Source organism: Acinetobacter baretiae (assembly GCF_015627105.1).
GTDB classification, from domain to species: Bacteria; Pseudomonadota; Gammaproteobacteria; order Pseudomonadales; family Moraxellaceae; genus Acinetobacter; species Acinetobacter baretiae.
The window spans coordinates 115,343-158,693 of record NZ_VTDM01000010.1; the positions used below are offsets into that span (position 1 = coordinate 115,343).

42 protein-coding genes and 2 pseudogenes (1 of these 44 only partly in view) are annotated in these 43,351 nt (G+C 36.8%); 30 read left to right on the top strand and 14 right to left on the bottom strand.

Features of this window, described 5'->3' with window-relative positions:
- The 13 genes from I2F17_RS05560 to proB form a co-directional block, all read left to right on the top strand.
- Positions 1-330: the end of an ABC transporter substrate-binding protein gene (locus tag I2F17_RS05560; protein ID WP_211139289.1), read on the top strand. It extends 600 nt beyond the left edge of the window; only the last 330 of its 930 coding nucleotides appear in the window; its start codon lies off the left edge, out of view; its stop codon occupies positions 328-330.
- 6 nt (positions 331-336) lie between these two features.
- Positions 337-1,236, top strand: coding sequence for an amino acid ABC transporter permease (locus I2F17_RS05565; protein ID WP_235985921.1), 900 nt, complete (start codon positions 337-339; stop codon positions 1,234-1,236).
- Between the two features lies 1 nt (position 1,237).
- Positions 1,238-2,020 (top strand): amino acid ABC transporter ATP-binding protein, encoded by a 783-nt coding sequence (locus tag I2F17_RS05570; RefSeq protein WP_196422384.1) that lies wholly within the window; start codon positions 1,238-1,240, stop codon positions 2,018-2,020.
- Between the two features lie 66 nt (positions 2,021-2,086).
- Complete coding sequence (locus I2F17_RS05575) at positions 2,087-2,467, top strand: cation efflux protein, CzcI-like (protein ID WP_211139290.1); 381 nt, start codon at positions 2,087-2,089, stop codon at positions 2,465-2,467.
- A 58-nt stretch (positions 2,468-2,525) separates the two neighbouring features.
- On the top strand, positions 2,526-3,881 hold the full coding sequence (locus tag I2F17_RS05580) for a TolC family protein (protein WP_196422382.1): 1,356 nt from the start codon (positions 2,526-2,528) through the stop codon (positions 3,879-3,881).
- A gap of 4 nt (positions 3,882-3,885) precedes the next feature.
- Positions 3,886-5,139: an efflux RND transporter periplasmic adaptor subunit gene (locus I2F17_RS05585; RefSeq protein ID WP_211139291.1), complete on the top strand. Its 1,254-nt coding sequence runs from the start codon at positions 3,886-3,888 to the stop codon at positions 5,137-5,139.
- Positions 5,129-8,278 carry an efflux RND transporter permease subunit gene (locus tag I2F17_RS05590; protein ID WP_196422380.1) on the top strand — a complete coding sequence of 1,050 codons (3,150 nt, stop codon included), beginning with the start codon at positions 5,129-5,131 and terminating at the stop codon, positions 8,276-8,278. Before I2F17_RS05585 ends, I2F17_RS05590 begins: the two co-directional genes overlap by 11 nt.
- A gap of 164 nt (positions 8,279-8,442) precedes the next feature.
- A complete protein-coding gene (locus I2F17_RS05595) occupies positions 8,443-9,189 on the top strand; it encodes a YebC/PmpR family DNA-binding transcriptional regulator (RefSeq protein WP_196422379.1) in 747 nt (248 codons plus the stop codon).
- A gap of 179 nt (positions 9,190-9,368) precedes the next feature.
- Positions 9,369-11,384 (top strand): excinuclease ABC subunit UvrB, encoded by a 2,016-nt coding sequence (uvrB, locus tag I2F17_RS05600; protein WP_196422489.1) that lies wholly within the window; start codon positions 9,369-9,371, stop codon positions 11,382-11,384.
- Between the two features lie 43 nt (positions 11,385-11,427).
- A complete protein-coding gene (locus tag I2F17_RS05605; protein WP_211139292.1) occupies positions 11,428-11,985 on the top strand; it encodes a lipocalin family protein in 558 nt (185 codons plus the stop codon).
- Positions 11,986-12,058: 73 nt separating this feature from the next.
- The gene (gene rarD, locus I2F17_RS05610) at positions 12,059-12,997 is read left to right on the top strand and encodes an EamA family transporter RarD (RefSeq protein ID WP_196422488.1); all 939 of its coding nucleotides are present in this window, start codon (positions 12,059-12,061) and stop codon (positions 12,995-12,997) included.
- A 121-nt stretch (positions 12,998-13,118) separates the two neighbouring features.
- Positions 13,119-14,333: an Obg family GTPase CgtA gene (gene cgtA / locus I2F17_RS05615; RefSeq protein WP_196422377.1), complete on the top strand. Its 1,215-nt coding sequence runs from the start codon at positions 13,119-13,121 to the stop codon at positions 14,331-14,333.
- Positions 14,334-14,350: 17 nt separating this feature from the next.
- Complete coding sequence (proB, locus tag I2F17_RS05620; RefSeq protein ID WP_196422376.1) at positions 14,351-15,490, top strand: glutamate 5-kinase; 1,140 nt, start codon at positions 14,351-14,353, stop codon at positions 15,488-15,490.
- Between the two features lie 30 nt (positions 15,491-15,520).
- Here proB and I2F17_RS05625 read toward each other — a convergent pair whose 3' ends face one another.
- Positions 15,521-15,739 (bottom strand): hypothetical protein, encoded by a 219-nt coding sequence (locus I2F17_RS05625; protein ID WP_196422375.1) that lies wholly within the window; start codon positions 15,737-15,739, stop codon positions 15,521-15,523.
- Positions 15,740-15,908: 169 nt separating this feature from the next.
- Here I2F17_RS05625 and I2F17_RS05630 point away from each other — a divergent pair, with 169 nt between their 5' ends.
- From I2F17_RS05630 to I2F17_RS05655, 6 genes are all read left to right on the top strand, one after another.
- Entirely contained in the window at positions 15,909-17,108 is a 1,200-nt protein-coding gene (locus I2F17_RS05630) for a DUF1615 domain-containing protein (protein WP_211139293.1), read from the top strand.
- A gap of 3 nt (positions 17,109-17,111) precedes the next feature.
- Positions 17,112-17,726, top strand: a complete 615-nt coding sequence (locus tag I2F17_RS05635) for an HAD family hydrolase (protein ID WP_211139294.1) — start codon at positions 17,112-17,114, stop codon at positions 17,724-17,726.
- Between the two features lie 37 nt (positions 17,727-17,763).
- Positions 17,764-18,090, top strand: a complete 327-nt coding sequence (locus I2F17_RS05640; protein ID WP_196422372.1) for a hypothetical protein — start codon at positions 17,764-17,766, stop codon at positions 18,088-18,090.
- A gap of 123 nt (positions 18,091-18,213) precedes the next feature.
- Positions 18,214-19,212 (top strand): 50S ribosomal protein L3 N(5)-glutamine methyltransferase, encoded by a 999-nt coding sequence (prmB, locus tag I2F17_RS05645; protein WP_211139314.1) that lies wholly within the window; start codon positions 18,214-18,216, stop codon positions 19,210-19,212.
- Positions 19,213-19,227: 15 nt separating this feature from the next.
- On the top strand, positions 19,228-20,313 hold the full coding sequence (gene aroC / locus I2F17_RS05650; protein ID WP_196422371.1) for a chorismate synthase: 1,086 nt from the start codon (positions 19,228-19,230) through the stop codon (positions 20,311-20,313).
- A 170-nt stretch (positions 20,314-20,483) separates the two neighbouring features.
- Positions 20,484-20,723 carry a hypothetical protein gene (locus I2F17_RS05655; RefSeq protein ID WP_196422370.1) on the top strand — a complete coding sequence of 80 codons (240 nt, stop codon included), beginning with the start codon at positions 20,484-20,486 and terminating at the stop codon, positions 20,721-20,723.
- A 247-nt stretch (positions 20,724-20,970) separates the two neighbouring features.
- Here I2F17_RS05655 and accC read toward each other — a convergent pair whose 3' ends face one another.
- The 4 genes from accC to I2F17_RS05675 all read right to left on the bottom strand — a co-directional run bounded on the left by accC (position 20,971) and on the right by I2F17_RS05675 (position 24,876).
- Entirely contained in the window at positions 20,971-22,341 is a 1,371-nt protein-coding gene (accC, locus tag I2F17_RS05660) for an acetyl-CoA carboxylase biotin carboxylase subunit (protein WP_196422369.1), read from the bottom strand.
- A gap of 15 nt (positions 22,342-22,356) precedes the next feature.
- Positions 22,357-22,782, bottom strand: coding sequence for an acetyl-CoA carboxylase biotin carboxyl carrier protein (accB, locus tag I2F17_RS05665; protein WP_211139295.1), 426 nt, complete (start codon positions 22,780-22,782; stop codon positions 22,357-22,359).
- 31 nt (positions 22,783-22,813) lie between these two features.
- The gene (aroQ, locus tag I2F17_RS05670) at positions 22,814-23,251 is read right to left on the bottom strand and encodes a type II 3-dehydroquinate dehydratase (protein ID WP_196422367.1); all 438 of its coding nucleotides are present in this window, start codon (positions 23,249-23,251) and stop codon (positions 22,814-22,816) included.
- A gap of 185 nt (positions 23,252-23,436) precedes the next feature.
- Positions 23,437-24,876, bottom strand: a complete 1,440-nt coding sequence (locus tag I2F17_RS05675) for a coniferyl aldehyde dehydrogenase (RefSeq protein ID WP_328705920.1) — start codon at positions 24,874-24,876, stop codon at positions 23,437-23,439.
- A 121-nt stretch (positions 24,877-24,997) separates the two neighbouring features.
- Here I2F17_RS05675 and I2F17_RS05680 point away from each other — a divergent pair, with 121 nt between their 5' ends.
- A complete protein-coding gene (locus tag I2F17_RS05680) occupies positions 24,998-25,462 on the top strand; it encodes a hypothetical protein (protein ID WP_235985923.1) in 465 nt (154 codons plus the stop codon).
- 12 nt (positions 25,463-25,474) lie between these two features.
- On the opposite strand, the gene I2F17_RS05685 is transcribed toward I2F17_RS05680, so the two are convergent.
- From I2F17_RS05685 to tusD, 4 genes are read right to left on the bottom strand one after another with little or no spacing between them, the layout of a single operon-like run.
- The gene (locus I2F17_RS05685; protein ID WP_211139297.1) at positions 25,475-25,789 is read right to left on the bottom strand and encodes a TusE/DsrC/DsvC family sulfur relay protein; all 315 of its coding nucleotides are present in this window, start codon (positions 25,787-25,789) and stop codon (positions 25,475-25,477) included.
- Positions 25,790-25,818: 29 nt separating this feature from the next.
- On the bottom strand, positions 25,819-26,088 hold the full coding sequence (locus tag I2F17_RS05690) for a hypothetical protein (RefSeq protein ID WP_196422364.1): 270 nt from the start codon (positions 26,086-26,088) through the stop codon (positions 25,819-25,821).
- An 8-nt stretch (positions 26,089-26,096) separates the two neighbouring features.
- Positions 26,097-26,447 (bottom strand): hypothetical protein, encoded by a 351-nt coding sequence (locus tag I2F17_RS05695; protein WP_211139298.1) that lies wholly within the window; start codon positions 26,445-26,447, stop codon positions 26,097-26,099.
- Between the two features lie 11 nt (positions 26,448-26,458).
- Positions 26,459-26,827: a sulfurtransferase complex subunit TusD gene (tusD, locus tag I2F17_RS05700; protein ID WP_196422362.1), complete on the bottom strand. Its 369-nt coding sequence runs from the start codon at positions 26,825-26,827 to the stop codon at positions 26,459-26,461.
- A gap of 183 nt (positions 26,828-27,010) precedes the next feature.
- Here tusD and fumC point away from each other — a divergent pair, with 183 nt between their 5' ends.
- Positions 27,011-28,405: a class II fumarate hydratase gene (fumC, locus tag I2F17_RS05705; protein WP_211139299.1), complete on the top strand. Its 1,395-nt coding sequence runs from the start codon at positions 27,011-27,013 to the stop codon at positions 28,403-28,405.
- 112 nt (positions 28,406-28,517) lie between these two features.
- Positions 28,518-29,000, top strand: a complete 483-nt coding sequence (locus I2F17_RS05710) for a hypothetical protein (protein WP_196422360.1) — start codon at positions 28,518-28,520, stop codon at positions 28,998-29,000.
- Between the two features lie 59 nt (positions 29,001-29,059).
- Here the strand turns inward: I2F17_RS05710 and I2F17_RS05715 are convergent, their stop codons facing one another.
- Together I2F17_RS05715 and I2F17_RS05720 are read right to left on the bottom strand one after the other, a co-directional pair.
- On the bottom strand, positions 29,060-30,349 hold the full coding sequence (locus I2F17_RS05715; protein ID WP_211139300.1) for a dicarboxylate/amino acid:cation symporter: 1,290 nt from the start codon (positions 30,347-30,349) through the stop codon (positions 29,060-29,062).
- Positions 30,350-30,650: 301 nt separating this feature from the next.
- The gene (locus I2F17_RS05720; protein WP_211139301.1) at positions 30,651-32,018 is read right to left on the bottom strand and encodes an ABC1 kinase family protein; all 1,368 of its coding nucleotides are present in this window, start codon (positions 32,016-32,018) and stop codon (positions 30,651-30,653) included.
- Between the two features lie 331 nt (positions 32,019-32,349).
- Here I2F17_RS05720 and I2F17_RS05725 point away from each other — a divergent pair, with 331 nt between their 5' ends.
- The 7 genes from I2F17_RS05725 to I2F17_RS05755 all read left to right on the top strand — a co-directional run bounded on the left by I2F17_RS05725 (position 32,350) and on the right by I2F17_RS05755 (position 38,633).
- The gene (locus I2F17_RS05725; RefSeq protein WP_211139302.1) at positions 32,350-32,964 is read left to right on the top strand and encodes a superoxide dismutase; all 615 of its coding nucleotides are present in this window, start codon (positions 32,350-32,352) and stop codon (positions 32,962-32,964) included.
- 128 nt (positions 32,965-33,092) lie between these two features.
- Positions 33,093-33,782 carry an MBL fold metallo-hydrolase gene (locus I2F17_RS05730; RefSeq protein WP_211139303.1) on the top strand — a complete coding sequence of 230 codons (690 nt, stop codon included), beginning with the start codon at positions 33,093-33,095 and terminating at the stop codon, positions 33,780-33,782.
- Between the two features lie 32 nt (positions 33,783-33,814).
- Positions 33,815-34,588, top strand: coding sequence for a sulfite exporter TauE/SafE family protein (locus tag I2F17_RS05735; RefSeq protein ID WP_211139304.1), 774 nt, complete (start codon positions 33,815-33,817; stop codon positions 34,586-34,588).
- Between the two features lie 291 nt (positions 34,589-34,879).
- Positions 34,880-35,542 (top strand): paraquat-inducible protein A, encoded by a 663-nt coding sequence (locus tag I2F17_RS05740; protein WP_211139305.1) that lies wholly within the window; start codon positions 34,880-34,882, stop codon positions 35,540-35,542.
- Positions 35,539-36,303, top strand: a complete 765-nt coding sequence (locus I2F17_RS05745; RefSeq protein WP_211139306.1) for a paraquat-inducible protein A — start codon at positions 35,539-35,541, stop codon at positions 36,301-36,303. Before I2F17_RS05740 ends, I2F17_RS05745 begins: the two co-directional genes overlap by 4 nt.
- A 1-nt stretch (position 36,304) precedes the next feature.
- Positions 36,305-37,966, top strand: a complete 1,662-nt coding sequence (locus I2F17_RS05750; protein WP_211139307.1) for a PqiB family protein — start codon at positions 36,305-36,307, stop codon at positions 37,964-37,966.
- Entirely contained in the window at positions 37,956-38,633 is a 678-nt protein-coding gene (locus I2F17_RS05755) for a PqiC family protein (RefSeq protein ID WP_211139308.1), read from the top strand. Before I2F17_RS05750 ends, I2F17_RS05755 begins: the two co-directional genes overlap by 11 nt.
- 808 nt (positions 38,634-39,441) lie before the next feature.
- Here I2F17_RS05755 and I2F17_RS05760 read toward each other — a convergent pair.
- Positions 39,442-41,523 carry an OPT family oligopeptide transporter gene (locus I2F17_RS05760; protein ID WP_211139309.1) on the bottom strand — a complete coding sequence of 694 codons (2,082 nt, stop codon included), beginning with the start codon at positions 41,521-41,523 and terminating at the stop codon, positions 39,442-39,444.
- 418 nt (positions 41,524-41,941) lie between these two features.
- Positions 41,942-42,526: a TetR family transcriptional regulator gene (locus I2F17_RS05765; RefSeq protein ID WP_211139310.1), complete on the bottom strand. Its 585-nt coding sequence runs from the start codon at positions 42,524-42,526 to the stop codon at positions 41,942-41,944.
- A 110-nt stretch (positions 42,527-42,636) separates the two neighbouring features.
- Between I2F17_RS05765 and I2F17_RS05770 the strand changes: the two are divergent.
- Positions 42,637-43,154: pseudogene (locus I2F17_RS05770) on the top strand (MFS transporter); the annotation flags it as partial.
- Positions 43,155-43,168: 14 nt separating this feature from the next.
- Here the strand turns inward: I2F17_RS05770 and I2F17_RS05775 are convergent.
- Positions 43,169-43,351, bottom strand: a pseudogene (locus I2F17_RS05775) (IS982 family transposase); the annotation flags it as partial.

Below are 43,351 nucleotides of genomic sequence, written 5' to 3' on the forward strand. Positions count from 1 at the left end.
ACACCTGTGTATTTTGAAGATAAAGCGATGGCAATTTTAGCGATTGAATCAGGTCGGGCAGATGTTTATTTTGTACCTAATCCATCAGGTACATGGCGTATGGAAAATGGTGCGCGTATTAAACGAGTCGGTTATTTAAATGGGGGCTGGCCTAAAACAGCAGATATTGCAGTCACCTTAAAAAAAGGCACAGGGCTTGATCAAGCAATACACCTTGCAGTGAATGCCAATATTCAAAATGGAAATATGCATACCGTACTTGCACGTTGGGGGCTTGTTAATGAAGTTTTACCATACTCTGAAATTAATCCTTCAGGTTTTGGGGAGTAGATAAAAATGATGAATCAAAATTCACAGTTACCTTATCGGGTGGTTAAAGCTCGCCATCCTATGCGCTATATTGGAAGTGTTGTTGCTATATTATTTATTTTAATTTTATTAGAGTCTGTTTTTTTTAACTCAAAATGGGAATGGTCTGTTTTTAGATTATGGTTTTTTGATCCTGCAGTATTAAGTGGTTTATATTTAACTTTAAAATTGACCTTTGCAGCCATGTTATTGAGTTTTTTCTTGGGTGGACTTTTAGCAATGATGAGGCTATCGTCATCATGGTTAGTGCAAAGTGTAGCATGGTTTTATATTTGGTTATTTCGTTCTGTGCCATTGTTGGTGGTTTTAATTGTATTATATAACTTCTCCTATCTATATAAAAAAATTGCAATTGCAATCCCTTTTACAGAAGTCATTTTCGTCAGTTATAAAACAATTAATGCACTTGATCAATTTACCACAGCATTGATTGGTCTTGCGATTGTACAAAGTGCATATACTGCTGAAATTATTCGTGGTGGTATTTTGGCTGTAGATAAAGGTCAATTTGAGGCATCATCTGCGCTAGGTTTATCATGGTGGCATAGAACCTATCGTATTATATTTCCACAAGCTATTCGCAGTATTTTACCTGCTCTTGTAAATGAGTGTATTAGTTTATCTAAAGGCACAGCGATTGTTTATGTATTAGCTATGCCTGAGCTGTTTTATACGGTACAAATGGTCTATAACCGTAATCAACAGATTATTCCATTACTGATGGTGGCTGCTGTTTGGTACACCATTATTACCAGTGTTTTCTCTATTGTTCAGTATGCAATTGAAGCTAAACTTTCAAGAATACAAAAGCGCAATCATGGTTTTCAAGCATGGAAACATAGACTAACATCAAAGTGGGTAAAATAAGATGACGAAAGCTGTAAAGCATGCCTTAGGCCATATTTCTATTCAACATGTTTCTAAAAAATTTGGTGCTGAATATGCGCTTAGAAATGTCAATTTAGACCTTCCTGCTGGGTCTGTTACTGTGATTTTAGGCCCTTCAGGGTCAGGAAAAACCACTTTACTTCGAACGATAAATCACTTAGAAAAAGCAGATGAAGGTGTGGTAAAAATTGACAATGATTTTATGGGGTATCGTTTAAAAAATAATGTGTTATATGAGCTAAAAGAACAAGAAATACTTAAACAGAGAATACATGTTGGATATGTTTTTCAAAATTTCAATCTTTTCCCACATTTAACAGTTTTACAAAATATTATTGAAGCACCGCTTGCACATAAAAAGATGAATAAATCTCAAGCAATACATCAGGCACAACAATTGTTAGCAAGTGTTGGTTTAGAGGAAAAAGCAGATGCATGGCCTCAACAGCTTTCAGGTGGACAGCAACAACGTGTAGCCATTGCAAGAGCGTTGGCATTAGAACCAAAAGTCATTTTATTTGATGAACCGACCTCTGCACTAGACCCTGAATTGGTTGGTGAAGTATTGGCCGTGATTAAGCAGTTGGCAAAACTTGGCAAAACAATGGTCGTTGTTACGCATGAAGTTGGTTTTGCCAAAGAGGTTGCTGACTATGTTGTTTTTATGGATAAAGGCATTGTTGTTGAGCATGGCCGTGCAGATATGGTGTTAAATCATCCAACTCAACAGCGTACTCAAAACTTTTTATCTAAAGTTATCTGAAATAGCGATTGATATTTGGTGTTGAATATGCTTTTATTCAAAGATAACTTTTGAATGGTTGTTGCTGTGAAAGCGAAATCCGTATTTTTCATGTTACTTAGCTGTGTATTGCTACTCCAAGGTGTTTGGAACGTAGCTGCTGCTTTGTGTTTGCATGAAAATACACAGATGACTACAGTAGATCGTTCGCATTTTGGTCACCATGTCGTGACCACAAGTCATAACACGTTGCATACTCAATTAGAGAAAGTCATCGCTTCTGAACAACATGATCATAGTGATCATTTACCATCACTGAATCCAATCATGTTGTCTCAATCGCAACAAGCGATAGAACACGCTGCACATAAGTATGTGTTAACCCGCGATAGAACAGATTGGGAAAACTTATATCAATCACCTGATCTGGCATTTAGCTCCCCACCTCCGATACTTACCCCGCTATAAGGTGGGGTAGCCAAAAAATAGCCCACCGTCATAAATTTTATTTTATACGGGGCATTTTATGTTCAAATCTATATTCAAACATCGTAGTCAAATCGTGCGTGCTGTTTTGCCGCAATCTATACGGCTTAGTATGGGCGTTGCAGTCGTGTCGATGGTCAGCCTATCACACGCCAATTTAAGCTTAAATGAGCTGAATGAAAAAGTATCTGCTTACCAACAAAGCAAAATGGTATGGCAAACACAACAAGATATTTTACAGCTTGAACGTAAGCATCAATTGACGTGGCAAAACCCAACATTAACTGTACAGCAAACAGGGTTTAAAAATAGCCAAGAACAAGAGCTAGAAGTTCTAATTTCACAGCCTATTGATGTTTTTGCAGTGCGACGTAAAGCAGCAAATTTGGTCGATTTACAAGCTGAACAAACTGCTCTGTTAGAAAAGAGTATGCAGCAACAACAAGCTTTGGCATTAGAATACTTCTGGGTACAGTTACATTTATTTAGTCAAGACGTTGAGCTGTTAAAACAACAGCTGCAAATGAGTCAGGAAAACTTAGATGCAACAAAGCAACGCTTTAAAGCAGGCTCTATTGCACAATTAGATGTAGATCGAGTGGAAATCCAACATTTAGATTTACAATCAAGCTATTTACAGCAAGTACAAGCATTAAACGCCATGAAGCGTCAACTCTCGAGTACATGGGGAGAAAATACAACGGCGTATGAATTATCGACTTTAGAAACTTTAAATAAGACGTCTATTCGTGAAAGACTGAATATTGATGCAAAAAGTAATGTAAATGTACGTTTAATGCAATTACAAAGTCGCGAATCTGAAGCACAACTTGCTTATTTAAAAGCGCAAGCTAAGCCTATGCCTACATTAAGTTTTGGTGTGGTTTCTGTTCAAGATGCAGACTCTAAAGCCAAAGATCAACAGGTGCGTGTAGGTGTGGAATTACCATTAGCGGTCTTTCAACGTCAACAGTATCGTCAACAGATTGAGCATTTGAAAATGCAAACAACGGCTCAAGCTCAACCTCGCTATCAGAAAAATTCAGAATTAAATCAAACAAGAATTAATTCTGAATATGACATGTTGTATGAACAATACCAGCAAGTGACGCAACAACAAATTCCACTTGTTAAATCGATGAAAGAAAAAACCTTAATTGGGTTTATGGCAGGAAAATACACCGTGACAGAGGTTCAATTGGCAACTTCTGCATTACAACAACGCCAATTACATGCGCTTCAAATTAAGAAACAGCTTTGGAATAAATATCTCGAACAAAAAGCAATGCTACTTGGTATCTCTTTCGAGCAAATTTCTAACATAAATATGGTGAATGATTTAAATCAGGATCTTTGGCGTAATACACGTAATTTACCTGTCGTGGGTGGGGAGTAAAATCATGAGTGCACAAAAAAAACGTATGGAATGGGTGTGGGTTTTAATTCTAGCTGTGGTTACGGCAGGTATTGCACTAGGATTATTCTTTAAATCTGATAAAGATGCGCATGGCGAAGAAAAAGATCATGAGCACTCAGAGAAAGAAAAAGAAAGTAAAACTGCAGATGAGCATGAGCATTCAGAAGGTGAAGGTGAGCATGATGAAACAGAAGAATCTGAAGAAGCCATCAAAATGTCTGCAACTCAAGCAACGGAACAGGGCATTCAATTTGCTCAAGTTGATGAAGGAAAAATCAGTGCAACACAGCGCTATCCTGCGAAGATTGTGAGCAATTTAGACCAACAGGCGCATATTTCTTCTGGTTATGCAGGACGTGTGGAACAGGTCAATGTTGTATTGGGCCAAAGTGTGAAAAAGGGACAAGTTATCGCGACCATTTATGCACCTGATTTAATTGAACAGCAAGCCAATCTAGATATTGCTGTTCAAAACTTAGCGCTTGCAAAACAAGACTATTTACGTGAGAAAACTTTATTTGATCAGGGTGTATCGGCAAAACAAGACTATTTACGTGCACAAAATGGATTTAAACGTGCTGAAATTGAAGTGCAAGCATTACAAAGCAAGTTTAAGGCATTGGGTTTAAGAGTACATGCCCAAGGACGTTATGCGATTTCATCACCTATAGATGGAGTGGTGTCTAAAAAAGATCTTGTTGTTGGAGAGTACGTTCAAATGACAGATCAATTGGTGACGATTGATCAAACAGGTCGTTTATGGCTTGAGTTTATTTTACCTAGCAATGTCATTGTTCGCCCACAGCAGAAAATTAATTTCCAATCGTTACAGTCAGATGTGATTTCTCAAGCAGTTGTTAAGCGCATATTACCTGAAGCAGATACAACGACAGGACAATTAAAAATACAGGCTGAAGTATCAGACTCATCTGTAATTTTAAAGCCTAATGTGATGGTTAATGTTTGGCTAGCTAGTAACAATGATGAGGTTGTTGTACCACGTGTTGCAAAATCGGCAGTGCAACAGGTTGAAGGGAAAGCCGTTGTCTTTGTGGTACAGGAAAAAGAAGGGCAATTGCAATTTACCCCTCAACCTGTAGACCTTGGCGCAACATCAAGCGATCAAAAATGGATCGAAGTGAAATCTGGACTCACGCAAAAACAGCGTTATGTGACTCAAGGTAGCTTCGTTTTGAAATCTGAAATGGAAAAATCAGAGGCCGGCCATGCACACTAAAACAGACCAAGACTTACCGAAACCACAAGGGCTATTTGACCGAATTATTCAAGCATCTATAAAAAATGCTTTATGGGTGGTGTTGTTTACGTTTATTTGGATTGTGGTGGGTATTTTAAGTTACCAAAAACTATCCATCGATGCTGTGCCTGATATTACCAATGTACAGGTACAAATTAATAGTTCAGCTAAAGGTTTTACGGCATTAGAAACAGAACAGCGGATCACTTATCCGATTGAAACTGCGATGTCGGGTTTACCTAATTTACAACAAACACGCTCAGTGTCACGTTATGGTTTATCACAAGTTACTGTTGTGTTTAAAGATGGCACAGACATTTACTGGGCTCGACAATTAATTAATGAGCGATTGCAACAAGCACGTGAAGAAATGCCTAAATCGGTTGAACCTGAAATGTCTCCGATTTCTACAGGTTTAGGTGAAATTTATCAGTGGGTGGTGCGTGCGGAACCTAATGCTAAAAAACCAGATGGTCAGGCATATACACCGTTAGACTTAAGGGAAATTCAAGACTGGATTGTTCGACCACAACTACAGCGTGTTGCAGGGGTTGCAGAAGTCAATAGCATTGGGGGTTACAATAAAACGTATATTGTGACGCCAAATTTACAGCGTTTACAGCAATTGAATGTTTCGTTAGAAACTTTGTTGCAAGCACTTGAAGTAAGTAATGAAAATCGTGGTGCGGGTTTTATTGAACAAAATGGTCAACAACTCACAGTGCGTGTTCCTAACACTTTAAATCGTTTGAGCGATATCGAAAATGTTATGGTGGAGCAAAAGCAAGGCGCTATTATTCGTGTTGCTGATGTCGCGACTGTTGCAATTGGGCATGACTTGCGCACAGGTGGTGCAACATATAATGGGCAAGAAACCGTACTTGGTATTGCCATGATGATGATGGGTGAGAACAGTCGTAGTGTTGCTCAAAAAGTACATCAAAAAATGCAAGAAATTCAGGGAACTTTACCTGATGGTGTTGTGATTGATACAGTATATGACCGAACCAGTTTGGTGGATAAAGCCATCAAAACAGTGGCTAAAAACTTAATTGAAGGTGCCATTTTAGTCATTGCCATTTTATTCATTTTTTTAGGAAACTTACGTGCTGCATTAATTACGGCCTGTGTTATTCCACTATCGATGTTATTTACCTTAACAGGAATGGCTGAGCAAAAAATTAGTGCTAACCTCATGAGTTTAGGTGCATTAGACTTTGGAATTATTGTTGATGGTGCTGTCGTAATTGTTGAAAACTGTATACGGCGTTTAGCAACAGCACAACATCAAAAAGGGCGATTACTGACAAAATCAGAACGTTTTACGGAAGTATTCTTAGCCGCACAACAAGCCCGCAGACCTTTGATTTTTGGTCAGCTGATTATTATGGTGGTGTATATTCCTATTTTTGCACTGACAGGTGTAGAGGCAAAATTATTTCACCCTATGGCGATGACTGTGGTACTTGCTTTAATTGCAGCGATCATTTTGTCCGTGACTTTTGTACCTGCGATGGTTGCATTATGTGTAACAGGTCGTGTGCAGGAAAAAGAAAGTCGTTGGATGCATTATATTAAAAGCAAATATGAGCGTGGTTTAGATGTTTGCTATGCGTATAAACGGGTATTACTTGCGGGAATCGTTGCAATACTTTGTGTGACAGGCATGTTGTTTGTGAAAATGGGAAGCGAGTTTACACCGAAACTGAGTGAAGGTGATTTTGCAATACAATTTATGCGTTCACCAAGTACGGGTATTGAACAATCGTTACTCATGCAGGAAAAAGTAGAACAGCATTTGCTTAAAAACTTTCCAGAGATAAAAGCAATCTTTGCTCGAACAGGTACTGCGGAAGTGGCAACAGATGTTATGCCACCAAATATCTCAGACAGTATTGTGCTACTTAAACCACATAAGGAATGGCCAAACCCTAAAGAAAGTTTATCTGATTTACGTCAGCGAATGATGAAAGATGTTGATCAACTGTCTGGTAATGCCAATGAGTTTTCACAACCGATTGAATTACGCTTTAATGAGCTAATTTCAGGGATCCGTAGTGACATTGGTGTTAAATTATTTGGTGATGACTTAGATGTTTTGGCACAAGAAGCACAAAAAATCGAAAAGCAACTCAAAAATATTCCAGGTGCTAGTGAGGTAAAAGTCGAGCAGACGCAAGGATTGCCGATGCTTAATGTTGAGGTTAACCATCAAGCTGCTGCGCAATACGGTGTTTCTGTTAAACATATTCAAGACCTTGTTGCCTTGAGTGTAGGAGGACAATCGGTTGGACAAATTTTACAAGGCGATCGCCGTTTTGACTTCGTTGTACGCTTAAATCCAAGTATGCAAAGTCCTGAACAATTGAAAAATTTACCTGTGCAATTACCAAATGGTGGTTTGGTGGCTTTAAAAGATATTGCAACAGTCAATGAAATTTTAGCAGCCAGCCAAATTAGTCGCGAAGATGGAAAACGCCGTATTGTTGTTTCTGCGAATGTTCGAGACCGCGATTTAGGTTCATTTGTGGAAGAAGTCCAAAGTCGTTTGTCTGAGACTAAATTACCTGTTGGTTATTGGATGAGCTTTGGCGGACAGTTTGAAAACTTACAGTCTGCGACACAACGTATGCAAATTGTGGTACCGATTGCATTGGTGCTTATCTTTGCATTGTTAATGGCTGTATTTGGACGTGTACAAGAAAGCCTGCTTGTCTTTATGGGTGTCCCTTTTGCGCTATCAGGTGGCGTAATTGCGTTATGGCTCAGAGATATTCCACTGTCCATGTCTGCAGGTGTTGGTTTTATTGCACTGTCAGGGGTGGCCGTGCTGAATGGTTTAGTCATGTTAAGTTTTATTAAGGAATTACGTCAAACGCAAGACATTGTTTCTGCAACATGGCAAGGTGCAATTTTACGACTGCGCCCTGTACTTATGACTGCATGTGTGGCTTCGTTTGGTTTTATTCCTATGGCTATTGCAACAGGCACGGGTGCTGAAGTACAGCAACCTTTAGCTACAGTGGTTATTGGTGGGATTATGTCATCGACCTTACTGACTTTAATTGTATTACCTGTGGTATACCGCTGGTTAAATCATAAAGAAACATCTGCTTAAGTTAAATTCACTGTATTTAAATCGGGTTTAGTCGATTTAAATTGTATTAAAAATGGTCTTTACGGCATAAAAATCGTAAAGGCCATTTTTTTAAAATTGTGCCTTATGTTAGAATTGCGCGTCTTTTGATATGGCATACGTCCAATCTTTTAGGAGCATTTTGCATGGCAGGTCATTCTAAGTGGGCCAATATTAAGCATCGTAAAGCAAAACAAGATGCAAGTCGTGGTAAGGTTTTTACCAAATATATTCGTGAATTGGTCACGGCGGCAAAATTAGGTGGACCAGATCCACAAGCTAACCCACGCTTACGTGCAGTGGTTGAAAAAGCATTGTCAGTGAATATGACACGTGACACCATTAACCGTGCCATTGCTCGTGGTGCAGGTGGTGAAGATAACGATGACTTAAAAGAAGTGACGTATGAGGGATATGGGGTAGGTGGTGTAGCCGTACTGGTAGAAACCATGACGGATAATCTCAATCGTACTGTACCTGATGTACGTCACTGTTTCACTAAAACCAATGGTAATTTAGGTACTTCAGGTTCGGTAGCATATCTATTTACCAAACGTGGTGAAATTTCTTTTGAAGATGTTTCTTTAGAAGATCAAATTATGGAAGCTGCATTAGAAGCAGGTGCTGAAGATATTGAAGTGGCTGAAGATGGTATTTTAGTGATTACCACACCAGAAAGTTTTGGTGATGTGCAAGATGCGCTTGCTGCGGCAGGTTTAAAATCTGACAATGCCGAAGTTGTTATGAGCCCATCGACCAAAGCAGAAATCACAGATGTTGATCAAGCAAAAATGATTTTAAAAATGATTGATATGTTTGATGATTTAGATGATGTACAAAATGTGTATACCAATGTAGATATTCCAGATCATATTTTAGAACAGCTTGATTAAAAATTAAGCGCAAATCTTCAAAATGATCGATAAAAGGTGGGTTAGCCCACCTTTTTTAGGTTTATATCTTTTGATATCTATTTATGTTGTGATCAACTCACTTACATTTTATGCTTGATTCATACACTCATGAGCCTAATATAAAGCAATAACAAACTTAGACAATAAATTGAGAGAATATTTTGAGCGAACAGCCTTTTGATCTTGTAACCGAATATCAACCTGCAGGTGACCAACCTGAAGCAATTAAAAAAATTGTATCGGGCATTGAGCGTGGTTTGAAAAATCAATTACTACTTGGTGTTACAGGTTCAGGTAAAACGTACACTATGGCCAATGTGATTGCTCAAACTCAACGCCCGACTATTATCATGGCACACAATAAAACACTTGCCGCACAGCTTTATGGCGAATTTAAATCATTTTTTCCATACAATGCGGTCGAATACTTTGTCAGTTATTACGATTATTACCAACCTGAAGCCTATGTCCCATCGTCAGATACCTTTATTGAAAAAGATTCAGCAATTAATGATCACATCGATCAGATGCGTTTGTCTGCAACACGTGCATTGTTAGAGCGAAAAGATGCCATTATCATTGCATCTGTATCTGCAATTTACGGTTTGGGTGACCCGCAAGCTTATATGCAAATGCTATTACATGTTGTGCAAGGCGATCGAATTAATCGCGATGAGATTATTCGTCGTTTGGTCGAAATGCAATACATGCGTAATGAACTCGAATTTTTGAGAGGTACATATCGCATACGAGGTGAAATTATTGATATTTTCCCTGCAGAGTCTGATCAGCATGCTGTGCGTATAGAGCTTTTTGATGATGAAGTGGATTCGATTCGTTGGTTTGATCCAATTAATGGAAAAATGGTTAAAAAGGTATCACGTATTACTATTTATCCGAAAAGCCATTATGTTACGCCTAAGGACAACTTACAGCGTGCAATTGACACTATAAAAGTTGAATTAAGAGCGCAGATTGCACATTTCACAGCAGAAAATAAATTATTAGAAGCTCAAAGGATTGAACAACGAACTCGTTATGATTTAGAGATGTTACAACAGCTTGGTTATTCGAATGGTATTGAAAACTATTCTAGACATTTATCAGGTCGTCAAGCTGGAGAAGCACCACCTACATTATTTGATTATATTCCTGAAGATGCTTTATTGATTATTGATGAGTCGCATGTGAGTGTGCCTCAAATTGGCGCAATGTATAAAGGCGATCGCTCACGTAAGGAAAATTTAGTCAATTATGGTTTCCGTTTACCGAGTGCCTTAGATAATCGACCAATGAAATTCGAAGAGTGGGAACGAATTATACCGACCACATTATTTGTTAGCGCAACCCCTGCAAAATATGAACTTGAAAAATCAGAACAAATCGCTGAACAAGTGGTCAGACCCACCGGCCTAATAGATCCAGAAATCGAAATTCGACCTGTACTCACGCAAGTAGATGATGTGTTGTCTGAAATTAATTTGCGTAGTGCCAATAATGAACGTGTTTTAATCACCACGTTAACCAAACGAATGGCTGAAGATTTGACCTCTTACTTAAAAGAGTATTCGGTTAAAGTTGCTTATTTACATTCAGATATTGATACCGTTGAGCGTGTAAAAATTATTCATGATTTACGCAGTGGCATTTATGATGTATTGATTGGTATTAATTTGCTTCGTGAAGGTTTAGATATGCCAGAAGTGTCTTTGGTGGCTATACTTGATGCAGACAAAGAAGGTTTCTTGCGTTCAGAACGCTCACTCATACAAACCATTGGTCGAGCAGCTCGTAACGTCAAAGGAAAAGCAATTTTATACGCAGATCGTATTACGGATTCTATGCAAAAAGCAATTGATGAAACGGATCGCCGTAGAGCGAAACAAATTGCCTTTAATCTTGAGCACGGCATTACTCCGCGAAGTGCAATTCGACAAGTGGTCAAAGAGTTAGATGCAGGTGAAGACCTTACCGATGAAGAAAGCCCTATTGTCACGATAAATACGAGCTTAAGTGCAGATGAACAGTATATGCTTGCACATCCGAAGGTATTTGCAAAACATTTAGCTAAACTTGAAAAAGACATGCTTAAGGCATCAAGAGAATTACAATTTGAAACTGCTGCACGATTAAGAGATGAAATTTCACGTTTAAAATCGTATGCACTACAGTAATCTAATATAAACGATTGACTATATTGAAAATAGGGTGGTTGTCATGAAATTAAAATATTTTTTCCTTGCCATTTTGATGTCATTACAATGTAATGTAGTCATGGCAGATAGCGCAACTCTACCACCAATACGTGCTGTAGATACGGTAAATGTAAAACAATATCTTGGTCGATGGTACGAAATCGCACGTAAACCAATGTTTTTCCAACGTCGATGTGTACAAGATGTTCAGGCGAATTATTCGCTCACTGAGCAAGGAACATTGAGTGTAGAAAACAGTTGTACTACGCAAGATAAACAAAGAAGCTTAGCGAATGGTGAAGCATATATTTTAAACCCACCACACAATAGCCAACTAGAAGTTAGCTTTTTGCCTAAAGCCATTCGTTGGTTGCCTGTAGGGCGTGGCGATTATTGGGTTTTAAAGCGAGATGAACAATATCAAACAGCATTGGTTGGCGATCCAGAACGAAAATATTTGTGGTTATTGGCCAGAACCACTCATATTTCTGATACTGTTTGGCAAGCTTATTTAGAATATGCCAAACACATTGGTTATGATGTGTCAGACTTTAAACCGACGTTACAAACTGAACACTAAGACTCAGCATCGTTGCATTTAGTCATTTTAAAATATTTAAAACATCTCAATGATGTTAGCTATGGGGAAAAGTGTGGTTAAAGGAATTATGTTTTCTGTACTTGCCTCAAGTATGTTTGGCGTATTGTATTTTTATAGTCAGTTACTTCACATGTTTAATGGCTCACAAGCATTTGGTTGGCGCATGATTTCTTTATTGCCATTTCTTACGTTATTTATGTGTTTGACTAAAGACATCAAACGTATTAAGGAAGTGATTCATCGTATACGCCAACGCCCTATACTGATATTGGCGATGTTAATAACATCTTTGTTAGGTGGCTTACAATTGTGGTTGTTTTTATGGGCACCGATGCATGGTCGAGGTATGCAGGTTTCTTTAGGCTACTTTTTGTTACCGTTAGTTTTGGTGTTAGTGGGCTCTGTTGTTTATAAAGAAAAAGTATCATACTTACAAAAAGTTGCTGTAGCCTTTGCCATATTAGGCGTGGTGATTCAAATTTGGCAAGTCGGAAGTATTGCTTGGGAAACTATCGTGGTTGCGGTAGGGTATGCGGCATATTTCTTTTTAAGAAAGGCGATAAAAACAGATCATTTAGGTGGATTTTGGTTTGATAATTTACTGATCTTACCGATAGCACTATATTTTGTCTCTACATGGGCACAGCCATGGTCGACCTTTATTGATCAACCACAGCTCATACTGGTAATTGCAGGTTTGGGAATTTTAAGTGCTCTTGGTTTAGGTTCTTATATTTTGGCAAGTCGTTATTTGCCTATGGTTCTGTTTGGCTTATTAAGCTATTTGGAGCCTGTATTGTTGGCGTTGGCTTCTTTGGCGATTGGTGAAAAGTTGACAACCGCACAAATTTGGGGGTATGCACCCATTTGGTTTGCGGTTGTTCTTTTAATGCTAGAGGGCATCTATTATTTGTATCAAAAACGTCAGCAACAAAGGTTGTGGGCCAATAAAATTAAAAAATCAACCAAAGCCAATACAAAATCTCTTTAAAAAACAGATGTTCGTGTAAATAGTATGCGTATACCTCAACAATAGTGCATATAACTCTATATGAAATCAGGTACAATATGCGACAATACACAGTTGTTTTACATATTTAAAGGATTGGCACATGCGTTTTGTTGATGAAGCAGTCATTACCGTAGAGGCTGGCGACGGAGGCAATGGCGTAGCCAGTTTTCGCCGTGAAAAATTTGTACCCTTTGGTGGGCCAGATGGTGGCGATGGTGGACGTGGTGGTAGCGTATACATTCAAGCAGATGATAATACCAGTACACTGGTTGACTACCGTTATACACGCCGTTTTCGTGCAGAGCGTGGTAAAAATGGATCGGGTGCGAATTGTGCCGGCCGTGGTGCGCCCGATATTGTATTGAGCGTACCTGTTGGGACAACCATTGTAGATACCGATTCTGGTGATATTATTGGGGATCTTGTTGAAAGTGGTCAACGTTACCTTGTTGCACAAGGTGGTGATGGTGGTTTAGGCAATACACATTTTAAATCATCTACAAACCGTGCACCACGTAAATTTACCACAGGTATTAAAGGTGAGTTTCGTGAAATTCGTCTTGAATTAAAAGTCTTAGCAGATGTCGGCTTACTTGGTATGCCAAATGCAGGTAAATCTACATTTATACGCGCAGTTTCTGCAGCGAAACCGAAAGTGGCGGATTATCCATTTACAACCATGGTTCCTAATTTAGGGGTGGTTGATGCAGATAGCCATCGTTCATTTGTGATGGCAGATATTCCAGGTCTGATCGAAGGGGCAGCTGAAGGTGCAGGCTTAGGAATTCGTTTCTTAAAACACTTAGCACGTACGCGTATTTTATTACACATTGTAGATGTACAACCTATTGATGGTTCAGACCCTGTACATAATGCAAAAGCAATTTTAAATGAATTAGAAAAATTTTCGCCGACGTTGTCACAACTTCCTGTGGTTTTAGTGCTAAATAAGCTTGATCAGCTTGAAAGTACTGCAAAAGACGAATGGTGTGAACATTTACTGACAGAACTTGCGTGGACAGGTCCTGTATTTAGAACATCTGGGCTCATGTCTGAAGGAACTAAAGACGTTGTATACTATTTGATGGATCAAATTGAACAGCAACAAGAGCGAGAAAAAGAAGATCCAGAATATGCACGTGAAATGAAAGCATTCCGTGATCAATTAGAAGCAGAAACTCGTGAGCAAACATTGGCTGCCAAAGAAGCCTATCGTCAAATGCGTAAAGCACAACGTATGGCTGATTTAGGTGATGATTATGACGATGAAGATGACGAAGATGATGGTGAAATGGAAGTACATTACGTACGTTAAGTAAGATTGAGGGGATCATGATTAAGGTCGTAGATGGGCAACGTCAGTTAGAACGTTGTCAACGCATAGTGGTTAAAATAGGCTCATCGTTGCTTACAGCAAACGGGCGTGGTTTAGACATTCAAGCAATCTCTCATTGGGCACATCAAATTGCACAATTGCATCAAGCAGGGCACCAAATTATTTTAGTGTCTTCAGGTGCAGTGGCAGAAGGTGTGGTGCGAATGAAACTTGCGGAGCGACCCACTGATCTTCCTAGTCTGCAAGCTTGTGCTGCATTAGGTCAAATGGGTTTAGTACAAACGTGGTCGAGTGTATTGGATCAACATCAGATCAAAACAGCCCAAGTACTACTTACGCACGATGATCTTAGTGATCGCAGACGTTACTTAAATGCGTGTGATGCTTTACAACATTTAATTGATTGGAAAGTTATTCCTGTCATTAATGAAAATGACACTGTATCTACCTATGAAATCAAATTTGGTGATAACGACACTTTAGCCGCTATGGTGGCATGCCAAGTCAATGCAGATTTATTGGTCATACTGACCGATCAGCAAGGCATGTTTAATGCAGATCCACGTCATAATCCAGATGCTAAGTTATTGTCTACTGTGCCTGCTTTAGATGATGAGCTGTTTAATATGGCAGGTGATGGTGGTTCACTTGGTCGCGGTGGTATGGTCACGAAAGTGCGTGCTGCAAGACTTGCAGCACGTTCAGGCTGTGACACGATTGTGGCCAGTGGCGACCGTGAAAATGTGTTAGTTCGTTTAATGCAAGGCGAAGAATTGGGTACATTGTTTGTCGTAGATGGCGATCCGCTTGCCGCACGCAAACAGTGGTTGGCTGCGCATTTACAAACAGCAGGTTCTTTGGTAATAGATGACGGTGCAGTTAAAGCCATTAAAGCACAACATCGTAGCTTACTGCCTGTAGGGGTTCAGCACGTGCGCGGGCATTTTGAACGAGGCGATGTGGTTGAGTGTGTAGATCTACAAGGGCAACGTGTGGCTGTAGGGCGAGTAAACTTCAATGCTCAGCATGCAGACATTGTTAAAGGTCTTGCAACAGATAAAGTACAGCAGGTTCTTGGAGCAGATGTTTTACGCTCTTTAGAAATGATTCATCGTGATCAAATGGTTATTTATTAGTTGTTGATGTTTTGAGGGGAAGACGCCATTTTATTCGGCGTCTTTCTTTTTTGGGTGATACTTCACTTCTATATCAAAAATAGGCTCGCCATCTTGTCCATGAATGGTAACAGCGCCATCATGACACATAGAAATAAATGCACCTGTGAGTAATAGACTGTCATAGGTTACATCGTGTTCGTGAATCCGATCCCCTTTTTTTTGTTGAATTAAAATCTGTTGTTTTTTAGGGCAGAAGTGTAATTTCATAGCGAAAAATAATAAATATATAAACCACTTAATATACAAATAAAATTAACTTTGTGGAATAAAAAAATCATCATTATTGGGTGTTAAAAAATATACTTTTAGATGAAAAGATCTTACAATTCGCAGCCATTATTCGGTACTTATTTTTTTAGGTATATTAGGTTTTACTATGCGACATTACCCCAATTTTTTGCGTACTTGTACGATAGTTATGCTATGTATCGGCGCAGTCTCTTGTACTAAAGACAATGTCGCATTAGAAGATGAAGATACCCCCATTTTAACGCAAAGAAATATTAAAAATCTTATTCCCTCACGAGTACGTGATCGAGATTCTTGGGCTAACGATATTTATAGTATTATGGACACACTTCAGGTTGAAAAAAATAAAACCAATGTGTGTAGTATTCTTGCGATTGTAGATCAGGAATCTAATTTTGTTGCTAATCCACAAGTGCCTAACTTGGGTGAAAAAGCAGTAAAAGAAGTAAATCATCGTTTAGAGGGAAAATTTGCGGATAAACTGGGTGACCGTTTGGGTGAACCTGTTGCAAAGTATTTTCTAAATGTCCTAAAAACACAACCTAGTGCAGAAAACAATTACTTGGCACAAATGAGAAAAGTAAAAACAGAAAAAGACTTAGATATTTTGTATCGAGAAATATTTAATTACATGACCAAGCATTATCATGTGAGTGCAATCACGGGGGCAGCAAAGCTGTTAGGTCAAGATATCGGTGAGCGTATGAATCCAATTACCACATTGGGTTCCATGCAGGTGTTAATTAATTATGCACAAGATCATCAACGAAGCCGTATGAATATTTATGAATTAAGAGATGATTTGTATACACAGTATGGGGGATTGTATTATGGAATACATCGTTTGATGTTATATCAGGCCAATTATTCAAAGCCATTGTATCGTTTTGCAGATTACAATTCAGGAATATATTCAAGCCGTAATGCATCGTTTCAACAGGCACTGACCAAACTGACCAAGATGACACTTTCACTCGATGGTGACTTGTTGTTATACGATAAAAATGAAAATGTATTGTCTGATCGTAGTCAATCTGAACTTGCAATTCAGCATTTGTTTACAGAGCATGCAATACAACTGTCTCCAAAACAGATACGCAGTGATTTAAAGCAAGAAAAGACGGTCGATTTTGAAAAGACACAGACATATAAAGAGGTACAAATTTTGTATAAACAAAAATTTGGTCGAGCTTTGGTATATGCCATTATGCCAGAGGTCGTAATTTCAGGGCCAAAATTAAGTAAAAATTACAATACTAATTGGTATGCCTCAAAAGTGAATAATCGTTATTTATCGTGTATGCAACGCACAAGGTCGGGACGTTAAACAATGAAGGCGTTAGCATTATTTGATTTTGATGGGACGTTATATCTTAAAGATAGCTTTACAGGATTTATCTTTTATACTTTTAAAGCCCGTTATGTCTTTAAAACAGGTCTTTCTATTTTACCGTGGGTTAATCACTATTATTTAGGTTTATATCCTGCAGATAAAATGAGAAAGAAGCTATTTTATAATATGTTCTATGATAAGGACATTACACATATTCGACATGATGCTATAGGTTATACTCGCGTATTACAACAATACTTAAACCCACAACTTTTAGCACAATTAAAACAACACCAGCACTTAGGGCATGATGTAGTTATTGTTTCGGCTTCTTTAGATATGTATTTAAAACCGTTGTGTGATCTTTTAAACGTGGATCTGATTAGTTCAGAGGTGGATATTCAACAAGGTAGATTAACGGGGTTTTATAAAACAGCAGATTGTAGTGGCATAGAAAAAAAACGCCGTATACAACAGAAATATGATACTCGTGCGTATTCACAGATTTATGCTTATGGTAATACATACGAAGATGCAGAAATGTTGTCTTTAGCTACACAGCCTTGTATGTATGGAAAAGATCCATTGCCTATCTTAAGTACATCCAAATAGCCTAAGTATAAAATTATATCAATATAAGGACAACATAGTGAGCTATCATATCATTGACCTAAAAGAACAAACACAACCTAACATTGTATGCCCACAGTGCCAACATGCTGTGCTCGATTGGGCTCAAACACAGTATATACAGCCGTGTGAGCATACTGCATTTATTGCATTAGATTTGGGGTTTGAATATATCTCAGATCGCTTTGAGCATACGTTGAAAGTGACAGTAGATGAAATACACGATCATGATTTAAATGTGTGGCAACAGATACAAGCCTCGTCATTGGACACTCTTATGATATACACCATGAATTTGGGTGTTGCAGATTACAAACGTTATGTTGGGTTTGTTGTTTCATCATAATCAAAGTGTTGTGATTATTTTGTTTGCTGTGACTTTAAGCGTTATCAATAGAGATAAAACACGTTAGAATAGCCTATGTTTTTATCTATATTGATGGAGTAGTGCGTGGATCAACGTTTGACCATGAGTTCACAACATTTAACAGAAGCGGCTGAGCATTTAATAACAATACGAGATTTCATTCGCTTTGGCGTCACCGTATTACGTCAGTATGATGCTCATCTAGGCCAAGGTACCGAAGACTTTTTTGCAGAAAGTGCAGCATTGGTTTTACAAACATTGGCACTCGACTGGGAAGCCAATGCAGAAATTTTAGATGCAAAACTACTGCCAAGTGAAAAAACAGAGGTTCTAGCATTATTTGAGCGCCGTATTAACGAACGTATTCCAACATCATATTTACTTAACCTTGCCTATTTTTGTGGTAAACCATTTTATGTCGATGAGCGAGTACTGATTCCACGCTCGCCAATTGCAGAGTTAATTGAGCAACGTTTTGCGCCTTATTTCCTAGATGAACAAGGGGTTATGCGTGAAGATTTAAATGCTTTACCGCACCCAACAAAAGCAAGTAAAACGCCACAACGTATTTTAGATATGTGCACAGGTTCAGGATGTATTGCAATTGCACTAGCAGATGCTTTTCCTGAGGCTGAAATTGATGCCACAGATTTATCTAGAGATGCTTTAGAAGTTGCTGCTTTAAATGTAGAGCATCATCATAAGCAATATCAAGTTGCGCTTCTTGAGTCAGATTTATTTGATAAAATTCCGACTGAAAATCAGTATGATTTAATTGTCAGTAATCCACCTTATGTGGATGCAGAAGATATGGCCGATTTGCCGGATGAGTTTTTACATGAGCCTGAGTTGGCATTGGCTGCAGGGCAAGACGGTTTAGATCTAGTTCGTAAAATGCTTACACAGGCTGCAGATTATTTGACTGAAGATGGCTTGATTGTGATTGAAGTCGGTAATTCAGAATGGGCGATGCGTCAAAATTTTAACCATGTCGATTTTCATTGGTTAACGTTTCAAAAAGGTGGATCAGGTATTTTTGCGTTAACCGCTGCGCAGTGTCGTCAGTATAAAGAAACCTTTCAAGCATCTTTAGTCGTATAAACAAGGAGTGTGACGATGGCAGGTAACTCAATTGGTCAGTTATTTCGTGTAACCACGTGTGGTGAGTCACATGGTTTAGGCTTGATGGCGATTGTAGATGGTGTTCCACCGGGTCTGATCTTGTCTGAGCAAGATTTACAACAAGATCTAGATCGCCGTAAGCCGGGCACATCAAAATTTGCGACCCAACGCAAAGAGCCAGATCAAGTAAAAATTATTTCAGGTGTATTTGAAGGAAAAACAACAGGAACGTCTATTGGGCTGTTAATTGAAAATACGGATCAAAAATCTAAAGACTATGGCAATATTGCCCAAACATTTAGACCCGGTCATGCAGATTATACTTATAGCCAAAAGTATGGTTTTCGTGATTATCGTGGTGGTGGTCGTTCAAGTGCTAGAGAAACAGCCATGCGAGTGGCAGCGGGTGCAATTGCTAAAAAATATTTAGCTGAAAAGTTTGGTATTTTAATTCGTGGCCATGTGACTCAAATTGGTAATGAAATTGCCAATGTATTAGATTGGAAATACGTTGATCAAAATCCATTTTTTTGTGGTGATATTGACGCCGTACCACGGTTTGAAAAATTGGTTACTTCTTTGCGTGAGCAGGGAACGAGTTGTGGTGCAAAATTAGAAATTTTAGCAGAAAATGTACCTGTGGGATGGGGGGAACCTGTTTTTGATCGTTTAGATGCAGACCTTGCCCATGCATTAATGAGTATTAATGCAGTGAAAGGTGTAGAAATTGGAGATGGCTTTGCCGTTGCAGGACAGTTTGGCCACGAAACACGTGATGAATTATCAAATTCAGGGTTTTTAGCCAATCATGCAGGCGGTGTGTTGGGTGGAATTTCATCGGGACAAACAATTCGAGCAGCGATTGCACTAAAACCGACTGCGAGTATTACCACCAATGGCAAAACCATTAATTTACAGCGTGAAAATATTGAAGTACTGACAAAAGGTCGTCATGATCCATGTGTAGGTGTACGAGCGACACCTATTGCAGAAGCGATGATGGCGATAGTGCTGATGGATCATTTTTTACGTCACCGCGCACAAAATGCAGATGTAATTGCACCATTTGAACCCATTTAGATGCATTTTATTGTGCTGTATAAAGAAAGCGTCATTCTGTAGTGGCGCTTTTTTATTTGAATGAGCTGACTTAATGCTCATGATGTATGAAATTTAATGGATAGGCTTTAACTTTATGATAAAAGCTGTTAAAAATAAAGAGAAAAGCCATTGAAATACAGGATAAACATGTGAAAACAGTCGTTAAATATATTTTACTGAAAAGCAAAGAATATCAATTAGGCCATGCGTTGTATGAGGATGAAATTGATGCATCAAGTCATTATTTTGATGAGATTGCAACAGAGATTGAATATCAACACAGGTCTTTTAAAGTATTATCGAAAGAACTTAATCGAAAGAAAATTTATGATGAGCATGATGCGATTGAGTCTCAAACCATCGTTATTAAAGTTGTACCCATAGAATAAATGTAAATTTGAATAAAGTTGTGATGTAGCTGATGACTTTTTTCATGAGTACCGCACAAACCTTTTAAAATATTTACGTACTACTCATTTAAGAGTTTCGCTATATTAAAATATATATAAGTCAGCATGAAATAACATGGTTAGAAACGATTTTGTATTTATCGTTGCTATGAGTGGTGATATGGTTTCACAAACTGTGATCGAACAAGACATAAAAAGGAAGTGATTTCACTTCCTTTTTATCTATTTACTTTGGTGTACCAGAGCTAGGTGTCACTAATTGCTGTAACAAGTGTTTTTCTAGGTAATGAATATCCATGGCATTTTCACAAAAATCCTCATCTTGCAAAATTAAATCTTTATGCAAAGGAATATTTGTTTTTACGCCAGTAAGAATGATTTCATCAAGTGCTTGGCGCATGCGAGCTAAAGATGTTTTACGATCTTTACCATGTGCAATGAGTTTTGCAATCATTGAGTCATAGTACGGTGGAATTTTATAACCTGGATAAATATGTGAGTCTAGTCGAATACCTGCACCACCCGGTGCATAAAACGTTTCAATTTTACCCGGTGATGGCATAAAAGTGGTTGGGTCTTCGGCATTGATACGACATTCGATGGCATGACCTTGTATTTGAATATCATCTTGCTGTACGCTTAGGCCTAATCCTGCAGCGACACGTAATTGCTGTTCAATGATATCAATACCTGTGACCATTTCTGTAACAGGGTGTTCTACTTGTACACGAGTGTTCATTTCAATAAAAAAGAACTCGCCATTTTCAAATAAAAACTCAAATGTTCCTGCACCACGATATTGCATTAATTCACATGCAGTGACACATGCTTGTAAAATATCAGCACGTGCTTGTTCGGGTAACCCAGGTGCGGGTGCTTCTTCGAGTACTTTTTGATGACGGCGTTGTAATGAACAATCTCGGTCATAGAGATGAACGGCATGACCATTACCATCGGCAAGTACTTGTACTTCTACATGGCGAGGTGTTTGTAAAAAACGCTCCATGTAAACGGTGTCATCACCAAACCACATTTCTGCATCACGTTGTGCTGCTTGTACAGATTCAAGTAAAGTGTCGATACGTTCTACAATACGCATACCACGCCCACCACCACCTGAAGCGGCTTTTACAATCAAAGGAAAGCCAATTTTCGCGGCTTCTTCTTTTGCATTGCTTGGCGTTACAGCGTGTTGTGAACCCGGCACAGTCGGTACACCTGCTTTACGCATTGCAGTAATGGCAGAAACTTTGTTGCCCATCAGGCGAATGTGTTCTGGTCTTGGGCCAATAAAAATATACCCTGAACTTTCAACCATCTCTGCAAATTCTGCATTTTCTGATAAAAATCCATATCCCGGATGAATGGCATCCGCTCCAGTTACTTCTGCTGCAGTGAGTAATGCAGGGATATTGAGGTAACTTTCACTGGTTGCACCCGGTCCAATGCAGACAGCTTCATCTACAAAACGCAGATGCATGAGATCTTTATCTGCATCTGAGTAGACACCAACGGTTTTAATACCGAGTGTTTTACACGCTCGAGTGATACGCAGTGCGATTTCGCCTCGGTTCGCAATTAATACTTTTTGCAACATGGTCACACTCCGTAATTAGGCGCGGTAACGGAATAATGGCTGACCAAATTCAATGACTTCACCATTTTTGACTAAAATTTCTTCCACAACACCACTTTGTGTCGCTTCGATTGGGTTCATAATTTTCATGGCTTCAATAATACCCAAAGTTTCACCTGCAGATACAGTTTGTCCAACTTGTACAAATGGGCTTTCGCCAGGGTTAGATGCTGCATAAAATACTCCAACCATGGGTGCAGTTTCAACGCTACCGCGTGATACTTTGGCCACAGGTGCTGTTGATGCAGTGCTATTTACAGGCGCTGCAACTGCATTGGTATAAATTGGCTCAGGGCTACGGCGGGTTAAAGCAATAGATTGATCGCCTTCTTTGACTTCAATGGCTTGTAAGTCAGATTCGATCATTAAGTCGATCAATTTCTTGATTTTGCGAATGTCCATGGTCTGAATATTCCTTATTTAAAGTGAAAAACTAAAGTGTTGAAATCGCATAATTTAAAGCGGCTGTATAGCCATAAGCCCCTAAGCCACAAATCACGCCTTTGGCTTTATCGCTAAAGTAAGAGTGGTGTCTAAAAGGCTCTCTAGTGTGTACATTGGAAAGATGTACTTCAATAAATGGGATGTTAACGCCAAGAAGTGCATCCCGAATGGCTACAGATGTATGGGTAAATGCGGCAGGGTTAATAATAATAAATTCAACCTTGTTTTGAACAGCTTGGTGAATTTGATCAATAATTTCAAATTCTGCGTTACTTTGAAAGTGACTGAGCTGACAAGATTGTTGTTTTGCTTGTTGTATGAGTTCTTGATTAATATTGTCGAGTGTTAAATGACCATATACATCTGGCTCTCTTTGACCTAATAGATTGAGGTTGGGCCCATGTATCACAAGAATATGAGAATGCATGTTATTTATCCTGAGCAACAGATCGCCATTTTTGCAAGTTCTTTGCAATGTTTGTTCATTTAATCCAATATCTTTCATGTTTTATGCTTTTTTATGGCATGAGATATTGGGCGCAATATAAAATATTGCGCATATCTTGCTAACTTTTTGTTGAATAGGCAATGTTAAAAAGTGCCAACTTTTATTTAGGCTTTATTCTTAAAGTAAAATTTAAATAGCTTTTTTTGCAACCATTGTCCGTAAGGTGGATAGATCACTTTCATAAAACTAAGCTTTGGACGAGCAAATACTGATTTTTCATGGCTAAATCGTTTAAACCCTTCGATCCCATGATAACTTCCTAAACCTGAAGCACCTACACCACCAAAAGGTAAGTCCTCTTGAGTTACATGCATTAATGTTTCATTGAGACACACACCACCACTATGGGTATGCTTTAAAACATGCTGTTGTTGTTTAGGGTTAAAGCCAAAGTAATATAGTGCTAACGGACGACTACGTTGATTAATGTAGTGTATTGCTTCATCTATATTCACATAGGTAATGATGGGTAAAATGGGTCCAAAAATTTCCTCTTGCATGACCGTCATGTCTGATGTTGGATTTTGAATCACACAATGTGCAAGCTTACGGCCTGAGGCTTGTCCTGACATGGTATGTATGGTGGCCCCTTGTTGCTTGGCATCTTCAATATGGCGTTCTAATCGTTCAAATTGTTTTTGACTAACAATCGCCGTGTAGTCAGGGTTATGCTCAATAGATGGATAAAATTTTTGTAAAGCCAAAAGGTATTTTTCAATAAATTGTTGTTCTTGAGATGTATGTACAAGAACGTAGTCGGGAGCAACACAGGTTTGTCCTGAATTCATGGTTTTACCAAAAGCAATACGTTGAATAGCTTCGTCAAAATCAGCATCTTGTGCCATCAAAGCAGGTGATTTACCACCAAGTTCGAGTGTAACAGGTGTTAAATTCTCTGCGGCTGCACGCATGACGTGCTTTCCTACAGTGGTAGAGCCTGTAAAGAATAAGTGATTAAATGGCAGTTGTGAAAAAGCCTGTGAGATATCTGCATCACCTGTAGTGACATGAATGAGATCACTTGGAAAAGATTCTTCAATCACTTGTTGGAATAGTTGGGCAAATCGAGGTGTAAATTCACTCATTTTTAGCATCACTCGATTGCCTGCAGCAAGTGCTTGACACAAAGGGCCGATTGCTAAAAAAATAGGATAGTTCCATGGCACCATAATACCGACCACGCCTAACGGTTGTGGCATGATGTATGCTTTTGCAGGTTGAAACAGTAGACTGACTTTTCTACTGCTTGGTTGCATCCATTCTTCGACATGTTTAATACAGTATTTGATGGCAGATAAGCTAGGTATAACTTCTGCAATTCGTGTTTCATCTGTACTACGATGTGAAAAATCTTCACAAAGTGCATTACAAAAGGCACTTTCTTGTTGCTGTAACTGTGTAAATAATTGTTTGAGCCATTCTTTACGATCATGGCTTGTTGGGTAGGGTTGTGCATTATACGCGTTTTGTTGTTGTGTGAACTGTTGTTGTAATTTCTTAATCTCATCTTGATTTTTCATGTTCATCTCACCAAAAGGTTTTATGGTATAGTACTATGAAACAAAGTTAGATGTTGATCAATGATAGATATAAAAATAAACAATATTGCAGGCTAATTTATGCTAAGTTTCTGTAATTAGATTGATTTTGATATAAAAGGCTTATATGAAGCAACTATTTATCACAAGCATATTGCTTTTTGGTTCAATGACAGTGTTTGCAACAGAACCAACTACACCAACGAAAACCAAAGCAGTGAAGGCAGATAATTCGATTTCAATTGTTCAGCGCCCAGTGATTTCTGGCTTGTGGGTGATGGCCATTCCAAACAGTCAGTGTGCTGAATACTATAACTTTAAAGAAAATAATAAAGTGGTGGTCAATAGCAATCAAGAGTGGTCTACGGGTTTGTATGAGTATCAACCCCCTGCAGACAATGGGCCTGTTGCAGGGCTTGCTTTACAAATGACTTCAAATAATGCACAGCCAGATTGTTCAGGTAAAGTGAGTGCTGTAAGTAATGACGTTATGCAATATTATGTACGTTGGCGAGATACTAATAATATTCAGTTTTGTAGCTCTAATGAAAGTCGTAGTTGTGTCGTTGGTTTGAGACGCGTTCTACCATAAAGCGTATCTATACTAGAGGCAATTTGCAGGCTTGGGTAGGCCTGCAAGTCTGCATAACTCTCGTGCAACTAAACCTGTCTTGAAACGTTGTTGTAATATGGCATTGTTTATACTTTCATCTCGTTTAGATAAAAATTTAATCAGTGGTCTTGTACTCGGTGCATGGTCATATTGTTCATAGAAAGCTCTTACTGCGTACAAGACATTCAAATGCCAATCCTCCAATTGAAGTTCTAGATTCTCTGCGAGTGTTTGTGCAATTTCCGTACTCCATTGTGTATGGTCAATTAAGTGACCATCTTTATCTAATGTTGATGCAACATTCATTATAAATTTACCTCTTTTTAAAACTTGAATTACGAAATTCGTATGACTTTCTCATGCTGTAAAATCAAATCTGCCAATTCTGTGTAGTTGATCACTTGAGATTGATTTGTATGAAGAAGTATTTTCTCATTTTCAAGGACATAGATTGGATGTGTGCTTGGTATTAAATGGAGGTGTAGTATGGCTTCACCCATAACGACAATGTGATCATGTTCTTTTAACAACGCACCGAGACGCTGTAATTGTATAGGTGTATTGGCATAATCACTTTGAATTAAAAATAAGGTTGAATTTTGCATATGTAAGCTTACCAATAAATGACTTGATCAAATGAATCAATAAATGATGCGTTAAACACAATAGGCTTCACATTGATCGTGCTGTGTTGTACAAATAAGTGTTCTTGTTGTTGCTGTTCGATATATATATCTTCTATATCATATAAATCAAAGCTATCTAGTAAATTGTTTGCTAATTTAAATGCGTGTTGTTGCATATTAAAACGTTCTTTGGGGTGAAGTAAGCTAAGTGCAGCATCTTGAAGTAATACGCTGACCTCATGCCCAAAGGTTGCAAAAACCAACGTGGCCGATATGCTTTCAATCGTTTGTAATTGGGTGACGTTGGCTTGATTGAATACAACAAGAATTTTTTTCATGAGAGAATCACTTAGAATTGTATGACACGTTGTGCTCGATGGAGTGCATCTGTTAACTCGCCTAAACCAACCAGTTTAAATTGAGATGCAAGGTTAGATATATTCATTTGATGACGTGTTGCATTGTCTAAATCGGTGATCCCACGTTGTAATGCAGCGCTCACACAAACAGGAAGTTCTATATTTAACGCCTGCCATGCTTGAGTAAGATTTCGTTGATCATCTTGTACCCAATTAAGTTGATTAGACACGTAAACGCCGTCTTGATAAAAAAAGACATTAAATTCAACTTTTTTTTGTTGTAATGCTTGGGCAAGACCTAAAGCATGCCATGCAAAAATAGAACTTGGTGCTGCTGTAACTAAAATAAGTATACTCATAACCATAAAGAAGATGATTGATTCAACGTAGTATAAAACGCTAGATGCTATCCGTCATCGGTTGAGTTATTTTTATATGATGTGTTGCTGATAAAATCGTTAAAAAAAGAAATGATTCTTGTTTATCTGTGTCGAATGTTTTATTACTAACAGCATTCATTTAAATGTTAGGAATAGAAAACTATGGATATGCGGATAGAGCATGACACGATGGGTGATGTAAACGTACCTAGTGACGCAATGTGGGGTGCACAAACTCAGCGGAGTTTACAAAACTTTAAAATTGGAACGGAGCATTTACCTCGTATATTTATTCGCGGTATGGGATTGGTAAAAAAAGCAGCGGCCATGACCAATGCAGAATTGGCACAGATTCCTCAAGACCTTGCGTCTTTTGTCATTGCAGCAGCAGATGAGGTGATAGAAGGAACGTGGGATACTCAATTTCCGTTGGTTGTATGGCAAACCGGTTCTGGTACACAAAGCAATATGAATTGTAATGAGGTGATTGCTAATATTGCGAATCAAAAGTTGGGGCAGGCATTAGGTTCACAATATCCCATCCATCCAAATGATCATGTCAATCATGCACAATCTACCAATGATTCGTTTCCAACAGCAATACATGTCGCAACGGCTTTACATATACATGAATTGCTCATTCCTGCAGTGACACAGTTGCGAGATACGTTGAAGGAAAAATCTGAAATATTTTCATCAATTGTTAAAATTGGTCGTACACATTTGCAAGATGCAACGCCTTTAACGCTAGGACAAGAATTTAGTGGTTATGTTTCGCAACTAGATCATACTTTAGTTCGTTTACAATATGCCTTAGAGGGTTTATATGAATTACCATTGGGGGGGACTGCAGTTGGAACGGGGTTAAATACACACCCTCAATATGCAGAAAAATCGGCACAATATTTAGCAATGTTAACGAAATTGCCTTTTAAAACAGCAGACAATAAATTTGAAGCTTTGGCTGCAAGAGACGCCGTTGTTTTTGCATCAGGCGCACTTAAAACCTTAGCGGTTAGTTTGAATAAGATTGCCAATGATATTCGTTGGTTAGCGAGTGGGCCTCGATGCGGTTTTGGTGAAATTCGTATTCCAGAAAATGAGCCTGGTTCGAGCATTATGCCGGGTAAGGTTAATCCAACACAAAGTGAAGCGATGACAATGGTGGTTGCTCAAGTTTTAGGTAATGACACAACCATTAGTATTGCAGGTGCATCTGGGAACTTTGAATTGAATGTTTTTATGCCTGTGATGGCATTTAACATTTTACAGTCAGTACGTTTACTTGGTGATGCATGTAATAGTTTTAATGATCATTGTGCTGTGGGTATTGAACCAAATAAAGATAAAATTGAATACTTTTTGAATCATTCTTTGATGTTGGTGACTGCACTGAATCCAATCATTGGCTATGAAAATGCCGCTAAGGTGGCGAAGACAGCTTATAAAGAAAATAAGACACTCAAACAGGTCGCTGTTGAACTTAATCTTGTCACCCCAGAGCAGTTTGACGCCGTGGTCAAGCCTGAAAATATGGTCTTTGCGAATGTAAAGTAATGCTTTTATAGAGCATCTTGTAGTTAAAACTAGAAGATGCTTTGATTATAGTTGCTATCCGTAACTCCTATTTATGTTTTACAATACTGTTTTTGATTTATGATGATTTTTTATGTTCGATATTTATCTGACAGATACGAAAAAACAGGTGCAGTTTAAAGATTACCCTGGGACGCAAGCGGTTAAGTTTATCCTCAATTTTAAAAAAATATTTCCATGTGTTATGGAGTTGTTATTACCTGTGCTACCAACAGATAATAATTTAGAAGAGATGCAGTGGGAGTCTACCACTCGTGATTTTGAAATATTTAAATTGTTGGTTTCAGGGTGGGGTATTGTCGAGATACGTTTGATGGCCTTATCACGTTATAAAAATCGTGAGTTTGCAGATCAAATCGTAAAGAACGTGAGAAAACAAATTACAACCTATCAGAAATGTTCAACCATAGAACAAGACTACTTATTTTTACATCAATTACATACTGCAATAGATACAGAATTAGTTGAAATCGGAGAAAAATTTTATTTACCAACATTAAGACAATTGTGGAAAGGTTATGTGTCGAATGATGTACTGCAAGCGAATGTAAAATAGCCTAAGTTATTTTTAATAAAAAAAGCCTAGTGTATACACTAGGCTTTCACATTTTAAAATTATGTTGTAGTTTTTGAATGAAGTACTTTATCTAACTGTTCTTTATCTAAAGAGTTATCCCAACGAGCAACCACAATAGTTGCACATGCATTACCAATAAAGTTAGTCAATGCACGACATTCCGACATGAAGCGATCTATTCCCAAAATTAATGCCATACCTGCAACAGGTACATCAGGCACAACAGAAAGTGTTGCAGCCAAAGTGATAAATCCAGCACCAGTAACACCTGCTGCACCTTTAGAGCTGATCATTGCTACCAATAAAAGTGTGAGTTGCTGACCAATCGTTAAGTCAATATTACATGCTTGAGCAATAAATAAAGCGGCCATTGTCATGTAAATATTAGTGCCGTCTAAATTAAACGAATAACCTGTAGGAACGACTAAACCAACAACAGATTTTTCACACCCTGCATTTTCCATTTTACGCATTAGGTTAGGTAAAGCAGCCTCTGACGAACTTGTACCAAGCACTAGCCATAATTCATCTTTGATATAGCGAACAAGTGCAATAATTGAAAAGCCATTGTAGCGAGCAACTGCACCAAGAACCACAACAATAAATAACACAGAGGTAATATAGAAAGTTGCAATCAGTAGCGCTAAGTTACCAATAGAACCCACGCCATATTTACCTACAGTAAAGGCCATTGCGCCAAATGCACCAATAGGAGCAAGCTTCATTAGCATGCCCACCAATTTAAATACAGGTACAGTTAATGTATCTAGGAAATCAATAATAGGTTGAGACTTATCACTTGTTGCTGCAAGGGCAATACCAAATAAGACGGCAACTACAAGTACCTGTAAAATGTCGCCTCCAACCAATGGACTTAATAATGTTTTTGGGATAATACCCATTAAGAAACCAACGATGGTTGAGTCGTGTGCTTTTTCAACATACTGGCTGACTTTATCTGCTTGTAATGTGGCAGGGTTAATGTTTAAGCCATGACCTGGTTGAATGATATTTGCAACGATCATTCCCACAAATAAAGCAAGAGTAGAGAAGGTAATAAAGTAAAGCATGGCTTTACCTGTCACACGACCAACACTTCCCATATTTTTCATACCTGCAATTCCTGTCACTACAGTGAGGAAAATGACAGGTGAGATAATCATTTTTACAATATTGATAAATGCATCACCAAGTGGTTTGAGGCTTTCGCCAACGCTTGGATAAAAATGACCTAGAATAATACCTAAGGTAATTGCAAAAATAACTTGTACGTAAAGCACTTGATAAAATTTTGGTTTTTTATCGGGAGAATGTGTTTGTGTATCCATTGGTTAAATCCCAAAGTATGTACATTTGAATATGAAATTGTGGTGATTTTACTTTAAAACGATATTCAAAGTCGAAATAATAACTATCAAATATTAAAATGATAGATTTATTGCTTTTTTCAAGAACATGATATTTTTTATTTTATATATAAAATATATGATTGTTTTTCATAAGTTTATTTTTAAATATATAAAAAATCATCAACTTTTCAGTAGATGATTTTTTATATAAAACAAGCATTATACTTTAGTCTTATCTCTAAATAGCCTAAGTATTTAGAGATTTTAAATCTAAAATAATCTAAAATTTTAAACTATTTCTAATATTTGTTTGTGCAGAAATAACGGTCATAAATGTATAAGCACCTATAAATTTTCGACTAATAAACATAAATTCTTTCGGTGGAACACTAAAATAGCGTGATGCCATCGACTTACTTGCTCTTTGCATCACACGTTGATGTAATTGGCTTTTCTTCCAATCATACTGATCTTCTTGAGTCATGACACCTTCAGGAATATCGGAATTATTACTTGAACTGCTAAAAGGTTCTGTTGCAAGTAAAAAGACTTTAGCCATGTCTGGTTTAATATCTGCAGGAATTTGATCAAAGAAAGGGTAGCCTTTCATTGCTTGAACCATGTCTTCTAAGCGATGTAGATAACCAGCATGAATTAAATTATGTGCTAAGGTTAATAACTCTTGATCAAATTGACGAATGGCACCAAAGTCAAGTAATACAATTTTATCTATTTCATGCTCTGTTGCACTTACACGAACCAGATAATTACCAAAATTGGGGTCAGTTTGCATTTCCCCCCAAACAAAAAGTTCCTTAATTGCAATTTCTAAAGATGCTTCACCAATTTTATTGCGTCTTGTTTGAGAAAGCGATAATACAGTTGGACTGTTTACAGGTAAGCCAGATTCATAACTCATACAAAGAACTTGGTCTGTACAATATTGCTCGATAATTTGAGGTACTACATAACGTTCATCATCTTTAAGATAGTTTGCAAATCGTAGAGTTGTTTGTGCTTCTAGTGCATAATCAACTTCTCTATGCATCATTTCTCTCACTTCTTCAAACCATTGATCAAATTCTCTTGTTTGTGGAAGTAGGTGAGTTAAACGTAGCATTTGTTTAAATAAATTCATATCCGAATCAATAGCATCTGCAACACCGGGATATTGTATTTTTAAAACAAGTTGTTGCCCTGTAGACTTTAATATCGCTTTATGAACTTGTGCTAAAGATGCAGTACCAATGGGGTGCTGATCTATCTCTAGATCATCTGCTTTTACACCTAGTTGCTGTAAAAGGTGAGGCTCTATTGCAGCCCAATCAACAGCAATCGTTTGATTGTTGAGGGTATTCAGTGCATCAGTCACTTCTCTTGGTAAGAAATGCTCACCATAAAGCGCCATCATTTGACCAATTTTGACAATAGAGCCTTTTAATTTTCCAATTTCAGAAACTAAATAATTTGCTTGTTCTGTGAGTATTTTTTTTCGTTTACGTTCTTTTTCTTCATCACTTGCAAAAAAAGAGCTTGCACTCGAGGTCGCCCAGCGTGTTCCTGCTAAAAAAGAAGCTTTAGCAATAGAAAAACGGCGATCAAGAGAAGATGTCTTTAGATTTTTTAATATATCTTTTTGATCAGCCATAGCGAAAAATCCTTATGTTCGTTTTGGTGTTTGTTTTACAGCACGTAGCTAATCATACAATCATAACAAAAACTATTCTAATTAAAAATTGCTATGTACCAATAAACAACTAAAATGATTACTACAAAATAGCCTAAGCAAATCTAAAATTTTTAATAACCAAAAATAAAATAAAAAAATAAGAAATTACATAGAATCAATAAAACACTATAGTATCTTTAAACAACATGCGTTAGAGTTTCAACTTAGAAGTAATGCTTTATATTGAAATAAACTTCTGTTTATCGTATTGTTATTCATAACATTATTTATAGTTAATAAGGACATAAAAATGGCTTACTCATTACCATCACTTCCATATGCGTATGATGCTCTAGAACCTAATTTAGATGCAGCAACAATGGAAATTCACCATACAAAACATCATCAAACTTATATTAATAATATCAATGCTGCAATTGAAGGTACTGAGTGGGAACAATTATCTGTTGAAGATTTAGTGTCTAAAATTAATGACGTTCCTTCAAATCTAAAAGGTGTTGTACAAAATAATGGTGGTGGTCATGCAAATCATTCTTTATTTTGGACAGTTATGAGTCCACAAGGCGGTGGTGCACCAGAAGGTGAACTTGCTACTGCAATTGATGCTGAGTTAAATGGCTTAGATGCATTTAAAGAACAATTTACTAAAGCAGCACTTACTCGTTTTGGTAGTGGATGGGCTTGGTTAAGCGTAACTGCCGATAAAAAATTGATTGTTGAGAGTAGTGGTAATCAGGACTCCCCATTAATGCATGGCCATACACCTATTCTTGGTTTAGATGTTTGGGAACATGCATATTACTTAAAATATCAAAATCGTCGTCCTGAATATATTGCAGCATTTTACAATGTCATTAATTGGGTAGAAGTTGCACGTCGCTACAAAGAAGCTTTAGCGAAATAAAATTTGTAAGTAATAAAAAAACGGCTAAATAAAAGCCGTTTTTTATGTATTCATCTTTGAGCCACTTGTTTCTTTATTATAATATGTTATAAGCATATATTTATAATATATAAAAGAGGTGGCTTAACATGTATATTAAGCAGTTTTTTGAGCCAAAAAGTTGTACATATAGCTACCTTCTTATGTGTGAAGAGAGCAAAGAAGCCCTTATTATTGATCCTGTACAATGTGATTTAGATAAATATATCAATGAAATAAAAAGCATAAATGCCCATTTAAAATACATATGTGAAACACATATACATGCAGATCATATAACGGCGTCTTATTTACTAAAAACTCTAACTCAAGCAAAATCTATAGTACATAAAAACACAGAAGCTAAATGCGCTGAAATTTTTATTACAGATGGTGATCAGTTTTATTTAGGTGAAATATCTATTCATGCATTAGCAACGCCTGGGCATACAAATGCATGTACTTCTTACTATGTTAAAGGGTATGTATTTACAGGTGATACATTACTCATTAATGGTTGTGGTAGAACAGATTTTCAAGAAGGTTGTGCAGAGCAACTTTATGAGAGTGTTTATAATAAATTGTTTACGCTACCTGATGATACGATTGTTTATCCAGCACATGACTATAAAGGTAAACTTTCATCGAATATTGGATATGAAAAGAAAAATAATTCAAGACTTGCATTACATATTAAGAAAGATCAATTTATTCAGATCATGAATCATCTTGATTTGAGATATCCCTCCCAAATAGACCAAGCATTACCTGCAAATAAATTATGTGGTAAAACCCCATAAAAAGTCACTATTAAGCGATCAAGAGATCTTATATGTTTTTATTGGCCTGTGAGGGTGTTTTTATTGGCATTACATTGGGCTTAACAGGGGCTGGTGGGGGAATATTAGCAATTCCTTTACTCATGTGGTCACAGTCTTGGAGTGTTGCTCAAGCTGCACCGATTGCATTAATTGCAACCACCATTGCCTCTGGTGCAGCAACCATACAAGGATTATGGCAACACAAAATTCGTTATCGAGCAGCCATTTGGATGGCATTATTTTCGATTCCATCTGTATATTTGGGGGTGACTGTCAGTAAATATATACCTACGTCCTACATTACCATTTTATTATGCATAGTTATGGTAATTTCTGCATGTCGTTATTTTATGAAAACACCAATTCAATCTTTAAATCTATGTAGAACAAATCAAGTCACTCAGCGCTTTATTTGGAACCACAAAACAAAAATTTACTTGGGTGGTTTGGGTATTACTTTAGGAATAGTGACAGGAATACTTGGTGTCGGAGGGGGATTTATTTTAATGCCTATATTAAAAAAAATATCTGATCTCTCTATCTATTGTATTTCAGCCACATCTTTAATGACAATATTTTTAGTGGGTCTAATTACTTTGATCACTCAAATTTCGTCTGGTTATCATTATGCGTTAGATATTACTTTTGTTTTTGTTTTCACGGCGTTAATAGGCCTGTTTATTGGTCGATTTTTACAAAATTATCTTCATGAACATATTATTTATAAGTTTTTTGCTGTTTTACTAATCTGTATTGCTAGTATCACTTTATATCGTTTGATTTAGACGGCGTGAATACATTTCAAAGTTTAGTGCAACATGTATGATAATAATCCTGAATGTCTTTAGAAAAAATACAAAAACATAATCATTTTTAAAACATACATAGGTCTTTTATTTCATCATTCATCAAGCCTATAACATCAGTCGATCCTCTATCTTGTGAATAGATGTACTTTTCGCGTAATCAAATATATGATGGTAGAAATGATTTAAATCATTTAAATTTAAATAAAAGAGACCGATTTAAAATGGTCTCATAAAATAAACCAATATCAATCAGGGTATATCCATCATATGACCCAAGATGACAAACAAAACATATTAATAGATGAAAATATTCAATCTATAGATCATTTAACTCAATTTTCAAGTTGTGAGGAATGCGATACGCTTTATCTTAAAGTACCTTTAGAAAAAGGAGAAAAAGCCTGTTGCGTATGTTGTGGTGCGGAAATTTATAGTGATATAAAACCATTTAATACCATGATTTCACTTACGATAACTGCATTCATTATTTTTATTGTTGCTAACAGTTTCCCAATTATAAAAATTGAAATTCAAGGACATTCCATTCAAACGACCTTGTTAGGTGCAGCATGGACAATGTTTCAAATCGATCGAGCAGCAGTGGGAATTATTTTGATCATCACCACATTTGCTGTTCCGCTTGTTAATCTCATTTTATTGATGTACGTATTTCTAAGTGTTGGTTGGCTCAATAGAAGACCATATTTTATGGTATTTGCCCTAAGAACACTTTATCTATTTAGAATGTGGGCAATGGTTGAGGTTTTTTTGATAGGTATTCTCGTAACACTGGTAAAATTAGTGAGTATGGTACTTGTGATCCCTGAAGTTGCACTGTGGGCCTTTGGATTGCTGAGTATATTTATGGTCTATTTAAATGCCATTAAGGTACAAGATACATGGGATGCAATAGATAGGTATTTATCATGAACAAGCATACATTAAAACCAACCTCTTATATTAGAGCCTGTGATGTATCTTTAATTAGATGTCATTGTTGTGGGCAACTCAGCCACAATCACAAAATAGACGATGATGATACCTCCATACAATATTGCTCAAGATGTCATTCTAAACTCCATATTCGTAAACCACAAAGCCTACAAAAAACCTTTGCTTTTTTAATTGCAGCAACCATCTTATATATCCCTGCTAATATATTACCAATGACGATTACAAACTCTTTATTTGGGAGCCAACAAGATACTATTATGAGTGGTGTCATCTATTTTTGGGCAACACAAGATTATTTAGTAGCTACAGTGATTTTTATTGCAAGTATATTTATTCCGTTACTAAAGCTTTTTATTTTAATTTTTTTATTGCTTAGTATTTATATGCAATCTTTAGGGCGATGGAAATTTAGCCCAAGGCATTGTAGTATTTTATATCGAGTTGTAGAAATGATTGGCCGCTGGTCAATGATTGATGTATTTGTGGTGAGTTTACTTGCGGCACTCATTCAAATACAGTCTTTAGCCACTATATTGGCAGGTACGGGTGCTGTTGCTTTTGGAGCGGTTGTCATTCTTACAATGTTGGCATCAATGAGTTTTGACCCACGTATGATATGGGACAATTACTACTCAAAAAATAATAGGCATATCTCTCAAGATCCAACCGAATATAATTCAACGGATTCACAACACTCATCAAACACCTCCCAATACAACCCCTTGAATGAACGATAATATGAACGATAATACAAAAAATAATGATGGTTCAATGCATAAAATGACTGCCCAACAACAGCAGGAATTCAATCGTGTGTCAGAGCCTCAAAGAAAAAAACCACGTGGTAAAGTTTCACTCATTTGGATTATTCCTATAGTTGCATTAATGATTGCACTGTCATTGGCTGCAAAAGCAATTTGGGAAAGAGGACCAACCATAGAAGTGAGTTTTAGAACCGCGGATGGGCTTGAAGCAGGTAAAACCAACGTAAGATACAAGCAAGTGAATATAGGCCTTGTACGACAAATTACGCTGTCTTCAGACAATAGTCATATTATCGCGCAAATTGAACTTACTAAAAACAGTAGTGCATTTGCATCTAAAGACTCAAGATTTTGGGTCGTACGTCCACGCATTGGCACAAGTGGTGTTTCTGGTTTCGATACATTACTTTCAGGCTCTTACATTGAGGTCGATGGTGGCAAAGACTCTCAAAAACAAACAGAGTTTGTTGGCCTAGAAACCCCACCTGTTGTTCCATCGGATGTACCAGGAAAAATATTTTTCTTAACCGCTGATAATTTAGGATCGTTAGATATTGGTTCACCCATCTATTATCGAAGAATGAATGTTGGGCAGATTACCGCATATAATCTTTCAAAAGATGGAAAACATGTTGAACTGCAAACATTTATACGTAGTCCTTACGATAAATTTGTCACGACAGATGCTCGCTTTTGGCAAGCCAGTGGCGTTGATGTTAGCTTGAATGCATCAGGTTTTAGCCTAAATACACAATCTTTAGCCAGTATTGTTGCAGGTGGTGTAGCCTTTGGATATCCAGAAAACTCTAATGCACCTATGGCATCTGGCAAAAGTTATTTTAATTTATGGAACTCAAAAACAGATGCATTAAAAGTTCCAGATGGTAAACCACGAAAAATTATTATGTATTTTGATAATTCTCTTCGTGGTCTTGCTGTTGGCGCACCTCTTGATTTTATGGGCATGAATATTGGTGATGTTACAGCGATCAATGTCGAATTTGAACCTAATTATCGCAAATTACGCATGCGTGTGGATGCAGTACTTTATCCATCTCGTTTGGCAAATGGAAAAGAACTAGATCCTACAGGACAAATATTTAAAAGCTTTATTCAGCAAGGCTGGAGAGCACAAATGCGTACAGGTAACTTATTAACAGGACAAAACTATATTGCATTTGATAAATTTAACAAGGCAAAACCTGTCACATTAACGCAGTATGAAAATGGGGATGTAGAAGTTCCAACCATACCGCCTGAATTAAATAGCTTACAAGCTCAAATTTCTGAAATCGCAGATAAAGCAAGTAAATTCCCAATAAATGAAATTGGGGCGGATTTACGTAAAACTTTAAACAGTATGAATACAACCATTGAGTCGACAGATAAGTTTGTGAAACAACTCGATACTAAAGTTGCTCCAGATTTCCAAGCGACTTTAAATGATGCACGTAGAACAATGCAATCGACAGAATCAATTTTGTCGAGTGATGCACCAATGCAACAAGATGTGCGTAAAGTATTACAACAAGTCACACGTACAGCAGCATCGTTACAGTTAATGTCTGACTATCTTGAACAACATCCTGAGTCTCTGATTCGTGGAAAAAAAGGAGAGACTAAAAATGAAAAATAAAACACATACTGTTCAATTATCAAAATGGATGTTCGTATCTAGTGTATTTTTCTTGGGGATTACTGGTTGTACAACATCAGTTAGTCCCAACTATTACACGCTTGCTCCTCGTGTATTACCTACGCAAGATACCAAATTACGAGTGATTGAAGTTTTGCCTGTAAATTTACCTGATCGATTAAATCGGGTAGCAATCATGGTTAATACAGAACAAGGGAAATCGACCATTTTGAATAATGATCGATGGACCTCTAGTTTGGCAGTAGAATTACATGACAGTTTATCTTCTGGATTGCAGCAACAACTTAATGCAGTAGATCGTTATAGTAGTGGTATTTCAAGCACCAATACGGTGTATCGAATTGCTGTTGATTTTTCACGCTTTGATATTATTCAGTCATCTAGTCCGCAACAAGGTACACAGGTTGAAGTTGAAGTGAGTTGGGTTATTAAGCCTCTTGAGCCGATACAAATCAATAAACAAGCTGTACATCGTATTGTGAATTGTAGAATGACTTTTAATCAAACTGTGGCTAATAAAGATATGATTCCTGATATGGTTAATGCATCTAAACAAGCACTGTATCGAATAACAAGCAGTATATCTGATACAGTGCTTTCAGTTGAAAAAGGATCATATCAAGTTAATACTGCAGTATGTTCTTAATTATAAATAAGTTTTAGTCGTGTCAATCTATTTTATATAGATTGACACTTTTGATTTAAAATTTTGCTGTTTTAACTGGAATCTTATTTAATGAATTAAAATAAGCTGCTGTTTTATATAAAATAAATGATTTAATTTTTTACAGTCTAGTATAAAGAATAGATCAACTTCCCTTAAAAAAACAGCTCACAGTGACTAAAAGTAAATGAGTTTAAAATAAAAGATTAAACAGGATTCGAGTTATTTTATAAAAAAACCATTAAAAATATTACAAATCAATTATTTATTAATTTTTTCTATAAAAAAGAAATCGCTAAATTTGAGAAATGACATGTTATACCATTGATTAATATATGAAAAATATAGAGTAGGCCATTCAATAAAAGTGTGTAGTAAATTTTAACTATGACTTCTTATATGTTGATAGATACGTAAATTATCTATATCCCATCTATAGAAAAACCACTAAATACATTTGGGCAAGACTTTCATTTTAGCTGTATGAATAATTAAAGAGTTTGACTACATTTCTTGTATTTGATCATTTATTGATAGAAATAAAAAGACTTTGAAATGATTTAACTCAGAAGATTTTAAATAAACTGAGTTTTGACGGCTTTATACACTTAAAATATTTATTTTTTTTAGAAAAAAACATTAATAATACAAAGTAAAACGGTAATATCAACCATGAGGCTTTGTATTATATAAGAATAAAAAATTACTAATTTTTGTGTGTATATGATTATTTTATTTTACGAGTTGAACTCAACATATCGTTCGTAAAACGATATGTTGAGTTCAATATTTAGTTCTTCTTAAACTTTAAACAACGCTGTACAAAAATAAAGATGGTTAGAATAAATAGTGCTAAACCTAAATAATCTGCGATATGATCCCAATCTTTTAATGGAATGGCAATAGGAGAGTCAGATCCTCCTGTACCCGTCGAAATAACAATCAAGATTGCTAAAATAACCCCCATAAGGCTTTCACCAACAATTAAGCCTGCAGCAAATAAAGTACCTCGTTGTTCTAGTTGTTTCATTTTATTTTCTTGATCGTTTAAACTTGTCTGTTTCTTAACATACTTTTTAATCAACCAAAACATAACGGCGCCAATAAATAACGGCATGTTTACACTAGGTGGTAGGTAAATTCCCATTCCAATTGCTAAAACAGGTAAACCCATTTTATTATGGCTTATTTTTTTAAGTATAAAATCTAAAAGAATACACAACACACCAATCATTACACCAATAAAAATATAATTCCACTGTAATTGATGTGAAAAAATACCTTGAGAAATTGTGGTCATGAGTACTGCTTGAGGTGCTGCTAGTGCTTGCGATGGATCCATATTTGCGCGTGGCATCGCACCTGAAAAACCATATGCGTGATATAGTAATTGCAGTAATGGTGCAATAACGAGGGCGCCTGTTATACTTCCAATAATTAATGCAATTTGTTGACGCTGTGGAGTTGCATGTATCAAATATCCTGTTTTTAAGTCTTGTAAATTATCATTAGAGATCGTTGCCACTGCTAAAACAGCAGAAGTACCAAATAATGTGAGAGCTGTTAAAAATTGTACGCCTTGTGTAGATCCTGTTAAATTTTCAAAATTTCCCACCATCAATAAAATAACGGCAAAAACCAATACCGATAAAATACCAATACCTGAGATTGGGCTAGATGATGACCCAACTAAGCCTGCCATATACCCACATGCAGCTGCAATTAAAAAACCAATTACAAAAGTAATCACAGTCATGAGTAAAACTAAAGCCCATGCCATTTTTACATCTAAACCTGATGTAGCAACAAAAGAATAAAATGTTGAAAATAGGATGATGACCATTAAAATTGTAATCAATAACATGTATTTGGGATTCAAATCACGATCTGAACGTTCTGCCTGTATGCTCGATTGTGTAGTAGAGGTATACGCTGCAATAGATAGTCGAACCCCTTCAACCATGGGTTTAAATAAAATAATTAAAGTCCAAATAGCAGCAATACCAATGGTTCCAACACCAATAAATCTTACTTTAGATACCCATAACTGTTTGGCAAAAGCGGCCATTTGCATGTGTTCAGGTTGCGGAAAAATACTACTCAGTATAGGAATAGCCACTCCCCATGCAATAAATATTCCTAGAAAAATGGCACACCCTGCTGAAATTCCCATTAATGACCCTGCACCTAAAAGTGCAAGAGAAAACCCCATAGGTAACTGAAAGATTGCTGAGCCTGACTTAAACCAAAAACTTGCACTATCTGAAACAACTCTGAAGCCACTGTTTAATAAGCTAACGATTGCTGCAAGAACACCGCCAAATACGATTTCCTTAGCATGGCTTGATTTTGTTGATTCGTCACCTTGAGGATGTTGTATTAATGATCCATGCTCATTGGCTACGTTTCCTATTGTACCTGCCTTTAAAATTTCTGCAGCCGCTACACCTTCAGGATAAGGTAAACTACTTTTAACCACCATAATACGTCTTAAAGGTACTGTAAAAATAACACCAAGTATTCCGCCACTTAAACATAAAAGAGTTGTTTGCCAAAATGGAAAACCCTGCCAATATCCCATCATCAGCAAGCCTGGAATTACAAAAACAACCGAAGATAATGTGCCTGCAGCTGATGCTTGTGTCTGTACAAAATTATTTTCTAAAATATTAGAATTTTTTGCATAACGTAATACAGCCATTGAAATCACAGCGGCTGGAATAGAGGAGGCAAATGTTAAACCCACTTTAAGACCCAAATAAATATTCGATGCCGTAAATATAATTGTAATTAAAATTCCTAAAATAACTCCACGAAGTGTAAATTCCCGATACCCTAGATAAGGATCTTTATATTTTGACGAATGTTGCATTGAATTTAACCTATGTTTTTATTGAAATTTAATCTAATTATCTTAATTTAATATTGATCATTGAAAGGTGAGTCTTACATTGGATTGTTTTATAACCTATAGTAAAAAATTAATTCTTTCAATTTTAAATATTAAATAAAAGATCATTCTTTTTCGTAAAATCAATGCAATTTCAATACCAAAACATATAAATATTAATGAGTTTTTTCTTTTAATTGTTTTGAAAAAGCCCTTTATTTTACAGAAAGTAAATTATTTATAATTTTCCTGAAAACATAAATAAATATTGAATAATATCTAATCTTTAAAAAGGGTAAAAGGACTTAATATCTATAGATTGAGTCCTTTTTTGGGTCTGAATGAATTAAATCAGATCAAGAGTGGGCTATATGGTATTTCAATATAATTTAAAATCAATTTATGGATTTTGTTTAGTTGATTTTTTATTTTCAATTAAGTTAGCCACTAACTGAGTCATATATTCATAAGTAAAAAAATGAGCATTGAATGTTGTAAGACGCTCTAAACCTAGAGTTAAACCAATCAATTGCCATGTAATGTCATCAATAGATTCTTGATCATGATTAAAATTTGAAATTTGAAATATGTATTTTACAGACTTATGCCATTCTTCAAGAGCAATTAAAAAGACTTGATGAAACTCAGGACTAGATTGACTATTTTTTTCGGCATCGTTCCATAATCTAATATAAGGTAGCTCATCTTCTGATGTAGTAAATCCTAAAGCCCACAAAATTTTATCAATTAAACTCAGATGGGGATCTACTTGTGTAGTATCCAAATTTTTATGAATCAGTTGCATAAATGTTTCACACTTTAATTCTTGAATGGTCTTAAAGTGGTAATGAATGAGTCCAACAGACAGTTGAGCCTTTTGAGCCAAATGGCGTACTGTGAGTGTATTTAAACCATCGTCTAATGCCACCTTCATGGCAACATCTAAAATTTGTTTTCTTCTTTCTGCTTTACTCAAATAACTCATTTTTTATAACACCATTACACTAACAACATTTTTAGTTAAGCATATAGAAGTTGCATAAAAAATCAAAAAAAGTATACAATTGAACACATGTTCAGTTTTATACTTTTTTTATGTTTGTAAATTCAAAATGGTTGATTTTAGCCACTGTTGTAGGGCTTTATTTACCTGTAGCCATTGATGCAACCGTACTGCATATTGCTGTACCTACGCTCAGCAAAGTACTATATGCAAACTCATCTCAATTATTATGGATTATTGATATCTATCCATAGGCGATAAAATAGGTTATCGCAGGTTGATGCTTATTGGTGGAAGTATTTTTGGTGTGGCATCAATCATGGCGGCATATTCAACAACAGCCCATTTCCTTATTCTTTCTAGAGCTATTTTGGCCTTAGGGGCATCAATGATTATGCCTGCTACATTATCGTGTTTACGCCATACCTTTGTAGATGAAAAGGAGCGTAATTTTGCTTTAGGAATGTGGGTAATGGCTGGAGGGGCAGGGGCTGCATTTGGACCTTTAGTGGGTGGATTTTTATTGGAACATTTTTATTGGGGTTCAGTATTTCTTATTAATATTCCAATTCTTTTGCTTGTTCTTTTTTTTATTTTTAGCTATATACCTAACCCGAATCCTGTTTAAGCCGAAGCACCGATGATTCGAATGTTCGGCTTATTCTTATGACAAACCTGATACGCACATAAAGATGCATAAATTCCTGCTAAATAGCCTTGAACACTTCTCGCCTTACTTGTCACTAAGTTGTATTTAGCTTTCAACAAACCAAACAATGTTTCAATCTTATTTCGTTGCTTCAAATA

Bases quoted from the DNA above. Each gene is read 5' to 3' on its own strand.
- I2F17_RS05565 (WP_235985921.1), top strand. From the start codon at position 337: ATGATGAATCAAAATTCACAGTTACCTTATCGGGTGGTTAAAGCTCGC.
- I2F17_RS05570 (WP_196422384.1), top strand. From the start codon at position 1,238: ATGACGAAAGCTGTAAAGCATGCCTTAGGCCATATTTCTATTCAACAT.
- I2F17_RS05580 (WP_196422382.1), top strand. From the start codon at position 2,526: ATGTTCAAATCTATATTCAAACATCGTAGTCAAATCGTGCGTGCTGTT.
- I2F17_RS05585 (WP_211139291.1), top strand. From the start codon at position 3,886: ATGAGTGCACAAAAAAAACGTATGGAATGGGTGTGGGTTTTAATTCTA.
- I2F17_RS05590 (WP_196422380.1), top strand. From the start codon at position 5,129: ATGCACACTAAAACAGACCAAGACTTACCGAAACCACAAGGGCTATTT.
- I2F17_RS05595 (WP_196422379.1), top strand. From the start codon at position 8,443: ATGGCAGGTCATTCTAAGTGGGCCAATATTAAGCATCGTAAAGCAAAA.
- I2F17_RS05605 (WP_211139292.1), top strand. From the start codon at position 11,428: ATGAAATTAAAATATTTTTTCCTTGCCATTTTGATGTCATTACAATGT.
- cgtA (WP_196422377.1), top strand. From the start codon at position 13,119: ATGCGTTTTGTTGATGAAGCAGTCATTACCGTAGAGGCTGGCGACGGA.
- proB (WP_196422376.1), top strand. From the start codon at position 14,351: ATGATTAAGGTCGTAGATGGGCAACGTCAGTTAGAACGTTGTCAACGC.
- I2F17_RS05625 (WP_196422375.1), bottom strand. From the start codon at position 15,739: ATGAAATTACACTTCTGCCCTAAAAAACAACAGATTTTAATTCAACAA.
- I2F17_RS05630 (WP_211139293.1), top strand. From the start codon at position 15,909: ATGCGACATTACCCCAATTTTTTGCGTACTTGTACGATAGTTATGCTA.
- I2F17_RS05635 (WP_211139294.1), top strand. From the start codon at position 17,112: ATGAAGGCGTTAGCATTATTTGATTTTGATGGGACGTTATATCTTAAA.
- prmB (WP_211139314.1), top strand. From the start codon at position 18,214: ATGAGTTCACAACATTTAACAGAAGCGGCTGAGCATTTAATAACAATA.
- aroC (WP_196422371.1), top strand. From the start codon at position 19,228: ATGGCAGGTAACTCAATTGGTCAGTTATTTCGTGTAACCACGTGTGGT.
- accC (WP_196422369.1), bottom strand. From the start codon at position 22,341: ATGTTGCAAAAAGTATTAATTGCGAACCGAGGCGAAATCGCACTGCGT.
- accB (WP_211139295.1), bottom strand. From the start codon at position 22,782: ATGGACATTCGCAAAATCAAGAAATTGATCGACTTAATGATCGAATCT.
- aroQ (WP_196422367.1), bottom strand. From the start codon at position 23,251: ATGCATTCTCATATTCTTGTGATACATGGGCCCAACCTCAATCTATTA.
- I2F17_RS05680 (WP_235985923.1), top strand. From the start codon at position 24,998: ATGAAGCAACTATTTATCACAAGCATATTGCTTTTTGGTTCAATGACA.
- I2F17_RS05685 (WP_211139297.1), bottom strand. From the start codon at position 25,789: ATGAATGTTGCATCAACATTAGATAAAGATGGTCACTTAATTGACCAT.
- I2F17_RS05690 (WP_196422364.1), bottom strand. From the start codon at position 26,088: ATGCAAAATTCAACCTTATTTTTAATTCAAAGTGATTATGCCAATACA.
- I2F17_RS05695 (WP_211139298.1), bottom strand. From the start codon at position 26,447: ATGAAAAAAATTCTTGTTGTATTCAATCAAGCCAACGTCACCCAATTA.
- tusD (WP_196422362.1), bottom strand. From the start codon at position 26,827: ATGAGTATACTTATTTTAGTTACAGCAGCACCAAGTTCTATTTTTGCA.
- fumC (WP_211139299.1), top strand. From the start codon at position 27,011: ATGGATATGCGGATAGAGCATGACACGATGGGTGATGTAAACGTACCT.
- I2F17_RS05710 (WP_196422360.1), top strand. From the start codon at position 28,518: ATGTTCGATATTTATCTGACAGATACGAAAAAACAGGTGCAGTTTAAA.
- I2F17_RS05715 (WP_211139300.1), bottom strand. From the start codon at position 30,349: ATGGATACACAAACACATTCTCCCGATAAAAAACCAAAATTTTATCAA.
- I2F17_RS05720 (WP_211139301.1), bottom strand. From the start codon at position 32,018: ATGGCTGATCAAAAAGATATATTAAAAAATCTAAAGACATCTTCTCTT.
- I2F17_RS05725 (WP_211139302.1), top strand. From the start codon at position 32,350: ATGGCTTACTCATTACCATCACTTCCATATGCGTATGATGCTCTAGAA.
- I2F17_RS05730 (WP_211139303.1), top strand. From the start codon at position 33,093: ATGTATATTAAGCAGTTTTTTGAGCCAAAAAGTTGTACATATAGCTAC.
- I2F17_RS05735 (WP_211139304.1), top strand. From the start codon at position 33,815: ATGTTTTTATTGGCCTGTGAGGGTGTTTTTATTGGCATTACATTGGGC.
- I2F17_RS05740 (WP_211139305.1), top strand. From the start codon at position 34,880: ATGACCCAAGATGACAAACAAAACATATTAATAGATGAAAATATTCAA.
- I2F17_RS05745 (WP_211139306.1), top strand. From the start codon at position 35,539: ATGAACAAGCATACATTAAAACCAACCTCTTATATTAGAGCCTGTGAT.
- I2F17_RS05750 (WP_211139307.1), top strand. From the start codon at position 36,305: ATGAACGATAATACAAAAAATAATGATGGTTCAATGCATAAAATGACT.
- I2F17_RS05755 (WP_211139308.1), top strand. From the start codon at position 37,956: ATGAAAAATAAAACACATACTGTTCAATTATCAAAATGGATGTTCGTA.
- I2F17_RS05760 (WP_211139309.1), bottom strand. From the start codon at position 41,523: ATGCAACATTCGTCAAAATATAAAGATCCTTATCTAGGGTATCGGGAA.
- I2F17_RS05765 (WP_211139310.1), bottom strand. From the start codon at position 42,526: ATGAGTTATTTGAGTAAAGCAGAAAGAAGAAAACAAATTTTAGATGTT.